This is a genomic window from Escherichia sp. WS1451 (assembly GCF_046487365.1).
In the GTDB taxonomy this organism is placed as follows: Bacteria; Pseudomonadota; Gammaproteobacteria; order Enterobacterales; family Enterobacteriaceae; genus Escherichia; species Escherichia coli.
In genome coordinates this window covers 1-56,061 of sequence record NZ_JBJQJP010000025.1, presented here as the reverse complement: position 1 = coordinate 56,061, position 56,061 = coordinate 1, and the positions used below count along the sequence as shown (strand labels likewise).

The following is a 56,061-nucleotide window of genomic DNA, read 5'->3' as shown; positions in this document are numbered from 1 at the left end:
GAAAGATAAGGAAAGAAAGTTTTCTTACCTGTTTGTCTTACGCAATGGTGAACTGGTTCACCATGAGGTCAACAAATCAGAGCTTCTTTGAGAGGTTTAACATGCAATATGCATTGCTTGATGGATTTGAACGAAAGTTTTTGCTGGATGCTCTTGAATTCGGTGTTCTGAAGGACTGGAAAGAAAATCCGGTAAAAGAACTTCCTGATATTGATGAATCTGCTCACCCCTTCCATGTCTGTTATGGTGGATATTTATTAAATCCTGGTGTTTCAGATTCAGATATTAGCAGAAAAATAAAAGACCAGACAGGATTCTGGCTGGCAGCTATTGATGATACCCGCATGGATTGTCATTCAATAGCTTATTATGATATTCACACACTCCCTCTGATTTCGTGTGGTCATCAAAAGATAGTTCCTTTTGCCGCGTTAATAAAAGCTGATGAATGCATCATTTCAAAAATTTCTTCGTATTCTGGTTTTGCCGTAACAGCCTTTTTGAGAATTAAAGACCAGGATATTGCAACTAATATACTTAACCGTGAGGGGATTTTTGCTTTTAATGGCTGTGAACGCAGATTCAGACATCCAGTAAGTGAAGATAACTGGCAACAGGCAGTATCAGAAGAACGTGCTATCCGTTGTGCCAAAAGATTAATTCAATGTAAAGGATAACAAAATGAAACTTTTTATCGCAGAAAAACCCGCAGTAGCGAATGATATTGTTAAGGCGCTTGGTGGCAATTTTACCCGTCATGATGGCTGGTTTGAAAGTGATAATACTATTGTGACTAACTGTTTTGGTCATATTATCGAATCACAGCCCCCCGAAAACTATAATCCTGAATACAAAGAGTGGAAGATTGAAACACTCCCTTTGCGTCTTTATCCCGTAAAATACCAGCCAGTAGAAAGCGCCGCAAAACAAGTTAAAACGATTATTGAGCTTATCAGGCGTGCCGATGTGACCGAAATTATTCATGCTGGCGATCCAGATGACGAAGGACAGCTACTTGTCGATGAGGTCCTGGAATATGCAGGCAACACAAAACCCGTTAAGCGCGTTCTGATCAACGACAACACCCTTCCGGCAGTGAAAAAGGCACTGGCAAATCCCAAAAATAACCGTGACTTCAGAGGACTCTATCTCAAGGCTCTGGCGCGTTCTGTAGCCGACGCGATATACGGTTTATCCATGACGCGTGCTTATACGATCCCGGCACGGGCTAAAGGCTATAAAGGGACACTTTCGGTCGGGCGTGTTCAGACGCCTATTCTTGGCCTGATAGTAAATCGCACCCGTGCCAACAAGAATCATAAATCCAGTTTCTACTACACCATGACCGGGCATTTTCAACGCGGCGTTGATGTTATCAGGGCGAACTGGAAACCTGGTGAGTTCGCACCACTGACAGACCGTAAATTACTTGATAAGGCGTGGGCGAATGGAACAGCGGCTTCCCTTGCAGGAAAACCAGCGACAGTTGAAGCAGCAGCAACAGACGATAAAAAAACGGCTGCGCCATTGCCCTTTAACCTGGTCCGGCTTCAGCAGTACATGAACAAGAAGTTCAAAATGACGGCACAACAAACGCTGGATATCACACAGCAGCTACGTGAAAAATACAAAGCAATTACTTACAACCGTTCAGATTGCTCATATCTTTCTGATGAACAATTCAGCGAAGCACCACAGGTTCTCGATGCCCTGAAGTCAGTATTCGATCAGCCACTGGACGTTGATTCGACACGTAAAAGCAAGGCGTTTAACAGTGCGAAAGTGACTGCGCATACGGCGATAATCCCGACCGTTAACGTACCGGATGTAAACGCGCTGAGCAGTGACGAGCGCAATGTTTACCTGGCAATCGCACAACACTATCTTGTTCAGTTCATGCCTGAAAAAACATACCAGGAAGTATCCGTTGCCATTCAGTGTGGTGATGAGTCGTTTTATGCCCGTGCCAGGAAAACAACAGACAGCGGATTTGAAGCGTTTCTTGGTGAGGAAAATACCGGGGATGAGGAATCAGAAGCCGAAAATGATGATTCCGCTTTTGATCTGCTCTGTAAAATTCGCACAGGAGAAACAGTGACGACAAAAGAAGTGGTTGTGAATGAGAAGAAAACAACGCCACCGCCATTATTCACCGAAGCCACTTTACTTGCCGCGCTTGTTCGTGTCGCAGATTTTGTCACTGATCCAGTGATTAAAAAGTTACTGAAGGATAAAGATCGGGATAAAAAAGACGAACATGGCGGTATTGGTACGCCAGCTACGCGGGCTTCCATATTGGAAACACTGAAAAAACGGAACTATATCACCCTGGAAAAAGGAAAACTTATTCCGACTGATACCGGGTATGCGCTTATTGATGCTCTGCCGGATATAGCTGTTAATCCAGATATGACGGCATTATGGGCGGAAAAACAGACACTCATTGAAAACGGAGAAATGACCATCGAACAGTTCGTTGACGAACTGTACAATGATCTGATACCGATGATTAGTAATGCGAACAGTGCTGAAATAAAAGTTGCCCCCAGCGCGCCGTCTGGTCAGTCACAACGCCTGCCCTCTCCTTGTCCTTCCTGTGGTAAACAGATTGTTATCAGACCAAAAGGTTATTTCTGTACAGGATGTGAATTTAAGATATGGAAAGATTTCTGCGGCAAATCATTAACCGATAAACAAATTGAAACGTTAATAACAAAAGGAGTTACAAGTGAATTGAAAGGTTTCATTAGTCAAAAAACAAACAAAGAATTTTCAGCAAAAGTAAAACTGGTTGACAAAGCAACCGGGAAACTGGGATTTGAGTTTACACAAAAAAGTAAGAAATAAATCCAGCAGTAGAAATCAAACATCGTTGTAGCTACTATAGGACAAGGATGTTCTTCAGGAATTGTACAATGAAAACAAAACAAGACTGGCTCTTTCAGTTAAGACGTTGCTCAACACTCGACACACTTGAAAAGATTATTGAAAAAAACCAAAACAGCCTCCCTCCTTCTGAGCTTGAGTCGTTTAATGCCGCCGCCGATCACAGGCTTGCAGAACTCACAATGAATAAACTCTACGATAAAATCCCCCCATCCGTCTGGAAATATGTATATTAGTTCTCATCTATTAATATTAGATTTTTGATCGACACAAACATCAGCAATCCCTATACACCTTTCATAGAATGAATTGAACCCTGTATATAGCCTGTCTGAAATGGATATCTGGCAGGCTATCTTAATAGTGTTATAGGTGATGTGAATGTTTTTCCACATGATCACTCTTTTTCTGTTCTTATCACTATTGATACTCCTGATAAGGATATTCTCCGCCAGACTAATAATTCCGGCTGTGGGCGTGTTTCTGCCAGTATCATCACTCTGGATGGGATTTCATATGCTCACAGAAAATGAATCCTGGACAGTTTTGTTGGTTCTTATACTTATAGACTGGATTAAATCATGAAAGAATACGAAAAAGCGGCTTTAATATATTCCTTAAAGGAAAGCAATACATTAGTTCTTCGGATTATACTCATCTCTATTTTAGTTGTCGGGGTGATTTCAGGCGCGGTATACTTATATAACTTAGCGATCTCGTTGTTTGATTCAAACCCGACGTCTGTGCAATTCACCGTTTGCGGAGTAGGCTGTTTTATTGCTCTATTACTTCAATGGATATCTAATGTTGATGCAAATTACAGAGAAAGAATTGGGGAGCAACCAAGTACAATAAAAAACATTGTACAATATTTATTTGCAGCCATTATTATCATTAGTTTCATTACAATGGCATTAACAGCCTCATTAGTCTTAAAAGACTCGTCCAACATATGGCTCAACATTACTTTTATTGCATTATTACTGTCCATTTTTGTAGCTGTTATTTCTGTTTGGGGTTGATTTTTTTTCCTTGAATTGTTCACCCTTCTTAAAAAACACCCACGCAAGCCCTGCCGACATCGCCCACGCAAGCATCATCGACACCACCGTATGGCTCAAAAAATGATCGCCAATAATCATCTTATAGCAGCCCATCGCCCAGCCCAATGCCATCACCACGATGATGATCGCACCACGACGGCGGCGCAAACTTGGCGCAAACGCAAAGGCAAACAGCGCAAATCCGCTACTGGCATGCGCCGCAGGAAAGCACTTATCAGGAATGGTGTTACGCATACTATCAAGCATCGGCAAATACGGCAGCGTACCATCAAAAATCGTCAAATGCACAGGGCAGACCACATGAGTATATGCCTTCAATGACGCGACAACTGTCGGCACTAGGATCAAAGTCAGCACCAGATACGCAAGCTCACGCACGCGAAATTTTGTCACTGGGACAAGCCACTTGGCAGTGATAGCATTGCCCTTTTTCTCATGATAAGCACGGCAAATGGTCGCAACCAGCAAGTAGATCAGCATCGCCATCAGCAGCTTTTTTAGTCCAGAATACAGTAGCAAATCTGGCAAAAAAGCTTGCTTGGCAACCATCCAATGCCCCATACCCAGATAAAACCAATCAGCGACCATCAGATCAATCTGACTGTGCTCAAGGGTCAGCGTGGCAACGATCGCCATGACAAGAGCGATACTCATCTCAGCAAGTAGGCGTTTATTTGATAAATACGGCATAACAAACCCCACCCCACCGCCCATAATACGAATGGAGTGTGCGGTGGGTTTGGAAAAAATACAGGGAGAAATCAGCGGATGAATGCGGTGCGGTCTTTGACTTTGTCCGCGGTGACATCAAACAGCTTTAATAATGTCGGCGTGATCGCGTCATGGGTCAGGACGGTATCGGTTGCCATTGGCGTGATGCCAGTTTGCTTATCCGTCCAGAAAAATGCAGGCACACTGCGCTGTTCTTTTGGTGCAAAGGCATTTGGCATACCATGTAGATAGACACCGTTCTCACCCAGACTTTCGCCATGATCGCTGACATACAGCATTGAGACATCATAGGCATTGCTGTGCGTCTGCAGCCACTGGATACTTTGAGCGATGAAATCATCGGTGGCAAGCAAGGCATTGTCATAAGCATTGATCAAGGACTGATGTTCGCACTTGGCAAGCTCATTACCTTCACACACTGGCGTGAATTTGGCAAACTTTTCATCATATCGCTTAAAATACGCAGGCCCGTGATTGCCCATTTGGTGCAGCATGATCAGCATATCTTTGCCGTTATTGGCAGCGACAAAGTCATCTAAGCCAACGAGCATACCGACATCGCGGCATTCGTTATAAGGATTGGTGTTGCAGATGGCGTTGTTGGTCGCGGATTTATAATCGGCAAATTGCGCTTTTGGCAGCTTATCCATCACGCCTTTTGAGTCCGAATTATTATCACGCCACAAGATACTTACGCCCAAGCGATCCAGCGTATCCAGCACATTTTCTTGGTATTTGGCGGTATCGACATCATACTCATCCGCGCCCAGATAGCTGAACATACACGGCACAGAATACGCCGTCGATGTGCCGCACGATGTGACATTGCTAAAATTGGTCACGCCATCGATCTTGGCAAGCTGTGGGAAAGTATCGCGCTCATAGCCATTGAAGCTGACATGATCGGCGCGTGCCGTCTCACCGACGACGAACACCACTAGGCGTGGCTTACGCATATCAGGCTTGGTTGCTTGTACCGCGTCTTTGGCGTGATAAATGGTATCTTTTGGCGCACTGGCTTTTTTATACTCAATACTGGCAAGCTTACCCACCGAGTAGATTGGCATGATCGGATTGACATAGCTACGCAGCGGCTTATGCACGCGAAAGAAACTGGCATAATGACTGCTGAACGCCACCACAGGCAGTAAAATCAGCGCAAGACTTGCCACGATCAAGCCCAATCGGCGCATCAAACCCTTGCCCCAAGTCGGATAATCCACCTTAACAAAAGCCACAAGCAAACTTGGTAGCACACCCAAACCAATGATACGCATGATAAACGCTGCGTTTAATAGATCCTTGGTCTCGGCTTGGTCGGTCTGTAGGGCATTTTGGAGCATGGTCGTATCATAGACCGTGCCATAAGTGTCAGTAAAATAACTGGTCACCGCGCCCATGATTAATAGCAAAATCAACACAGGCTTTAGCACATAGCGATACGATGATAACAGCGTGGTGATCAGTAGCATCGCGCCAAAGAGCACGACAGCGATCGTCAGCACAAAGCCGAGATTGTCCGCGATGGGATAGGTTTGGCTGATTTTATCAAAAAAGGTAAGATTGGCGGTCGCGGTCAAGAAAACGGCAACACTCGCCACAAGAACAAACGGACTGACCGAGCGTCGGTACCACACAGAAGTATGCTGCATCATGAGAAACTAATCAAAAAATAAACGGTGGGATAATTGTGGCAATTATACTGCAATTTTTTAAGAAATCCAGTACAATTTATCTGATATAAAAAATTATGCGATACAGAAATATTTCAGAAATTTTATTAGGCAATCATTGCGCAATCCCATACTGAATATACACTTGAGAGTATTTATAATTTGTATCTTAAAAAGCCCGAAAACCGGGCTTTTTTCTTAATTAGTGCATGTCCTGTGAATTGTCACGCTGTTGCTGCAATTCCAGATGTTCTTCTCTGGCCTGGACAAATTGTTTTCCAAGAGCATCTTCTGCCATTTCACGAGTGAATCCGTGATTAAGCAAATCGGATTCGGCCTTCTCCCTTTCGAACTTCAGTCCTTCCCCTCTGAACTTGTCCTCAAAGCGATCAATTGCCTCAAGAATCTTGCCGTCTTCCGGCGTGCAATCCCGTCCCTGTGCTTTCTCAATTTCATGACGCTCCACGCGTTCAGCATTTTTCATTACAGCGTCAATCCCCTGAGAAATATGTTCAGACTCGACGCGATAAATGACAGTATCGCGCTTATTGAGATCATGTAGCTCGCATTCAACCCGGCCCCACTCAATAGCATCCTTGAGAGAGCTGAAATCTTTTATTTCAGCATTCAGGCCTTCATGTGTTGAGAAATAGACATAATCCTTCTGTTGTTCCAGTTTATTCACATTTTCAATAGCCCTTGTACTGAAATGGATACCTGTAATTACCGGAACACGAGCCGATGTTTGGTCCCCCGTTAAAACTTCAGAAGGTGTTTTTCCAGTGATCGCGGCAAATTGCTGCTCCGTAACATCCACTCTGGCAACTGCATCACCACGCTCTAAGCCATGCTTACCAGCGACCGCAAGGTGATAAAGACCACCTTCCCCCCTGGTAATTTCCGCCTCCACAACGATATCCCCATTGCAGGAACTGAACTGAGAACGGTCTTTAACCAGGAAGTTTTCAAGCCCGGAGATCATATGCTCGTTAGCTGAAATACTGGCGAGTATCTCTTCTGGTGATTCCTGGTACGTCTCCTGCACAGCAGCCTGCTCCTGTTGAGAAGAAAGCTGCTCATGAATCAAAGCCTGTGTTCTGTCAATACCTAACTCATTAACAATTTTGCAGAATTCTTTTGCGTCGTTTTCATTATCAAAACTGGCAACGTCAAAAATATCATCGCTGTCTCCAGGTACATGCCCCAGCACTTCCCAAATCTCATTTTCATCACTATCCAGAGATTTCAAATAGCCAAATTCACCATTTGTGCCTTTACTAAGCATCTGTGAATCCAGGGTGTTTGCCCTGGTAATAACACCAGGATCATATGAAGATGTGGCCTGTGCCTGCTCTGTAGCCTGTGCCTGCTCTGCGACCTGTGCCTGCTCTGTGGCCTGTGCCTGCTCTGTGGCCTGTGCCTGCTCTGTGGCCTGTGCCTGCTCTGTGGCCTGTGCCTGCTCTGTGGCCTGTGCCTGTTCGGTAGCCTGTTCCTGTTCGGTGGCCTGTTCCTGTTCGGTGGCCTGTTCCTGTTCGGTGGCCTGTTCCTGTTCGGTGGCCTGTTCCTGTTCGGTGGCCTGTTCCTTCAATGCATCACCTTTCTCTATTCTGGATTCGGACTCCTGGCTATTTTCCTGTGTTTCCACCTGCTCAAACTTATTACCCTGAAGTTCTGCTTTCAATTCCAGCATCATCTGTTGATACTGCTCCGGTCGTAAAATAATCTTCATGTCCTGCTCTGCGGCAACTTCAGCGCACATTTTTTTGAAATCTTCAGAGCCGGTAAGTTTGAGTACACCACCAAACTTTTCCCTGGAATACTCAAGCATTATTCCGATCTCTTCTTTTGAGGGATTTTTACCCGCAACGACAAAGTTCCCTTTGTCGGTAAAGACAGGCTTTTCCGATTCCTGATCGCGATAAACAATCCTGGAATCCTGCTTATCCATCACAAGATCTTTTAGTTTGGAGTTAACCTTTTTCGCCTCTTCTAAGCGGCGCTGGGAATCCACCGCTTTCTGAAGCGAAAGTTCGGGTTCGTCAGCAGAAATGGCGTTGATTTCATCGAAGTTGAGATAGCTTTTGAGACGTTCAAGGGCTTTCATTTCATCTTTATCCTTATGCCAGTCAGCATGATATTGACGAATTATGTGTCGCCCCTCTGTGTCGAGTTCAGAAAGACGCTCAAGTGTGGTTAGTTTTTTGTAAACAATCACACCCACGGCAATATCACGCTGTTCACGTGGTATTAACTTCAACTCGCGTCTCATCTCTCGCAGATCATTATACAGCTTGCCACGCTCAAACCTGATAGTATTTCGTAATGTTTTTTCCGATAAATTCAGTGAGTTAAGACGCTCACGGGCTTCATGATGCGTAAGGCGTCTGTAGGTTGGATAGCGCGTATATGGCGTGTTTTCTAACTGCTGTGAATAAACTTCAAGCAGAAAGGATTTCGCATCTTTCCAGGCAAGATTAATATGCTTTGTCAGAAAATCAGATGCGTTCATATTACGATTCCCCACAGAAAACCGGGGGGAGCCGTCCTTTGCTGTTCTGATTTTATGCTGCGCTGGAATAATATTAAAACGCTCGGCGGCAGAAGACAGAAACCTGACAGGATCAATATTTCTGCGAATTTCTGCCATCGTTGTAATTTCGTTTTTCTCTGCCGCCTCATTCAGAGTCTGAAACATCGTTTCACACAAAAAAGAAGAGCGTTCAAGACTTTTTATTCCTGACTCTGTGAATTGTCTATCATAATCCCGTCGCACATCCTGACCAGGATGTTCTCTTTGCGGTAATTGCTCTGCCAGATCACGCTGCGAAATATCTGACAATACACTGATAGAGTCGGGTCTTGTGAATCCATTGATTCCGTAAACCATACCGCGTTGGGGCATACGTGACAATCCGACTGTTGCTTCAGATTGACGGATTCTGGCAAACTTTTTAGGACACGACTTGTAACCTCCCGCTCGTCCTGACGTTTGCTGAGAATTTCTTTCGTTAAGTTTTTCTCTTGAGTCATATTCTTTTATCCTCTCTTTCAGAAATTCAATCTGCTCTGCTTCAGATAAACTTGTATAGTCATTACGAACGCTGGCGTTGAGAAAAACATGTTTAATCTCGTGACTGGTTTTGTTTACCCAGGTATTGAGACGTTTTTCTATTTGCTTAGGCGTAGGTTTTTGAAGAGTCAACTTTCCCTCTTCAATATAGTTTTTACGAAACAACGGGCTTTTCAGATTAGTGAACTTTTTATCTCCCGGTAACTTAACAGCAATATATTCACTGGCCTTTCCTTCATTTCTTATCCTAACCTCACCATATTCTGCAACAATCTGTTTGAATACAGCATAATCACTTACTTTTTCTTTTTCAATTCGATAATTCAATTCATTCTTAAATGCAGAATTATGCTCTACATCAAGATCTGCTTTTACTCTCTTTAAAATAACACTATAATCACTATTTTTTCTCGGAAAGTCCTTCGGGCTGGCAAGATTATATTTATTGTTAATATGCTCCTGTATTGCATCTAGCTGTTCGATAGTATGACCTTTCCCTATAAGGCCAACAGGATCAAGTTTATCTCCTGTAACTAGATTAACCTTTGGAATGACAATATGAATATGAGGCTTTCTTTCAATTAACTCTCCTGTACTATTATCCTGAATATGCCGGATTTTTGGCAAATGTGCTTCAGCATAGAAAGAATATTCTTCAGGATGATAAGCATTCATCAATAATTTTTTATAATCATCCACAACCGCCTTTAACATTTCATTTGATACGTGACTTTCATGAAAAGACAACGTAATGTGCAAATAACGGTCCTGTTTGTTGTCTTCAATAGAATTGATAATCTTATCTGTAGTCTGGAGATCACCATCAAGAACAACACGATGATCAAGTTCATCACGTGTGTACTGACGTTCTGCTTTGCGACCATTTATCAGGTAATCAACAATACCGTCATTACCACCACCATATCTGACAATCATTTGGCTATCTCCTGAAGGCGATCACGAATACCAATCAGCACATTTAAAATCTTTTTATAAAGCGCCTCTGATATAATACCCTTTAAATGATCTGAGTTTAAGCGGTGAGCTATCTGGTTAATATTATTCCCAGCCCAACTTAACTGAGAAAGACACCGTTTGTATTCCGGGATATGGCGTTTATCTGATGTGTAGTTTTTTATTTTACCAATAGTAAGCAGCCTGAAAAATTCAGACTTACTAATTTCAAGCTCTCTGATTGCTCTGTCAAATGGAGCATACTCTTCTTCTGTAAGTCTGAATGTCACATGAACACTTTTGTTGGCTTTTTTCTTCATAAGTCCTCAAGGTTCGTAGAACCGCACTAGAACGGCTGCGCCGTTCGGGGTTGCAAAGGGGCGTCCCCTTTGGCACAAGCATTGTAACATGCCCGGAACGGGCTTGTGTACAAAGCTTATCGTGCCTGTGTTTTAGAAGAACAAAAAAATGCCGTGCATACAGCCCACACAATGACTCACATAATCACCCACAACTCAAAACACACAGCCCACACAATCGCCCACACTTTAACCCACAAAAAAGACCACAACCCCATTGACAACCCACAAAACAACCCACATAATCACCCACACAAACGGCGAGCAAATTGCTTTAAATAAGGTATTATGCCAATGTAGGAGGTAGAGAGAGAGAGGAAATGTAACAAATGAAAAAGATCGAGAGTTTATTATCTCCAATATGCGAGGCTATAAACGAAACAAAATCGAAATCAAAACAGGCTGTCTTCAATATGTATTTGCAAAATATACTTGAAGCAAAGAAATATTATACATGGGAGCAAATAGCTGATTACATAAACAACAACACCAAGACAGAACTAGCCCAAAAGACTTATATAAATATGACAGAGAGGGCTAAAAAAAGACAAAAATGCACTGAACCAAAAGAACAGGCAAAAACCATAGATGTAATTGATCAGAATGAAGCTAAAGGCGATGAACCGAGAGGGGGGGTAAAAGGTTTTTTTTCAAACATTAGTGAGAACAAAAAAGAAATAGAGCACGATCCAAGTGCTACGAATGAAAAATTCATAAATAAATATCTTTAAGTAAAGGAGCATTATAAATGAAAAACTCAATCAATTTCATCCTTCAGGGTAAAGGTGGTGTTGGAAAATCATTCGCGACCGCAATACTGGCACAATACTTTATTGATGAAAATCACATGGATAATATCGTAGTCGGTGACACAGACCCGGTTAATACAACTACGGTTAAAGTAAAAAGATTAAATGCAGATTTGATACAAATCACTGAAAACAGCAAAGTAATACAATCCAAATTCGATCCAATGTTCGAATCAATGCTGACCAATAGTCAGAATACTTTTGTTATTGACAATGGCGCATCTACATTTTTACCGTTAATTCAGTATTTCAATGATAACTGTGTTATGGACATGTTTGAAGATGTAGAACAAGACGTTTATATCCATACTGTTATCGTTGGTGGACAAGCTCTTGCGGATACCTTGCAGGGATTTGAAGAACTGAAAGAACTGGTTAAAGGAAGTAAGGTAAAACTTATTGTCTGGATAAATGAATTTCAGGGTATTCCAGCACTTGAAAATATCCCATTAATAGAAACTAAATTCATTGAAAAAAACAAGGATGTAATCGCTGGCGTTGTGGTTATTCAGGACAGAAAAAGTGATGCCTTTGCCTCTGACATCAAAGAGCTAACAGAAAAATCACTAACACTGAAAGAAGCTCTTGAGTCCGACCATTTTGGATTAATGGCTAAATCACGATTAAAACGAGTCTTCAATGACATTTACAAACAATTAGATAGCATCTATGACGATGAACACGGTGAATAATATGAGTACAGTTAATCAGCCAGAATTAAAACAGCCTGAAAAGGCTGTTTCCAGTGAAGATATTGATAATTTTATTGTTGATGTATTCAAGGAGACAGGGCATAAAATATCAAAAGATGATCCAGTTATTTCATTAATTTTTCTGAACCAAAAGATACAGGAAAAATTCAGCAATGAGTTACAAGCTAACTTCACTGCCCTGTCTGAGGGCTTCAGACAGGTCGTTTCATCTGTAGAAAATGACTATATTCAAAGATTCAAGAATATTGTTGAGACGTGCGGCGATCTGGATAATGAAATAAAAGAAAAAGTAGAAGAGGGAAAAAACGATCTAAAAGAAACAAGTGTTGAGGTAAAAGAAAAATTAACAGATGATATTATTGAACTCATATCTGGAATTAAACGCAACCAGGAAAAAAACAACAAATTATATGAAGAAAAGTTGAAGTCATTATCTAAGGCTGTAAAACCCTTCAGTACAAGAACAGCCATTGCAATTTGTGCCTTGTGCACATTATGCCTGTCTGCGGCATTTTCTGGCGCAACCTGGTATGTTGCACAACATGAAAAAGAGGCAAGCCTGCGCTTCTATGCAAGAGCTTTTCTTGATATGAAAAAAATAACTGAAGAGAGCATGAGAAAATTACCAAAATCAGACCAGCAAAATATAAAACTCAAACTAGACGAAATTGATTCAAGAAAACCATAGATATGAAAAGGAGTCACTAATGACAACTTTTACCGACGACGACAAGGGACTGATTAAAGAAATCAGAGAGCGAATCGGCAGCCTGGACGTGCGAGACAATATTGAACGCCGGGCTTATGAAATCGCACTGGCATCGCTGGAAGCTGGGGTTGTTGCATGGAGGTATCGTTACGTGAAAAAAGACGTTACGGACTCTCAGGGTAAAACGTGGGTTGGTGACTGGAAATACGTGCCGACAAAAGAAGACTGCAACGACAGGCCGAACTATGAAATTCAGGAACTCTACAACTTACCACCTGCGATAGCAGCACCAACAAGAGGACTGGTAAACGCAGTACGCTTCTACGATCAGGTAAAGCACACGAATCCTCCCGTCGAAACAGGGGCATGGAAAGACGCTATTGACTGGGTGCTCAAAGAGGCTTGCCAGGCTGTAAACATTGACGCCAAAGGAGAGTGAGATGACAACATTTACCGACGACGACAAGAAACTAATTAAAGAAATCAGGGAGCGAATCGGCAGCCTGGACGTGCGAGACAATATTGAGCGCCGGGCTTATGAAATTGCTCTGGCATCACTGGAAGCAGAAGCGCCAAATTTGCCTGGTGGTTTCACAATTGAAGAAGCAAAAGAATTACACGAAAATCTGGTAAAAAGTCACGTAAGCAAGGCTTTAAGTGGCGAAAAAATGAAAAAAGAAAATCGTGATGCCGATTTGCGCTGGATTCATGGCGTAATAGTTCAGGCCGCGTGGTTTGTGAAAGCATCACTAGGGCAGAATGCATAGTGCGTACCTGCTTTTCTCCTGGCAACGGTGGATCTTCCGCTTCCTCGTCACTCGCTCGCTATGCTCGGTCGCTAGACTGCGGCGAGCGGTTAGCTATCAAAAAAAATCCCCGCACAACGCGGGGATAGGTCATAAAAACACATACATTGCACTACAGTGTAGTATTCAATAAGCCTTACAATGTAAAGACAGAAACACCTTTACACTGTAAATATATGCCTGCGATATTCTTCAGCGTCCTCATGACCCGATAGCCGGACTACGGCATGTCTAATGTTAAATCGACATCAACCAAAAACCAGCTATCACAGTGCTTATAATTGGAGTGATCCGAATAAGTCAAACACCCTTCATCATGAATATCATCAACAGAATAAGCACCGCTTAATACCATATCTTCCACGATTGCCAATATCGCTTCACGCGCCATAGCGGGTATTTCTGCCTGAGAATCAGCCGCAGAAACACATCCAAAACCAAAACAATCAAAAGCCGGAACAGTGATGCCGTATGCAGTCTGATCATCTTTCGGTGTTTCGACACCAACAGAAAAAAACATGATTATCTCCACAGAAGGCAGTGATTTACAACGTGGTGCACTGTAAAGACACAAAGACCTTTACAATGTAAGCGAGAATTTTTTAAGCCTATTACAGAAAAATCATATAGTGTTTTACTATATGATACCTGATTGACACTTTTAACTGCACATCTCATTATTTACACCGTAAAGACAAACACAGCTTTACATTGTAAAGCCAGATGATTGAACACTCCGTCTCCCTGATAAGGAAAAAAAATGGCTCAAGCAACTCCAGAAAAGATACTGGCAATCATAGATGATCATGATCGCGCACAAAAAAAACAACGCAACAAAAACCTCTTAATTTATTTATGTCTCTGCTTAGCAATTATTGGAGTGGTCGCGTATTCCTTTATATCAAAGTTTCGTCTTGATGGTGTAGCCGTCCTTACAGTGCTTTTGGGCGTGTCCGCAATCGCATTTTTTCTACATTATGTGGAATCAGGGAAAGGCCAGATTCTTAGTAGTGACCGCATATTGTCCATACTCGATAAAACCAAAGATTACCCTGCAATTCGACGTAAAGTTGTTAATCGCTTGCTCTCCGGTTCAAAACTCACGGGTAAAGATGAAGAGTACATATTCAGTGAATTGAAAAAAGCTGAACAAAGCAACGAACGTGAAAAGAGATTGCAAGCAATTAAAGAGTATGCATCGTAATACACCGTAAAGCATTGTTTGTAAATACAACACACTACACCGTAATACCAAGAAACATCAACGCCTGCGAGCAACAAAAAGGGGCGATTAAGCCCCTGCGCGATGATGACTGACTTCTTTTTCCAGTGCCTTATTGACAAAGGCATTCAGCGACAAATCTTCTTCCATCGCCATTTCAGCGACCCGACGATGCAGCTCTGGATCAAGCCTGACGTTAAACACACCTTTAAAGGGCGTGTCAGGCTCCTTTCCGTCCTCCACACAGGACTGTAAATACAAATCAACCGATGTTTTAAATTCCCGTTCCAGGTCAGCCAATGTTTCTGCCTCATAAGTCACCAGATCACGAATAAATGCCAGCTTTCCATACAGGATATTATTTTCAAAATCCGGCTCAACCGTACCTAAATATCCTTTATATTTTAAATGTTTCATAAAACCCCAGCCTCTTTCAAGTTCTGTTTAATAGCTTTCAGCGTTCCACCTTTAATATAACTTTCTGGATGTGGGCGATGCATTAATATTGTGTGATTAATTTCAGCATTGAAAAATCGCACTCTTGATCCCTGCATTTCCTTTTTGACATATCCTAGAGAAGAAAACAAAACAACGAGTTCATCCCATTCAAACGTTTTTTTACTGTTTAAAAATTTTGCCAGTAGCTTATCTGCTTTCCCCATACGCTATAATCCCATCCCTTGCCAACATGCAACTAATTATAGTTACAAATAGCGTTGTTGTCAAAAGTCATCGGACAAATAGGAGGGTGAAAGAAAATACCAGGGAGCAGCGAAGCCACATACCCCTAAGCGCAGCGCAACCGCCGGAAAACACACCACACTGTAAAGACAACAAAATCTTTACAACGTAAAGCTAACCATGTAATACAACGCACTACACAATAAGAAAGGGAGAGCATGACACTCTCCCCATATATGACTCAAACTAAAGCATTATCCCGGTTATGCGCCCACCAAATGATTTCGCTAATAATCCATGCTTCTATCGCGGGTGTTTTTACAGGTTCCCCATTTACAATGCGGTTTGCAAGCTCTATCATTTCACATACTGACATTTGAGAATCTCCAAAGATGCATCTGTCATTTGGTAACAGGCTGCCCCACAGCCTGTTACCAACCCCAAATTAGTATTTGCTGATTACTTTACCCTCCTTAATCATTTTTATTAGTTCCTGTTCAGAATATTCTTTTCCGTGTTCCAATGTGGAATATATATCGCCAATAGTCCATACCCCACACTTTTTAATTTCTGCATTTAGCCAGGATTCATGCAGAATAAACAACGGTTCGCAATCATTTCCTTTTTCATAAACATAAATAGATTCGGTATCATTTCCAGAATCAGAAGTACCAACGACTTTTTCTATATCGAAATGTTTTTTTAGAAAAGTTGTGAAATGCATTTTCATGCTCCTGCCGCTGAGCGGCTTTGGTGGTTGGGGACCATCCCCTCCCGATGTGTTTATAATAGGTCAGAACTGACCTATTATCAAGTATTTTTCCCTCCATCCTTCAAAAAAAACACCATCAAATACAGACAGTTACATTCATGTAATGCCCGACAGGGCATGGAAGGGGCGAAAGAAAATACCAGGGAGCAGCGGGGCCACATCGCCCCGAAGCGCGGCGCAGCCGCTGACGAACATACCAGGATGCACAGGGCCATCCCTTCACCCTGCAAAGCCCAACGGACTGACAGGCCATGATCATGCTGATTTGCGCCGCAGAATGCCGCAGTTAGCGCGAGCGCCAGCGAGTTTACGCCGTCCTGGTGCATTGCAGCAGGGCGGGGCGCTGTACTGCGCGTGTGAGCGTCAGCGAGCTACGGGCGCAATTGCTCATTGTTCAATGCAACTGGGGCTATTAAGTCCAGCCATAAATTCAGTTATGTTTTTTGTAGCTTATTCCGTGATTTCGTCATACGTTAATTCTATTTTCATCTTAATATTCCTTAATTACTTCCAGAATCAGAATTCTTTTTATTCCTTTTACAAAGTACATAATCAGGGTGTTCTCCAGCTAAAAGCAGGAGAAATTTAAACTCTACTGGTGTAAGTGCTGTACCGCTTGCAGTTCCGACAGGTTCTTCTTTGCGACGCCAGGTACGCGGACTCATGCTGAATATTTCGGCACATTCTTTCTGTGTCAGGCCAATTTTTTGCCGCAGACGTTTAATGTTTTCTGGTGTGTTTTCATTTAGCATTTTTTCCCTCGCTCATTTCCTGAATCATCATAGAAACAATTTCTTTATCATTCTCTCTTAATCCGTCGCTGGCAAAGTCGATAGTGTCGAATGCCTCCTCATGAAAAACAAGATCAGCAACAGTTTTCACCGTTGCTTTCGTTTTTCCTAAAGTCGCAGACTTAGAAAAAGTTTTTACTCGCTTCACCAGATGAAACGTATCACCTTCTTTATTCAGATAATATTGTCTGTCACCTTTTCTTATCTTCATATTGAGATATTCTCCCCTTTTAACTGTAAAGGGGCATATAGCCCCTTTCTTTTAACTTTTTCCGGTAATCAAATCGACATCTTCCTGATAAAGCTCCCCAAGAGCCGGAACAACGCCCTTTTTATAATCACGGATATTATGGCAGTCTGTAAAAATGACGACATAAGCCTCGCCTGTTTTTTCATGTTTAAGGCAAATGGTGCAAAGCGTCACGCGCACAACAGAAAACACATGACCAGTTGTAGAGACGATAACAGGAAAAGTAGATTGTTTCATATTTAATCTCCTGCCGCTGAGCGGCTTTGGCGATTGGGGACCATCCCCTCTCAATGCATTAATAATAGGTCACAAATGACCTATTATCAAGTATTTTCTAGACGAGCTTTATTGAAAAATCATTTTCAATAAATTCATCTAACATCTTTAATATACCAGCTTTATTTACGAAATCATCCTCCATAATTTCGATACTTGCTGATATTTCACATGTAAACTGAATGCTCCTGTCAAATCCCGCAATCCCAGCTAATGCAGACAACATATGATAATTATCAATATTTATATTACCAATAAGAACTTTCATTTATCCTCCTGATATGGGGGGAATCCCCCCATATTAAAAATTACAATCTGGTTGCAAGTCCGGTTTGTTCATTAAATAAACATTCAAGCTGATCACAATAAATATTATCAAATTTTGATATTTCTTTTACTGTAGCTCCACGGACACGGGAAAATGTCACCAGGTATGTATCAGAGAAGGTTAATTTGATTTTAACTAAATTAATTCCCTTCATTGCAAAATTTGAAGGCAAACGAAAGCAAAGACCACACTCACCATTTTCATCAAAACAGGCAAAGTTCTTTGCGCCTGTCATAGCAATAAAGCGGTTTCCACCAAGCTGATTAAGAATTTCAGTAGCAACAAATTTGGCGTGGTTTTCCATTTTTAAGCTCCTGCCGCTGAGCGGCTTTGGTGATTGGGGACCATCCCCTCTCGATGTGTTTATAATAGGTCAGAACTGACCTATTATCAAGTATTTTTTCCTCCTTTCTTTAAAATAAATATCGTTAAATACAAATATTTACATTCATGCAATGCCCGGCAGGGCATAGAAGGGGCGAAAGAAAATACCTGAGAGCAGCGGGGCCACATCGCCCCGAAGCGCGGCGCAGCCGCTGACGAACATACCAGGATGCACAGGGCCATCCCTTCGCCCTGCAAAGCCAGGACAGACCAACAACCTATGATCATGCTGATTTGCGCCGCAGAATGCCGCAGTTAGCGCGAGCGCCAGCGAGTTTACGCCGTCCTGGTGCATTGCAGCAGGGCGGGGCGCTGTACTGCGCGTGTGAGCGTCAGCGAGCTACGGGCGCAACATTACATTGCTGCATTCGCCTGGCATTCTCCACGCCTTGAAGGACGGAGTTTTTGCGCACCAAATAAAAAAGGGGCGATTAAGCCCCTGTATTCACTATTAACAATTTAACATGGTTGCAGGGGATACCCCCTGCAACTATTTTCTTAGTAGTATGATGTGAACTCGTGTTTTTCTTCCGGTGATCCTTTATATGCTGTTTCGAATGACTCAATTTCAATTGCTGGCGTACTGTAATAATCACGCACTCGCCGTTTTAATGGCTCACCACAGAAATCATTGAGTAATGGGGTCTTATATCCGCTCATTGAATGGGTCCGATGAACCGAAGCGCGAATCTCCTGAACAGTTACGGTTTTTTTGCCATGAACAGAAATAACCTGATAGAAATTAACGTTCGTTTGCTCATATCCCCAGGAAGATACAAACACATCGCCAACAGAAACAGTGCCGTTATTAAAAGTTAATGTTTTCATTTTTATCTCCTGCCGCTGAGCGGCTTTGGTGGTTGGGGACCATCCCCTCCCGATGTGTTTATAATAGGTCAGAACTGACCTATTATCAAGTATTTTTCCCTCCATTCTTCAAAAAAAACACCATCAAATACATATAGTTACATTCATGTGATGCCCGACAGGGCATGGAAGGGGCGAAAGAAAATACCAGGGAGCAGCGGGGCCACATCGCCCCGAAGCGCGGCGCAGCCGCTGACGAACATACCAGGATGCACAGGGCCATCCCTTCACCCTGCAAAGCCCAACGGACTGACAGGCCATGATCATGCTGATTTGCGCCGCAGAATGCCGCAGTTAGCGCGAGCGCCAGCGAGTTTACGCCGTCCTGGTGCATTGCAGCAGGGCGGGGCGCTGTACTGCGCGTGTGAGCGTCAGCGAGCTACGGGCGCAACAACACACCAGGCAAAATCGCATCCTGAAAAGTTACCCTGTAACATACACACAATGTAAAGCACAAAAACAATTACATTGTAAAGACACAAACATCTTTACAACGTAACTATAATGAATACAATGTAAAGACAAATAAACCTTTACACTGTATATCCGAGGTTTCTATGGGGAGAGCATTACTTGTCGCATCAGATAAAGGCGGTGTAGGAAAAAGCACCACAGCAACAAACCTGGCTTCTTATCTGGTAAATAATTCACGAACGGTCATCATTCTGAAGACCGATAAAAACAATGATATTCTTAGCTGGAACGAAAAAAGAAAGCAGAATGGCTTATTACCGGTTCCTGTTTATGAAGAGTATGGCGATGTATCAGAAGTCATTAAGCGCCTGAAAAAAATATGTGAAGTGCTGATCATTGACTGTCCAGGGCATGACAGCAAGGAATTTCGCAGTGCCTTAACTGTAGCTGACATTCTGCTTACTCTCGTTAAGCCGTCTTCCGATTTCGAAGCAGAAACGCTGACTCATGTAACAGAAAAAGTTCGCACAGCTCAACAGATCAATCCAGACCTGCAACCCTGGGTACTTTTCACGAGAATTAACACGACAAAACCACGCCACAGAAAAGCAGCGATTGATCTCGACAAGTTACTCCGGGAGAACCCGGTGTGGATACAGCCACTTCGTACACGTATTTCAGATTTAGATATTTTTGAAGCGGCCTGTAATGAAGGCGCTGGCGTTCATGATGTACGTCGCGCATCCAGCCTTTCTACAGCTAAAGCACAAATAGAGCTTTTGGCGCAAGAGTTAGGCATCAATCCCTAATGGATGTAATACGACAGCTTTACATCATTAACTTTACACAGTAAAGCTAATGTAACACACGAAAGGTGATATAATGGCTCTTGACTTGAAAACTCCGGTAATACCAGGACAAAAAACAGAACAAACCAATGCAGACACAGCCCGATTCATCAATGAAGCTACCCGCAAAAAATCGGGAGCAACTAAAGTGACCAATGTCCGGCTTGGGGACGTTTACGAAGATATTCTGGAACGGGAAGCACTGCGAACAGGCCAGACAAAAACAGCAATAATGAAAGCGGCTCTTGCAGCTTACGAACACGGCCTGGACGAAAACGGAAAAAATCACTGGATTCTACAGTCAGCCAGGCTGAAATGATAAAGCCCTTCGGGGCTTTATCCCTTACGTTTTAATTGTTTCTTCTCGCTGGCTTTCTTACGGGCATCGAGAACCAGTTGCGCATAAGTTGCGTGTGCTTTTTTTACTGTACCAGCAGGTTTCCCGTAAAGGTCGTAACGTGTTGCGCCTGGTACAGTACAATTCTGAAGATATTGCCACCGGAACGTCATCACCTGAACCGCACAATTCCACTCTTCAATCGTCAGATCCACATCCGGGTTATCCGCCAGGTATTTCTCAACGTCCTGGAGAATCCCGCTTTTCAGGGGCAAGTTCTTTTTTTCGTCTGTCCATAGTTCAGGAAAAACAGCACGAACTTTATTGAAACACTTTTCAAAATATTCTTTCGGATATTTTGGGGGAAAAGTGATTTGTTTTTTCAAATACCAGGGCTGAGGCTGCTTTTTACGTGTTTTCTCTGCTACAGCATCTTTCTTCTGTACTTTCTTGTTTTCATTAACTGCTGATTTTTGTACTTCCTGCGGCTTTTCATTCACCACAGGATTTTCTGGCATGACCAGAACGCGGCGTTTTTTGACCACAATCACGGGTGTTTTTTTGGGCTGCATACTCGCCTCAATAATTGCTGTCATATTGACTAATTATACCATATTCACCAGTTAATATCCTGAAAATACATGGAAAAAGGGGGTATCCGTACAGAATACCCCCTTTGTAAAGGCGCTTAATGCCAGAACCACATCATCCCCAAAAAGGCGGGCTTTCGCCCGCCTCCGGGTTGCTACTTACCGCCGGATTCGTAAGCCATGCTTGCCGTAACCTCCCTGTATCCGTCCTTCAGCCGGATTTCGCACAGGCGATTCCGGGTCAGGAGTGTGAATATTAACAACGTGCAGCACACGATTAATACGCACCAGATAAGGGCGTTTCCCGGTAGTTTCATGGCCTTCTTCTCCTTGCGTAACGCGCGGTAAGAGGCTATCCTGATGTTGTTCAAGCATTGGGATCGCCTCGTGGGTTAATGAAAAATTAACTACGGGGCTTTCTTCTTTCTGCCGCACAACAAGATACAAACCACCTTTTCGCCATGAGGCAGAAAGCCTCAAGCGCCAACAACATTATATATCGACCAGAAACTTGAAAATACATGGTATTGCGTAAAGGGCGGTAAAACTCTATCCTGGTGTTGTTGAAGCATTGGGATCGCCTCGTGGGTTAATGAAAAATTAACTACGGGGCTTTCTTTTTTCTGCCAGACAACAGGATACAGTGCGCCTTATATCCCCGTCCTTCAGGGCGTGGAGGATGTCAAATATTGACCAGGAATTAAATTCCCAGCTTTCGGCGTGGACTATACAGTGTGTGATTCACCACGATGAATCCTTTGTTGATCCACTGTGTTACCTGCGCAGGTTGAACTCCGGTCAGCCTGGCGAACGATGCCTGATTCCCCCGATAGAACTTGTTGATGTATTCAATCAAAGGCATTTTTTAATTCTCCGAAACAACGCAAAATCATATAGTAATTTACTATATGATTTTTATTTCGCAAGTGATTAACTCATCGGATTTCTTTGTAGTTAACGAAACGTTAAATTTAGTTTGTGCCTGGATTGACATCCTCCCCCACCTTCGCACTTCGTGACTCAGGAGGGGGATTCCCATTAGTGGGTGACGGCTGATTGCTCAGCCTCTGGTTCCTGCTTCAACGGGCGGCCTGACTGCACCATCCCTCCACAGGCAAGCACGGCGTGCCCCGCCGCTAAAATGTTACGAGCGCCGTTTACATCGGCGTTCGCTGTATATCCACATACCTGACACACAAATTTACTTTGTGACAGGCGATTTTCTTTCGCAGTATGACCACAGCACGCGCAACGCTGGCTAGTGTACGCTGGCGGAACAGCAAGCACCTGACCGCCACGCCAGAGCTGCTTGTACTCAAGCTGGCGGCGCATTTCATACCAGCCCTGATCCAGTATCGAACGGTTTAAACCTGATTTTGCCCGGACATTGCGCCCCGGCTGGCTGACCGTACCCGCTGCTGACTTTGACATGTTGCTGACCTTCAAATCCTCAATGACTATCATTGCGTGGTTTTTGCTGACGGTCGTTGTGACTTTGTGAAGGTAGTCCCTGCGGATATTTGCAATACGGGAATGCAGTTGCTGTATTTTGCGTTTCTGCTTCTGCCAGTTGTTGCTGAATTTGACCTTGCGGCTTAACTGACGCTGGAGTCTCGCCAGCTTCTTCTGGTTTTTCTGAAAACTGTTTACAGGCTCAAAGACTGTGCCATCTGACAGCGTGGCAAGTTTAGCCACGCCAGCATCCAGCCCGACTATCGTTGTGCTTGTGTGATTTGGTTCTGCCGTTTCAATTTCAACCTGAAACGAGATATACCACTGTCCCGCTAACTGACTGATTGTCGCATTTTTGATTTTACCGTTCACACGTTGAGATTGCCGGAATTTTACCCACCCAAGACCTGACGGTAGCTTCACTCTGCGATTTTCAAGGCAGCAATATTTCTCAAAGTTCACAAAACGGATTGAGTCTCTGCCCTCATTTTTTCGTTTCCATACCGGAGCCTTAGCTGCGAGCTTTTTATCAAAACAACGTTTCCATGCGGTATGCAGGTCTTTCAGCTTTTGTTGCAGATTGTCGGTATAAGCATCCTGTAAGAAGATGTATTCCGGCATTTTTTTCCACACCGTAATCATCCGGTTCAACTCGAAAGCCGAAGGTAGCTTTTCGCCTGAGCCAAGTATGCGCTTTGTCTCCGCAAGACCTAAATTCCAGACAAAACGGGCGCAACCACATAACTGCCGCAAACGCTGCGACTGCTCATGCGTTGGTTCCAGTCTGAATTTGTAGGCTTTCAGGATTAGCATCATCATTCAGTGTGTAGTAGATTTGCTTACAATATTACTGCTTTTACGGCCAACCTCAATGCAAAAATATAAAATCAATCGTTCAAGACATGCTGCCTTCCTTTTGCATGTTCATCTTGTCTTTGTAACAAAATACCGTCGAAAGATACTGGGAGAGTTACACTGTGCAGCATTCCATCAGTATGCAGCAGAAGTCTGCCGTGATTTTGGGGCAGAACTTAAAGAAAGTAACGGAGACGTCGATCATGTCCACATGCTGATCGAATACCCACCAACAGTGCAACTTTCGGTACTGGTTAACTCACTGAAAGCAGTGACATCCCGCCGTCTGCGAAATGAATTTCTTGATTTGCGGGGGGCATACGGAAAAGCCGTGCTCTGGTCGAGGTCATACTTTGCTGGCTCCTGCGGAGGTGCGCCGCTGGAAGTTGTGAAGCAATACATTCAACATCAGCGTGGCTGATCACCTTTCGGGCTTTTCAAGCCCGTCCAAATTCCCCTCCCGCCTTATGTCGGCGGGAGTACCCTTTGGAAGTTAAGATGGCACGCAAGAAGCACACTAGCATTATTATTTTGATCAAAACGCTATTTCCCCCGTCATTGGGGGGCTTTCTTTTTTGATGCCGCGCCAGCGGCATGGAAGGCGGCACTCCGTTGTTACATATGATACTGGAGTAAAACCGCCGAAGCCCGGCGTAAGCCGGTACTGATTGATAGGTTTCACCTTACCTATCCCCATCCTGCTAAGCCATACCCGCTTTCAGCCATGAAATAGCTTTTGTGCGCGGTCGGAGTGGTCCCGACAAGGGTTTACCCGCAGTCGGGGCGTATCTCCGCGTTAGCGGGCCGCCAGGACCGCTTACGAGCGTGTACTTGGTACTTCCAGCCAGAAGACTGACAGCCATGTGATTTCTTAGTTACAACATCCATTATTGAAAGCGATGTTGTTCCCGCCCTTCGGGCGGGGGCGGCGGCGCTTTTCAGTGATGGGTTGGGCGCTGTGGCTGAGTATTTGCAGCGTTTTTTTGTAAGAGGGTTGGAGGGGCTTTGTTTTTCATTAGGCAGAAGTCCATATGCCCGCCGCGAAGCGGTGGGAGGTACTTTTATATTCTGAGCGGCGCGGCGTTAGCCGCTGCAAGCGAAGGCATTTTTGTAATTATCCACAGTTGTTTCAAAGATAAATATTTTCCCTGCGGCGAAGCAACGCAGGGGATTAAAGAACAGGGGTTAAGAATATATTGCGGGTTTGATGTTCTATGTTTGCTGCTTTCTGAAGCTATTCCTTTGCGGGTTTTTGTGGATAACCGAAGGCGTTTTTACTCCGATACCCTATTGCGGCCATCAAAAAACTGTCAGAGCGGGACAAAATGAAAAACGGTCGTCAAATATGAGGAATTTCATGAAATGCAGGCAACACGAAAAGCCCCGAAGGGGCTGAAGAGAGTGCCGATTGTATCAGGCAGCTAAACTAGTGGGGTGGCGAAGCTGTCAGAGCCAGTTCAAGCTGACGTAGATCTCTGGCTACCAGTTGCTCTAATCTTTCTTTAGTGCACCAGTACGCTTCGTCCGGCGGCATACGCTTCAGAATAAACCGCGCAATTTCGTTTCGCTGTTCATCATACGGCAGTTTTGCCAGGCGATTAGCACGTTTGCGCTCCGCTGCTTTCTTACGTCGGGACTTGATGGCATCGAGAGAACGCTGCGCATACCAGCGTTTACGAGCCGAGTGAACAGAGATTTCTTCGCCCTCGCGGATAACGCCTTCTTTAATCAATTGCAGACGGATTTCACTTTCTGCAAGGCGTTTACGTTGCTGTTCCTGAAGTTTCACCAGATCAACTCCCAGCATTTTCCAGCCAGTTTCGGTGATCCAGACGTATTTCGGCAGTCGCTGGCGGGATTCACGGTCCCATATCGTCTTTTCTGACGTTCCCAACGTGCCAAAGGAAACCTGCTCTGCCAGCAGACGGGAAAGGCGCGATACTGTGACTGCGGTTTCAGGAATCACGTCTCCCTTACTGTCTTTTGGGCTTATTTCTTCTGCCAGGCGGGAGACAGACATGCCGACAGTGTGCAATCCACGATCACAAAAACTCACAAGTACAACCCATATTGCGTCAAGCAGCCGCTGTTTTTCCGGTCGGAATTTATATTTGCGACCGACACTCTGACGTTTCAGTACATAAAATGGATGCAACGACATGTGCATTCTGAGTGTGTTCTGACCAGTGACCGGGTCTTTTTTAACGAGACGATTGTAAGCGTGGCCCAACTGTCCGCCCAGCGCCTTATAGTTGTCGGGACGGAACCAGGCTGGATTCTCACACTTTGGCTTAGTGGAATGTTCACCCCGGCGACGTTTTGTTGTTCCGCCTTTGTTTTCCTGGAGGACCAGGAATGAGCTTTCAATACCCGCTTCGTAGTCCTGCCAGAAACGGACCTGCTCTTCCGGTGATAGTTCAGACCAGTGACGTTTGCTAATCACAGCAAGCTGCACTTAGCTTGCACTGTAAGAGTTGATATTTCCTTCTCATGGAATTAAACTCCATCTCAGGTAACAAGCATACCTGAAATAAATAAGCTCAAGGCTCTGCCTTGATGTCAGCCCCCGCTAATCTGCGCTCCCTGGAAAAGACGAGATTACGGGGGTTTTCTTTATCTGAAATTTACGTTCTCGAACAAAATTTCAGCACCTCGTTTTCTGCATTTACAAATCGCGGAAAACTTGCCTGCAAATTTAGCAGCATGGGCGCAATCGATCAACGATGTTCAAGCCTGGCTCGTTTCCTTTTTGATTCAACACACATCTCTGACAGCTTCAAAATCGTTTTCAGAACAGCTAGTGAAGCCCCTTCTTTACTGACGTTCCCCATACAAAACCTTACAAAATCAGAAATTCAGAATTTTGTATATTCAAAAAAGTTTTTTTGACTACATACACCCACTCACACGATCGAATAAACCACGCAAACAGTATTATCTAGATTTTTAGATCGTACACCATTTAACAAACAGAATATTATTCTGTTTTTTAGATATTATACAGATCATTAGATCGCTCTTCTGGCATTGACAGGTTTTAAATGTCGCACACACAATACTATCCAGATGATTGTAAAAAGCGCGTTCATCGCGTTTTTTGTGCTCATTGCCTGGAAAATGAGCACTCTTTGACGCCCGTTAGAACGCTTGTCATCTCATGCTCTTTAACAACCCCGGACAGCGGTCATTGCCTAAAGCCCTGGCATAAGGAGGTTATTATTCGTGCATTTCAAGCACCGCTGGCATCTGTCAGCAACGGGCTACGTAACAGAGTGACGTGCCGCGCCATCTACACAGGTAACGACTCTTTATCCGCAAATATCATTCTGCATACTTAAACCCCCTTATTTGGTGAACTCGCGTTGAGTTAATCTCACTCACTCTCTCCCTGAGCAAGTCGTACAGGCTGCAACGCAGAAGTACACCAGATTTGCCAGTCTCCACTCCAGGTAAGGGGGTTTAGCTATGCATGATGATGAACAATCAGATAAAGAGCCTGTAGTGAGTGGCTGCAACTTTTCATAATTAGCTTATGACGCTGTATTCCGGGGATGTTTCTATTTCAGACAAACAACCGGGAGAAAATATGGCGCGTAAGTTAAAAATTAATCCTGTCATTCCTGAATGTGTGGCAGATTTGAAAGGATATCCACTCTATATCATCGTGGCTTATTGGGGATTAAGAAATAATAAAACGCTCACAACAACGGATGTTAGCCGTAATTTCCTTATTACACAGCAACAATCTTATGATGTGCTTACCTACATTTACCAGGAAGCACAGAAGCAGATAACAGCAACTAAACGAACACTATTTAACGAGCACAAAAGAAGAATTAGCGCGTTCAGGATTCTTGATATTGACAAAGGCATATTGCGCACACCCAAAAAAGAGATTGCATATGCCAGCTACGACAATATACCAACTGTCACAATGAAAAGTACCCGTTGTGAGATCCAGGATAGTTTTACAGAACTGCGCCGCTGGATGTGTTCAAGAAAGACAGGTGATCGAGTGGAGGTATTTTTGAATGCCTAAGTACCAAATAAACGCAACCATCAAAAAACCAGGTGGTGGCCCCGTGAAATGGACTCATTACAGCGACTTCCCTATGACCGCTGAAGAATGCAGAAAAAACTTCTCAAAAGAAAAAGAAGCAGGAAAGTGTTTTTCTGTTGATGTTCATATTTCAGATTTCATTTGCAAAGAGATACATCCACAGTGATGAATTGGGAGAGGATTAATCATGATTGACGCTATAATTACGCCAATAGTTACATCTATTCCGTTACTCTTATTAATTTTAGTTGCGCTGATATTCGTTAAATCTGCCGTCAAAATCGTGCCACAAGGTAATGCCTGGACAGTGGAACGCTTTGGTAAATATACCCATACGCTTTCCCCCGGTCTTCACTTCCTGATCCCGTTTATGGACCGCATAGGTCAACGGATCAACATGATGGAAACCGTCCTGGATATTCCTAAACAGGAAGTTATTTCGAAAGACAATGCAAACGTAACTATCGATGCTGTTTGTTTTGTCCAGGTCATTGATGCAGCGAAGGCAGCTTATGAAGTCGATAATCTTGCATCAGCTATTTCAAATCTTGTTATGACCAATATCCGAACTGTCGTTGGTGGAATGAATCTCGACGATATGCTTTCTCAACGTGACAGCATCAATTCTAAACTGTTAACGGTTGTCGATTATGCGACTGACCCGTGGGGAATTAAGGTCACACGTATTGAAATTCGGGATGTTAAACCACCAAAAGAACTGACTGAAGCGATGAACGCGCAAATGAAAGCGGAACGAACTAAGCGTGCCCGGATTCTTGAAGCGGAAGGTATCCGCCAGTCAGAAATTCTGAAGGCAGAAGGGGAAAAACAGTCTCAAATACTGAAAGCGGAAGGGGAACGGCAATCAGCATTTCTTCAGTCTGAAGCACGCGAACGTCAGGCAGAAGCGGAAGCTCGCGCAACAAAACTGGTGTCGGATGCAATCGCTGAAGGTGATGTTCAGTCTGTTAATTACTTTATTGCGCAGAAATACACTGAAGCACTCCAGGCAATTGGCACAGCATCAAACAGTAAACTGGTTATGATGCCGCTTGATTCAAGTAGCCTGGTGAGTTCGGTTGCAGGTATCAGTGAACTGCTAAAAAACGTATCACAGGATACTCCCAAAGTTGATATGAAACAGGCTCAACAATATTTGTCTTAAAAAAGATAGCGGACGGTGACAATATTATTTTAATCACCGTCCTTATCTTAACTCCTGAGTGAGCCATTAAAATGAAAACTTATACATGCATCATTATCATTTTGTATATAATTCCCATGTCAACATGGTTTTTTCTCCTTTCTATTACAAGAGATAATAATGAAAGAGAAAGACTACAGCATATTATCGACTCCATATTTCCAAGATGGCTAGACTGGGGATCTTCGACGCTCATGATAGCAACGATGCCTCTGCTTATATGGAGTTTGAATGGCATATTCTTCGGTTTATGTCTGTTGTTTAATGTATTAGCCGTTTGTTACCACCTTTATTATCTTTATTCACTCTCCGCCTTTTATCATGGAGATTAGCCATGTTATGGTTTACACTGTTTCTTCTGTGTATTGCACTTGAAATTATAACCGGAACGGGATGGTTACTCTTAATCAGTCTTGGTGCATTATCAAGCGCCATTATGGGCTTTTTTCTTCCGATATCACAAGAAGCCAATATATGTTTCTTTGCGTCAATCAGCATACTGGCGTCGATAATTAAGTTCTTCTATGACAAAAAACATAAGAAATTAGACACTCTCCTGGTGAACACAGGGCATTCACGTTTTAAAGGAAAAGAATTTACGCTCAGTGACGATATTGTTAACGGCAAGGGGCAATTACTCATTGGTGATACATTCTGGCCTGTTGAGACGTTACACAATGAAAACTACCCTGCGGGAACAAGAGTTATTGTTACAGACATGCAAGGAATAACTCTTAAAGTAATGACCATCGAAGACAAGAGTGAAAACAAGGAATAAATCATGCATCTTTCGTTGTTAATTCCGCTTACAGGAGCAGCGATGAATGCACTATGTATTTTTATTATCAGACTTCTGGATAAGGATTTTATTGAAGCCTACAAAAAAACGCTAAAAAACATTACTGCATTACATATTTTATTGATGGTGTTAAGTGTCACAGGAATAGTATGAGGAAAATTCAATGCGAAACGCAAATGAAGGTGTTTCTCTTTCAGAGATTGTAACTAAAGCCACATTACGCAAATTTGGTATTAGAGGTGTAAATAAATACGAGACATACACAGTCATAATAATAACTGTAGCTTTTTTTATCCTTGAATCAGCAGCAGGAAGGGCCAAAGATACATTTGCTGTGGCTGTAAAAGTATTAAGCTACATGCTCCCCTGTACGGCAATTATCATGGCTGTCATATGGATAATATTTTTCATCGGCGATAGACGAGAAAAGTTAAAACATGCAGAGCTGGACGTGATTAAGATAAAAGCTCGTCAAAAAATCTACGATCGCCTGCGTTACGTTGAAAATGAGCATATCGTTTTCGACCCGGTTACAGGTCGGGAAGTTCCGGCAGAACGGACTTGTATCAATGAACTTGTTGAAGCTCTCGCGATGGAAGCAACAACGTGAGAAGGTGACAGCCCCCTGAAGGATACGATGAAATGTACAGAAAAAAACATCACCTAATAAAAATATTTTTATTAAAAATGGCGTGCAATGTTTTTTCTTTCCTGCTGGGTGCTTTCATACTTTCAGCACCGTTTGTCTTATATACATTAACCGGTTCAGTTCTGAATGCCGTTATTCATTTCACCTTTTCTTTGCCTTTAGCCACCATATTACTGGTTTATGCTTATTCAGGCTTTGAAGAAAGCATTTATTTATTCATGGCATACAAATATGACTCAAGCAAAAGCTAATCTGAGAAAACTTCGCCGTGCACGTTATGTCCCCCCTCGAACAGTAAAGAAAAGCATAGCGAATACAGAACGTGTCGTTTCAAAAGCAATTACAGGCTGTGGTGTCTTCCGTGATATACCACAAGTAAAAATCAATCTCATCGAAACAAGGAAAATTTTACAAATCGAACTGGCTTTATCCATTGCTAACTTATCTGAGGCGAATCCAATTGAGATACGAAAAAAAATCAAAAGCATTGACCGACAATTATCTTCAACCTCAAAAATCAGAACTACATTATGAAAAAAAACGACGATTTAATCACTTTACCATCTCATAACAGCCACGCTCTCGATTACATCATTAAAAAAGCGTTTACACCACGTAAAACCAAAACATCGACAGCGACCCACAACGTTTATAGTTACAATAAAGAAGAATCCACATTAAATTTCCAAAAAATTGGAGAAGCAATTTTTTTCGGCACAGACCTGGTAATTAAGCTGAAGCCAAATATTAGTGCCTCTGGTGAACTCTTCATCTGCCAGAAGGACTAAGCTATGAACATTGTTTCAGAATTTCTTGAGAAAGTAACAACCATTGTTGAATCCACAGCGGCGACGAACGCCGCTAAGGTCGCACAGGCAATATCTCCTACATTTTTTGCGGCTATAGCCTTATACGTTATTTATCTAATATATGAAATCACGTATGCCCAACGTGACGTCCTGATGAGCGAGGTGACTAAGAATATCGGTGCATTCGCCCTGGTTGGTGCATTCACTTATTCAGCGCCTTATTACAGCCAGTTTGTTATTCCTTTTGTAATGCACGCTGGCTCCGACCTTTCTGCTGCTGTTACTGGAGGTTCAGGAACTGCAACCAGTGTTGATAATTTGTGGAATATGCTTTCAGTAACGTTAAATGATTTTAAGAATAATGAGTTAGATACTCTGGAGTGGTATAGCTTCACAGATCAACTATACATATATCTAATTTGGGGGGTTGGATATGTTGGCGGGCTGCTGCTTATTTATTACACCACTGTATTTCTAACCCTATCAACATTCATGGTTGGCATTCTCTTATCCGCCGGAATATTATTTATCTGTTTTTCTTTATTTGCTTCGACAAGAAATATGTTTAGCGCATGGGTAGGTAGCTGTTTAAATTATATATTGCTAAATCTTTTTTATAGTATATCGTTCAGCTTCGTCATCAGCTTTGTAGAGCAAACAGTCCCATCAAGCGGAAATATAACTCTCACAACAGTAGTTTATTTCTTTATGGTGACTGTTATATCTATATTCCTTGTTGAGCAAGTAGGTACTCTCTGCTCAACTCTTACTGGCGGGGTAGGTATAAATGGCCTTACATCAGCCGCTAATGGCTTTGGAGGTAAGGTTGCATCCGGTTTTATGCGAGCATCAGGACTCCGATCTTTCACCAATGGTTTTGCCAGCAAAATGCCAAATCCATTCTTTAATGCAGGAAGTCGTTCTGCATCAGCATTAGTTCAGGGATTAAACCGTGGAAGTAAACTTAAAGCGGGGTGATTAACATGAAAGATAAAGTATTATCATTTCTCTTTGCTGGAATAATTACCATAACATCACCATCAATCTTTGCGTCTGGTATTCCAGTAGTAGACGTTACGGCGATAGCTAAAACAGTTGAAGAAGGGCTAAATCGTGCCGCTGAAGCGGCAAGACAGCTTGAGCAACTCAAGCAACAATATGAACAGACCATAAGATACGCTGAAGAACAGAAGAAAAGACTCGAAGGCTTCACTGATTTCAGCAATGGCTTTGATAGCGCATCCAGCTATATGAAGGATTCTCTATCAACAATAACAAATAGTGCAAAATCAGATCTTAGCTCTTTGCGATCGCAATATGACTTATCAAGCAACGTTGCAGAGACGCAACAAAAATATGATGCAATCCTGGCTAAGATCAAATTCTATGAAAATTTCAACAATGAAATGCATGAAAGGGCTGAGAGATTAACCACGTTACAGAAGGAGTTCGCGTCAGCAGATACTCCGCAAAAAAAAGCTGACTTATCTAACCAATTGAATACAGAAAAATTGACAATGGAGCTACAATTGAAGCAATATGATATTGCTGAACGGCAACTAGAGAATGAGCGGAAAGCTCAATATGAAACATATGTTCGCCAAAAGAGAAGAGATTTAAGCTGATATGAATAAGTCACGAAATGCAATTATCGCCTCATCAATTATCTTCGCCAGTTTAATGTTAGTGGGATGTAAAGAAAAAATATATTCTGTAGAATATTACTCAAACAACATCAGTGAAGCCACTAAAACTTTAGAAGATTGCAAGAAAGGTACAATAACCGATCAAAACTGCGATAATGCTCGTGCTGCACTTCAGCAAAAACAAGATAGTGAATATAAAAAGAAAGTTAGTGAAATGAGAAGACGCCTTGATTAAGGAATACATACCATGAATAAAGGTACTATCATTTCTCTAGCTTTATTCTGTGGCTTGCTAACTGGATGTGAGGACAAAATCTATGATGTCTCTTACTATAAAGAACACCAGGATGAAGCCCAAAAGATATCTGATAAATGCAAAGCTGGTGAAATTACAAATAATAACTGTAAGAATGCCAACGAAGCACTGTATGATATCAAGAGAAAAGAAATTATAAATCAGATGCTTGGACAATCCTACAAGGAAAAAGAAGAGCACAAGAAGAAAGTAAATGAATTAATGGAACGTCTACAATAACGTTCTCCTCTCCCCCCGTCACAAAGCCCGCCTCGTGCGGGTTTTCTTTTGTCTGAAATATGGAGGAACACCATGAAATCCATCATTTTATCGATGGTTGCCGCCACCGCATTACTGTCAGGCTGCGCGGATAGCAAAACACAACCAGTACCTGAGTCACCGTTAACCTCAAATGACCACCAGATAACGTTGAAAATTGATACCGTGCGAACAGACCTGCCGGACAGTTCTCCTGTTTGTTTGAATGGTATGAATATATACGAAAGTCTGAGCGAGCGGCATCCAGGCTTGTTTGCCAAAAATCAGAACGTGATTTTCCGTAGTGCATTCTTTGATGACGGTCAGGCGATATCCTCCGAAACAATCCGCAAAATAATGCAGAGTACCCCGTGCGTTGAATCACAAACAACATCTGCCGGAAGCTGGGAACCTGCCACGGAACTGATCCCCCGTCAGGCAATATCCGGTGACACTACACTGGCTGAAAAAGATCGGACTGCTGGCTTCACAATGCGGATAGCACCGGAGATTGAGCGTGGAAATTTCCACCTGCTACTCACAACCACTGACCCGATACGGAAACTGACTGTCAAGCAGAATATTTTACTCAAACCGGACCAGCCCCTTATCGTGAGTGGTTTTACTGGAGTTAATGCTGATAGCCAAAGTGAGAACCGGATTGTCATCATTACGCCACACGTGCGTTGATTCCCAACCCCGGATCATTTTTGTCGTTCCCCACAATCAAAAGCACCTTTAAAAGTCTTTTTAAGGTGCTACAATCTCCATGATACAAATGGAGGACTTATGAGCTACCAAATTCTGACTACGACAGCAGCCAGTATTACTGACCTGAAAAAAAATCCTATGGGAACTGTAGCCGAAGGAGAAGGGGATGCCGTCGCAATCCTGAACCGAAATGAACCAGCGTTCTACTGTGTCCCACCAGAACTTTATGCCTACTACCGGGAACTCGCTGAAGACGCTGAACTCAACGCAATTGCTGATGAAAGAATGAAAAATCCAGACATTGTAAGGGTTAACCTGGATGATTTATGAACTGGCATTTGACCACAGAGCACTGAAGGAATGGCAAAAACTCGGTCACACTGTTCGTGAGCAATTCAAAAAGAAACTGTCAGAACGCCTGATAAATCCACGCGTCCCCGCAGCCAAGCTACATGGTCATACTGACCGTTACAAAATTAAGCTTCGCGCATCCGGTTACAGGCTCGTTTATCAGGTAATTGATGAGAAGGTCGTTTTGCTTGTGATTTCTGTGGGAAAAAGAGAAGGCAGCGACGTCTATCACATGGCAGATACCCGCTGATATTTTAAACCTGTCAAGTAACCCGCCTCGTGCGGGTTTTCTTTTGCCTGAAATATGGAGGAACACCATGAAATCCATCATTTTATCGATGGTTGCCGCAAGTGGTATCGCACTCACTGCCCCCGTATATGCGTCTGATCCGTGTGCTTCCGTTCTTTGTCTGTACGGTAAAGCTATCGGTAGCGGCGGCGGGAGCGAATGCAAAAGCGCCGAAAAGGACTTCTTTAATATCATCAAAAAGAAAAAGGGATCTATTCGCTGGAGCAAAACCTTTGATGCCCGAAAAGCGTTTCTTAATCAATGCACGACCGCAGACCCTGCGGCGATCTCAAAAATCATGAGTAAGTTCGGACGTTCCTGGGGTTAACCATGAAAAAGCTCATTATTATTCCCACCACATTATTGCTGAATGCGTGTTCCCATGCCCCTGAACCCGCACAGGCAAAAGGAGGTTGGTATGAACTGAATACCACAATTGAGCAGGTAAGAGCAGACACATACTATAACGGGGTGGCCCTTCAGCAGCCCGTGTCACAGCCAAACAGCACTGTTCAATACAGCAATGATAATTATCTCAAAAAGGAAGCCATAAACGTAACTCCCGCGCCTCGTATTGCAGAAACCGTAAAACCACGTTCTGAGCAATCAGCGACAGCGCCAAAAAACCAGGGCAGCAATAATAGTTTTCTGAAGCCGACAACAAACAGCATAACTTCATCTGGTGAGATAAAAACAGCAGCCAAAGGAGCAACTAAACAGCATTCTGAACAACCAGCACTCTCTCCCGCAAAGCCAATCAGTAGCAACAACCATCAGGCACAAACGGCACAAAAGACTGATCAGCAGACAAAACCGCGTCCTGAACAACCACCGCTAATGTCAAAAAGCGGTTTTCTGAAAAAAAACGCTAACAACGCTGTTCCGGCCACCACGCTTACAGGCCCATCAACACCTGAAAAGCAAATTTACTTTGTTCGCCATGATGGTAAAGGCTCGCTGCAAAAAGCATTAAAAGAAATTGTCCCATCGGACTGGACGGCTGAAATATCCCCGGAGGTAACGAAAACTTTCCGTCGCACGATATCCTGGCAGGGCAACGATCAATGGCCTTATGTCCTGGATAAAATGCTTCGCAACTACGGTCTGACGGTAATTAAGAACACCGAAAAAAGACATCTTCTGATTGATTTTCAACAACAGAAAGGGAAAACATCACAAAAAGCACCTGTATCTCCTGACAAAACCCCTGCATCTCCTGTCAGGACACCAGTTTCCTCTGACAAGTTACCTCAAAAACCGCTAACGCCTGTCACCGTTCCGCAAAAACAGACAGAAAAACTCACCTGGAATCTTAAAAAAGGTTCGACGCTGCGGGATGGCCTCACCGAATGGGCGTCAAGTTCACCGTGTGGTAATTCAACCTGGAATCTTGTATGGGATACTCCTGTGAACTACAGAATAGATGCTCCTCTTATTTTCCGGGGAAACTTTGAATCTGCATTAAAAGATACGCTGATGCTTTATCTTTCAGGAGATAAACCGTTATACGCATTCAGGAATATTTCACAATGCGTAATCACAATTAAAGACACACAACAGGAGTAATCGCTATGGGTTGGTTCTTCAGCTTGCTCCTGATATTCCTGTCAATAGGCAGTTACTATCTGACAGATAACAATAACCAAACCATACAGCGAATGAAGTTGCTTCCTGCAAAACAGGAAGCAATTGAATTTGTCCATTTCGCAAATGTTATCAATGACTATCTTTATAAATATCCAGACAAACGTAATTCAGGAGGAACGTTAACATCTGAGCAAATCGGTATAACACCCGTTTATGATATTCATCATATTATTTACGGTAAGCGAGTTTATATCTGGTCTGCCGATACAGAAGGTCTGATGTCTGCTTTGCAGCAGCAAACAAAACATTCAGCAATGTTAGGAAGAGTAAAAAATAAGAAGATTGTCGATAATCAGGGGAATGATATGGGCGTTCCCGTTCCTTCCTCCATTCCAGAAGAGGCTATTGTACTCATTAACTAAATATCCCCTGACAAGGGGATTCTGAACTGGAGTCTGCATATCCGACACATCATTATGTGGGCCGGATATATCGCTACGGCGCGGACTTCAGTCCAGAAAATCTTTACCGGAGATACCCATGCAGGATAATGATGATCTCAGCGAGCTTGATATTGCCACTCGTGAAGTCCTTATCTTACGATGCAATCTTATTCAGCTTGCTTCTGAATATATAAAAATAAATCCCCTTAAAAACACCCGAATCTATACAGATTTAATTCATCGTTCAGCAGATGTTATCAAAAATATCGAACAAGGTAACATCCAGAATAAACATAATTATCTGTCACAGGATGTAAAACATACGCTTGTTTTATACGACCTGTACAAATCAGACTTTGAACAATGTCCGGGGGCAAAATCCCTTATACCTGTCAGGGAAAAAATTGTCTCGCTGAAAGAACTTCTTTCCGGCGCTAATGAGCTGGACAGTATCGTTCGTCGCCCCCGCAGGAAAAAACGTTCTTCACGAATTTAATATCAGGAGATAAATCCCTTATGCAGTTATCAGCGGCTGTTCTGGCAGCACTGATAAGTCAGTGTGCCCCTGATGTATCACCCGATACGATGAATGCCCTGATTATGACTGAATCAGGGGCTAATCCATATGTAATAGCGAATGTTTCTGACGGAACAAGTAAGTATTTTAAAGATGAAAAAGGAGCTATTGAATATGCAGAAAAATTAACAGCAGAAAATAAAAGATTTAGTGCAGGTCTGACACAGATATACAGCAAAAATTTCCCATCACTCAATCTGACTAATAAAACAGTTTTTGACCCGTGTACAAATATAAAAGCAGGAGCGGCAGTCCTGACGGACAATTATCTGAGACAAAAGGAGGGTAGTAGTAATCAAAAAATTCTCCGCGCTTTATCTTTGTATTATTCGGGTAACGAATCAACAGGATTTATTAAAGAAAAGAAATTTAACAACACTTCTTATCTGGAACGGGTTATTCGTAACGCGAATAACTATATCGTGCCATCAATCCGTGAAAAAACTGATGAATCAGAAATAAACCCCCCGAATGATGAAGAGAAAACATCACCGGACTGGGATGTTTTTGGAGATTTTAATTAATGAAAGTCAAATCAACTTTGCAGTATTTTATCCTGGCGTTTTTCCTGTCACTAACCGCCTCCGTTGCCTATGCAGGTGGACTCGACACCGCAACAAATACCATGACAGAACTTAAGACATGGGCATTTAGCTTTGGTGGTGTTTGTGCTTTGTGTTACCTGATCTATAACGTCATCATGGCATTCATGGAGAAGAAAAGCTGGTCTGATGTAGGAATGGCGCTTGTCTATTGTTCCCTCGCTGGCGGTGCACTTTACGCCGGGAACTGGGCGCTGGAACTCTTCAAATAAGTAATCCATATATACAACTGTGCCGCATATTTACCTTATGTGTGAATTGCGGCTTTTTTCATGGTGAGTTATGGACAAAGTAAATGAACATGTCAGTGAGTCATTCATGACTTATAACGGGTTTAACCGTCCTGCGTTAATTGCTGGTATACCCTTAATGTTGTTATTGTTCACGGCTTTTTTCGCTGTTCTGACAGGCTTCCCCGCTATTTTCCTTTGGGGTATAAAAGGGATAATTATTCCTGTCATATGTGCGCTGTTTCTTTTTATAGTAAAACTGGCCTGTGAAAATGACTCAAACGCACTAAGAGTCATCCGTTTAAACCTTATGGGGCTTTTGTTAAAAATCCGCCACAGAGATTTAATTATTGGTTATTCATCTGTCAGGTAACATATATGCACAAAATCAAATTAAAAAACAGTGACAATATGGATGTTGCTCGTGAATATCCCGATTATCGCTTCCATATAACAGACAGTATTATCTTTACTTCTGACAGGAAAATGCTGGCTTCACTTGTTGTAGCAGGCATTCCATTTGAGACAGAGAACGATAATGTTCTTACAAATTTATTTAACAGCGTTAAAAACTTCCTGATTGGGTTAGGAAAGGAAGGCGACCTGTATTTATGGACTCATCTTATCAAGAAAAGAGCAACCATCAATGGAGAATGGAATTTTGACAATGATTTTCTAAGCAGGTTTTCAAAAAAATACCTTGCTCTGTTCACATCCAGCGCATTCTATAAATCAACATGGTATCTGACATTTGGGATACCCTACGATGATGTTGATACCGGAATCGAGCGCATGAATGAAATGACACAACAGGCGCAAAAAGCACTTCTACCATTTAACGCTTCTTTATTATCCGTATACAATACTTATATTAGTGAGGTGGCAGACTATCTATCACTATTGCTAAATGCAGAACATAACATGATTCCTTTATCATCCACCCCCTTATCATCCAGTATTTGTGATTCTGAATGGTATTTTGGTGCTGATGTTCTTGAACTGCGTAACAACGAATCGGATAGTAAAAAATTCGCAACGAATTATATTTTGAAGGATTTCCCGATAGAAACAACCCCCGGACAATGGGATTTCCTTCTCAAACAACCCTATGAATTTATTCTTACTCAATCCTTTATTTTTGAGTCACCAACAAAAACCCTGAAGAATATCGATTCACAGTTAAACAAACTACAATCAGCTAATGATGCAGCCAAAATACAGCAGGAAGAACTCGAAGCTGGTAAAGAAGCGGTCGCAGCCGGAATTACGTTGTTTGGTTCACTACACTGCGCATTAACGGTATTCGGTGATACACCAGATCAGGCCAGAAGCAATGGTATAAAGCTCTCTGCTGAGTTTATTACTTCGGGTAAGGGATTCCGCTTCAGTCGCGCCTCACTCGCATCACCTTTTGTTTTTTTCAGTCATATGCCGCTGAATAAGAGGCGTCCACTGGATACCCGAAGAACAATTACCAACCTGGCCTGTCTGATGTCTTTTCACAATTATTCCTCCGGGAAAAAATCAGGCAATCCTATTGGTGATGGCTCCGCCATAATGCCTTTAAAAACGGATTCAGGCAGCGTTTACTGGTTCAATACACATTACAGCCCACCGGAAAAAAATGTTACCGGGCAAAAAATTGCCGGACACGCAATGTTTCTTGGCGCAACAGGCACAGGGAAAACAACATTTGAAGCAACAGCCAGCGGCTTTCTTCAACGCTTTGACCCTTTAATGTTTGTTGTGGATTACAACCGTTCTACCGAACTTTTTGTCCGCGCATACGGAGGGAGCTATTTCACATTGCAGGAAGGTATCTATACCGGCTGCAATCCGTGGCAACTGGCAGAAGGCCCGGAATCTCCCGTCTGGCACAGACTTCTCGCATTTCTGAAACGCTGGACACAGGTTCTGGCACGAGACAACCAGGGCAACCCCTGTTCTGATGAACATGGCATTGAATTAAACGCTGCCGTGGAAAGCATTATGCGAATGCCTGTCGAAGAACGCCGGACAGCCCTTCTTCTCGATATAGTCAGTCCTGAACTTCAGACGCGTCTCGCCAAATGGTGCGACAACGGCGAATATGCCTGGGCGGTGGATTCCCCCCGGAATACCTTCAATCCACTGCATCATAAAAAAGTGGGATTTGATACAACCGTTGTCCTGGACACAAAAAACGGTATTCATCCTGCCTGTGAACCTTTACTCGCGGTCCTGTTTTTCTACAAAGAAATCATGCAACGCGGCGGCAATCTGATGCTCTCCATTATTGAAGAGTTCTGGATGCCAGCAAACTTTCCCATGACACAAAGCATGATTAAAAGCGCACTGAAAGCGGGGCGCATGAAAGGTGAAATGATGTGGTTAACATCACAGTCCCCGGAAGACGCCATAAACTGCGCAATTTTTGCGGCGCTGGTACAACAAACCGCAACGAAAATTCTCCTGCCCAATCCCGATGCAAAATGGGAAGGATATAAAGAAATTGGGCTTACTGAAAAAGAGTTTGAAAAACTCAAAGAACTGACGAAGGAGTCAAGGACCATGCTCATCAAGCAATCTGGCTCTTCTGTTTTCGCCAAAATGGATTTGTTTGGATTCGATGAGTTTATCCCCGTGCTTTCTGGCTCTGAAACTGGCCTGTCTATTTTTGATGAGATTATTGCTGAAAAAGGAGATGTAGCTCCTGATATCTGGATACCAGAACTCCTGAAACGCCTGAACGGTTAATTTCTCTGTTTTATACAGAACGGAAAACAATATGAAAATCCCCCTCATAATTGCCTCCGCGCTATTAATTAGTGCATGTTCTCACACCCCCAATCCTGTGCAGAAAAAAGGGGGATGGTTTGAGTTAAACACAGCAATTGAACAGATCAAAGCAGGTGATTATTAATGGAAAACACAAACTATTATGAACATTCAAAAAAAGAAGCCTCCAAAAAGAAATTTGAAGAAAAGAACGAAAAAAAGGATTATTTCAAGGCCATACGTGACTTTGAGCGTAGTGAAATTGAAATCATAAAGAAAAAGGCAAAAACATTTACCATTCTCGCCATTGGTGAATTTGTTGTAATTTGCATTCTTGGTTTCGCAATAGCCTCCCTTGCTCCATTAAAAACCGCTGTACCGTTCCTTGTGCGAGTGGATAACAGCACTGGATATACTGATATTGCCCCTCAATTATCTGATGCTAAGGAAAGTTATCAGGATGTTGAGACTAAATATTTCCTGTCAAAATATCTCATTAACTATGAAGCATACGACTGGCAGACTATCCAGGAACAGGCCGATACAGTAAAAACAATGTCTTCCCAAAAGGTGTTTTCAGCTTATGACACCATGATTCGTGCTGATTCCTCACCACTGAACATTCTGAAAAACAACTACAAAATTAAGGTCCAGATTAATTCAGTAATCCTTCTAAGGAAGGATATGGCGCAGGTGCGTTTCAAAAAAATGGTACTGGATTTATCTGGTAAACCCGCCCCCGGATACAGAGCAACAGAGTGGATTTCGACGATTTCTTTTGACTGGGATAAAGATATCAAAACAGAAAAAGAGCGCCTTGTGAATCCGCTGGGACTGCAAGTTCTGAGCTACCAACCTGATCCAGAGGTTATAAAATGATGCTTAAACGCACTACTGCGATAGTTCTTTTGTCGATGCTACAAGTACCTGGTGCTTTAGCAGCTATGTACGGCACACCATCGGAACGAGACGGGCGTATTCAGACCGTAGATTATAACGAGCAGGATGTATTTAATGTGCGCGTAAAAGCAGGCGCACAAACAACAATTAAGTTCGGACAAGACGAAACAATAAAAGATGTCGGAATTGGTGATCCAGAAGCCTGGTCAGTATCGGTCAGGGACAACACTCTGTTTCTGCGTCCAAAAGCAGAAGAACCGGATACAAACGTTACCGTTCAGACCAATAAGCATATATATCCTCTTTACCTGATATCAACCACGAAACAACCCACGTATATTCTGCGTTTTAATTATCCGAAACCACCGTCAGCTACCGTAATGACTGAAAAGCCATTTCCATGCACTGATGGTGGAATAATTAATGGTCATTATCAACTCAAGGGGGACAAATCAATTTTCCCTTATCAGGTATGGGATAATGGCGAATTTACATGCATGAGATGGACTAATAAACAGGAAATTCCGGTCCTTTATCGTGTTGATGCCGATGGAAATGAACATCTGGTTAACGGAGACAGAAATAAAAACACAATGGTTTACTATGACGTGGCTGAAAATCTCCGTTTGCGCCTGGGTGATCAGGTTGCAGATATCAGAACATCATCAATCGTTAATCGTCCGTGGAATAAAAAAGGTACGTCAAACGGAAAAACACGAGTAGAGAAGTTCAGCTATGAAAAATAAAGATGATGAAAAAAATAATGACGCGGGAAATCGCGGAATTATCGAAGTAAAAGGTAAAGCAGCACCAAAAAAAATATTAATCCTCATCATATTACTGATTGCCGCGTTATTTGTGATCATTATCTTGTTTAAAGTTCTTTCACGAGAACAGGTCGTTCAGCAAACACCTCTTGAGAAGTCTGACGAGACACTGGTCACAAATACCAACAATGGCGTTTCACTGACAACAATGATGAAAAACATCGAAGAAAAGGAAAAACTCGATGCCGCTAACCGCAGGAAAGCACAGGAGGAGCAAGAACAGAAACAGGCAGACAATGCCCCGTCAGCGCCAGCATCACAAAAGGCCGATCAAACAGCCGTCAATGTGATAGCCAACGGCAGTCCCCAAACCGCCAGTGGAGATCCAAACCAACCACAACCATTGCCAAAATCCGTCCGACAACTGATGGGCGACACAATGGTGAAGATCGACAATCAGGAACCAGGCGAAAAAAACCAGGAAAGAGATGATTTACAGGGCAGTCAGTACGCAGACGGAAAGGTATCCCCTGTGCTGAACCGCCGATATCTGTTATCTGCGGGAACAGCATTATCCTGTGTGCTCAAAACGAAAATCGTAACCTCTTATCCCGGTATCACAATGTGTCAGTTAACACGAGACGTCTGGTCGGATAACGGCGAAGTGCTTCTTGCCCGTAAAGGAGCATTACTGATCGGGGAGCAGAATAAAGTCATGACACAGGGAGTAGCCCGTGTGTTCGTTAACTGGACAACGCTCAAAGATGAAAATGTCAATGTGCGCATTGGCGCACTTGGCACTGACAGTCTGGGCGCTTCCGGCCTTCCTGCATGGGTCGATAATCATTTTGGTCAGCGTTTTGGTGGTGCATTGCTGCTGTCATTACTTGGTGATGGTTTAGATATTCTGAAAAACAGCACGCAACAAACAGGCTCAAACAGCAATATCACCTACGAAAACACATCTGACGCAACAAAAGAAATGGCAAAAACAACGCTGGACAATACGATAAATATTCCCCCCACGGCATATATTAATCAGGGGACTGTATTGTCTGTTATTGTTCCGCGAAATATCGACTTTTCATCCGTATATGAACTTCAGTAATTCAGTAAAGCAATTGATATGAATAACATCAGAGATACCAGTAATACATCACAACCACGAGATAACAGTAAAACCGCAAGACGATATCTGGATATGACGGGTATCCAGTCTGTTCTTAATATTGAACATGTCACAGAAATATCTGTGAATAAACCAGGAACAATATGGTTTGAAGGGAAAAATGGCTGGGAATCTAAAGATGCGCCAGACGCGACTTTTGATAATTTAATGACACTTGCCAAAACTCTGACGAACTTATCAAAGATAAAAATACCACTTAGCCATGATAATCCCATTGCATCGGTAGTTCTTCCCGGTGGGGAACGTGGACAAATCATCATTCCACCTGCAACGGAAAATAACAGCGTTGTGATATCTATCCGCAAGCCATCATTAACACGCTTCACTATAGATGATTATGTCCGAACAGGGCGTTTTGATAATGTCAGGATTGCAACAAAACACGAAGCAATACTGACTGAACGGCAACGCTACCTGTATGAATTATCCCGGCGTCCGGATGGTCAATCTAAAGCTCAATTTTTAAGAGAGGCAGTTAAAGACCGTCTTAATTTTTTAATCGTAGGTGGGACTGGCTCCGGTAAGACAACTATAGCAAAGGCAATTGCAGATATCTTTCCACCTGAACGGCGTTATATAACCGTTGAAGATGTACCGGAAATGTCTCTGCCGCTGCATCCAAACCACATCCGGCTTTTCTACAAAAAAAATACCGTTGAAGCGAAGGAAATCATTGAAGCGTGTATGCGATTAAAGCCAGATCACATCTTTCTTGCTGAACTTAGGGGTAACGAAGCATGGAGTTATCTGGAGGCGCTTAATACAGGGCATGAAGGCTCAATCAGTACCATTCATGCTAATAATACTTATGCCTCATTTTCACGACTGGCAAGTATTGTAAAACAATCTGATGTTGGTATGACTGTTGATATGGACCTCATCATGCGCACGATAAAAACATCAATTGATGTCATTCTTTTTTTCAACCATACCAGAATGACTGAACTGTATTACGAACCCGAAGAAAAAAATCGTTTTTTGAGCACAATGTAAATTGTGGAGATAACTATGAATGCAAAAAAGATGGGGGGGTTAATTCTCTTCCTGTTACTGCTTCTTGTGGGTGTGCTTATAGCCTCAAACTATCTCGGTGGATACACAGCATTAAGATATTCATCCGTTGATATGTCTTTGCTCAAGTGGGATACATTCCATTCTGTAATCTCAACATTTTCTGGCAACCCACAATATAAAAAACTCGTTTTTATGGCATGGTTTGGATTCAGCGTTCCATTAATATTCTTTGCCATATTCATGTTAATTGTCGTGATTGGGATTATGCCTAAAAAAGTCATCTACGGTGACGCCCGGCTCGCAACTGATATGGACCTGAGTAAATCAGGTTTTTTCCCGGATAAAAAATCACCTTACAAACATCCACCAATACTCATCGGTAAAATGTTCAAGGGGAGATACAAAAAACAATTTATTTATTTCGCCGGACAACAATTTTTAATTCTTTATGCCCCGACACGTTCTGGTAAAGGGGTGGGGATTGTTATCCCCAACTGCGTAAACTATCCAGGAAGTATGGTCATACTGGATATCAAACTTGAAAACTGGTTTTTATCAGCCGGATTCAGGCAAAAAGAATTAGGGCAAAAATGCTTTCTCTTTGCGCCCGCCGGATACGCGGAAACTATCGACCAGGCAATTAAAGGACAGATACGCTCTCACCGCTGGAATCCTCTGGATTGCGTCAGTCGCAGTGATTTACTTCGTGAAACGGACCTGGCAAAAATTGCCGCAATCCTTATCCCGGCAAGTGATGATCCTATATGGTCTGATTCTGCACGAAACCTTTTTGTCGGGTTAGGACTTTACCTGCTGGACAAGGAGCGTTTTCACCTGGAACAGAAAACCAAAGGTCATAATGTACCGGACGTTCTTGTTTCCATCAGCGCCATACTGAAAACGTCGGTTCCCGATAATGGAAAAGATCTCGCCGCATGGATGGGACAGGAAGTTGAAAATCGTAGCTGGATTAGCGATAAAACAAAATCATTCTTCTTTGAGTTCATGTCAGCACCAGATCGCACAAGGGGAAGTATAAAAACGAACTTTTCATCACCACTGAATATATTCAGCAACCCTGTTACTGCTGAAGCGACGAATTTCAGTGATTTTGATATCCGGGATATTCGTAAAAAACCCATGTCAATTTATCTTGGTCTGACACCGGATGCCTTAATCACTCATGAGAAAATTGTAAACCTTTTCTTCTCATTACTGGTTAATGAAAACTGTCGTGAACTGCCGGAACATAACCCGGACCTGAAATACCAGTGCCTTATTCTCCTGGATGAATTTACATCAATGGGTAAATCGGAGGTCATTGAACGCGCTGTTGGTTTTACAGCAGGTTATAACCTTCGCTTTATGTTCATTCTTCAGAATGAAGGACAAGGGCAAAAAAGCGATATGTACGGTCAGGAAGGATGGACCACATTCACTGAAAACAGTGCTGTTGTGCTTTACTATCCGCCGAAATCAAAAAATGCTCTGGCTAAAAAGATTTCAGAAGAGATTGGGGTGCGTGATATGAAAATATCCAAACGCTCAATATCCAGTGGTGGTGGTAAGGGAGGAAGTTCACGTACACGGAATGATGATGTAATAGAGCGCCCGGTTCTTCTTCCTGAAGAAATTGTGTCTCTCCGGGATAAGAAGAATAAAGCCAGAAATATTGCAATCCGTGAAATTATAACCAGTGAATTTAGCCGACCATTTATTGCCAACAAAATAATCTGGTTTGAAGAACCAGAGTTTAAACGCCGCGTGGATATCGCCCGTAACAATCCAGTTGAGATCCCACTCCTGTTCAAAGATAAAACAGAACTCATGAATAAAATAGCCAGGGATGCGGAAATTTATCTTTCTGACCAGAAAAAAGTCATGGTTGCCGGAGGAAATGTAATTACCAATCCAGACCTTGATAATCACGATAAAACAGACGTATCTGAATAATTCTCGCAACCAGCAAATAGTATTTTGCATATTCCATAAGGTAATTAAACATGAATAAAAAATTGCTTTATTTATTAATATCCTCTTTTTTATTATCAGGCTGTGCAAACTTCAAAAAAATCAATGCTAATGAACTTGCAGCCGAAAGAGACGCACAAAAAGCGACTGAATACGCGAAAAAAATTCGTAATAACCCGGTTATCCAGGACTCAACAAAACAATGGATTAATACAACGCCAATTATTGAAAAGCAGGTAAAGCAATCAGCGCCGCCCTGCCCGATTGTGATTAATACTCGTTCAGATATTGAGCTACGCCAGATCGCACAACGCATCACACAAACCTGTCATATTCCGGTACGAATCAGCGCCGATGTCTGGACCTATCTGAACGGTACAGGCACTGGCTCAACACAACAAATGACAGGATCAATTCCAGCACCGGATGCAAATGGAATGGTTCCTCTGGCGTCAGTAGGCAGTCAGCCAGTAAAAGTCTCTTCTGGCGGTACATCACTCCCGGAACTGAATATCTCCGGGCTTCCTGCCCTACTGCAAACCGTATCCTCACGGCTGGGAATATCCTGGAAATACGATAAAGGTCGTATCACATTCTTCTATCTGGAAACGCGCTCATTCCCGATCACATATATGGACAGCAATGTGGCATACAACTCAAAAGTTGTGAGCGGCACAATGTCTTCCAGCGGCAGTACCGGCTCTACCAGCTCTGGCGGTATGACTGGCGACGCATCAAATACGCAAACTACAACCGTGGAAATGAAATCATCGCTGTACAACGACCTGAAAAGCGAAGTTTCCTCAATGCTGACACCAGGCACAGGGCGCATGTATCTGTCCACTGGTTCACTGACAGTAACAGATACCCCGGATGTACTGGACAGCGTTCAGGAGATTGTGAACAAGCGCAATAATGAAATGAGTCGTCAGGTTGTGCTGAACGTTGAAATCCTGAGTATCAAGAAATCAAGCCAGGAACAGGCGGGAATCGACTGGAACGCTGTATTTAATGATGGTCATCTTGGTCTGAGTCTTGGTGGCTCATTTGGTGATGCCGCCGGGAATGTTATTACCAGTGGTGTATCCATCGTGGACGGTAAGCTGGCTGGCTCAAAAGCATTTCTGAAAGCCCTGTCGTCACAAGGCAGCGTCAGTGTCGTAACGCAAAACTCCGCTGTGACTAAAAACCTGACGCCCGTCCCTATGCAAATTGCCAATCAGCAGGGCTTCATTGAAAGTGTCACAACCGATTCCACCGCCAATGTGGGATCATCCACGTCACTGAATGCGGCAACAATAACGACCGGATTCAATATGACTCTGCTTCCATACATTCAGCCGGATTCACAAAACCTGCAATTGCTGTTCTCAATGAGTCTGTCTGACAAACCTACTTTTGAGGTGTTCGAAAGTGGCGGCAGTAAAGCACAAACACCGAATGTGGATTTGAAGACGATTAATCAGACTATTGACCTGAAATCAGGCCAGACAGTCATTCTGAGTGGATTCCAGCAATCAAACCGGAAAACCAGTAAGCAAGGTGTAATAACCCCCTCCTTCTTTGGACTTGGGGGGGGCGTTAACAGTGAAGACGGCGACACGATTCTGGTCGTTTTAATTACACCAAATGTGCTTAATTCCGGCTCCAGTGCAGTAATAAAAAATGTGAACTAATTAACTGAAAACTCCCTGAAAAACACAGGGAGTTTTTTTGGAGGTCACTTTGTCTGAGAATAATCAGAATAACCGGAATTTCACTTCGGTTATTAAAAACAAGCGTGCTTTTTTCTCCGGTCTGGACTGGAAAACGCTTCCTTCAGAAGAAAAGAATGCGCGTACATTCGCAAGAAAAAACGACGCTGAATATTTTCTCTCCTGTCAGTATCAGGATTCAGAAAATGAAACCAAAACGATGGTGGCATTTATCAGAAAAGAGGATCTTCCCACAGGGGCGTCCTCATTCTGGTCACTGGCACTGATGATAAAACCCCTCATCGAACCTGACGGATACGCTATCTGCGAACTCGGTGATCTTTATGGCTTTGTTTCCTGCGTCAATAACGTTCTCGTCAACGATGTTGTAGGTAACAAAAGTCAGATCATGAGTGCCCTGACAACATTTCTTGAGTTTAATGAAACACCAGAACCCGGCTGGAAACTATACCAGCCTGAATCATGGGATATCAGCCAGGCACTCCCCTCACTCACTCTGTCTGCGTTGATTGACGTAAAAAAACCGCCGAAAGAGGCGGCGTTTACTCGCGTATCCCGAAAACGTCAGTTCATGATTTATGGCGGAAGTGCCATTCTGGCCATACTGCTCTGGAACGGGATCACCATGTACCAGGAATACCGGGAAAAAGAAGCTGCGGCAGAAGCTGCACGTCTTCGTCTGGCAAAAGAAATGGCAGACAAACAGGCAATACAGATTGCCCCACCGTGGCAACATTTACCTGAAATAAAACCATTTATTGATAAATGCATTGATAAATGGGATGCACTGCCCTTATCGATCGCCGGATGGCGTTTTGACCTTGCTGAATGCAGCACATCCGGTAATGACGGGCTGTTACGCACATCATATAAGGAACTGAGCGGCGTTACGGTCGAGGACTTCAGCACACGGATACGAGAAATATTCCAGGGGACAACCACAGCAACTTTTGTATTGCCAGAAGGCAGCGCCGGGGGATTTTCTCTTCCTGTCAGTTTTGACGTTTCACCTGATCCAATTACCCCGGACACATTGCCACAGGCAACAGATATTCAGGAACGCCTGACAACATTTGCACAAAAAATGAGGTTAAAACTCACCTGGCAGGAAATTGAAAACACAAAAACAGATGAAGAAGGCCGTCCAATAATTCTCCCGTGGAACGAGTATGAATTAATGATTCAGACCAGCACCCCGCCTTCAATACTTTTCGCTAACTTTCATGAACCTGCCGTTCGCTTCCAGTATGCAGGAATAAAACTGGAAGAAGGAAGACTGAATTATGAGATTAAAGGTGCATTCTATGTTAAAAATAATTAAACCAACGATTATTTCTGTCTGTTTTTTCAGTTCACTTGCTTACGCAACAGAATCTGAAAGCACGCCAAAAGACGAAATAAAATATTCATCTCCGACCATTTTACAGGTAGAGCAGATTCAGGCTGAAACGGTAATTTACGAAGCAAAGCTGGCGCGTCAGAAGGCTGTCAGTGAATTGCGTAATCTTGATTTGAATGGTGTAGCGTCCGCAACGCCAGCAATAACGCCCTCTTCCGGGTATTCTTCTCTTGCAGATACCGATATACCAGCGCAACGTGTAGCCGCTAAATCACTTCGTGTTATTGAAATATTTGGTACACCACAACAAATGTCAGCACGAATTTCTCTCCTGGACGGGTCAGTAACTGATGTCAAGGTCGGGCAAAGTATTCCTGGTACTTCTTATAAGGTGGCATCAATCACCGGTAATGGCGTCTGGATTCAGAATGGTACAGAGAAACGCCAGCTTATTCTTTAATGCTATTGAAAGAGACGACACATAATGTTTTTTTCTGACGCAGACTATCCCGGAAAAGATATTTCTGATGTTGTATACGTCAGTATATCTGAAAAAGACGATAAACCTGTTCATGTTTATATCGCTGATAACAGTAAAGGACAGCGTGCTGTTCAGGCTTATATTGGCACTCTGAATGTTAAATATCCCGGAAAGGTAAATATAACCTGGACCACTCTTGATGTTATCGCATCCCGCTACCAGGACAGCGAAAGAAGGTCTGATTCAAACTCATCACAACACTTAAACAGCAACCAGGAAAAGGTCATTAGCTACCTGGCGAAAGCAAACAACCTGGGAAGTTCCGATTTGCACATCACACCTGGTCGGGACGGTTCCGAGTTCACTTATGTCGAAGCACGCGTGCATGGGGAACTGGAAATTCTGGATGTCATCCCGCGTAAAGAAGGGCTGGAATTGCTGGGTGCTGCCTATTCTGGAATGAGCGATGTTATCAAAGGTACGCAGTTTGACCCGGCAATACCGCAGGATGCACGTATCGCAGAGAATTTTCTGAAGCCTGTAAATCTTTTTGGGGCGCGCTATTCGCATTATCCGTGCGTGGGTGGTGTGTACGCGGTCTTCCGCCTGATTAAAGATGACAGCGAGGATATTCCCACTTTCGAAGAACTTGGCTACATGCCACAACAAATCCAGACAATCAGGCGAATGTTACAACGCCCGGAAGGAATTATCGTTTTATCCGGCCCTACAGGGTCCGGTAAGTCAACGACTCTGAGAACGGCTTCAGAAGCCTATCTGAGCACGTTTGGTTTCAACCATAACGATAATATGCGTCTCCCCCGAAAACGCCTTTTCACCATTGAATCACCGCCGGAGGGCCGCATTCCCGGCGCAATACAGACGGCAGTCAGGGATTCCGTCGATGGCTGGGTTGACGCGATTAAATCCGCTATGCGACTTGATCCAGACGCGATACTGAACGGCGAAATTCGTGATCACGCATCGGCATTAGCAGCAATCAAAGCCTCGATGACAGGCCACCTTCTGCTGACGACCTTACACGCCAACGATGCACTGAATATTATTGAGCGCCTTGAAATGGAGAATATTCAGGCCAGGCTGATTGCAGATCCTCTTCTGTTTATCGGTCTGCTGAGTCAACGGCTGGTACAAAAACTCTGTCCTTACTGTAAGCGCACTTATGCTGAAATGGCAGACAAACTGAGTACAGAAGAACGGAAACTCATTGAGGAAAATTGCCTGCCGGAACAGGTCCGGCTGCGCAATCTTGACGGTTGCGAGCACTGTTATAAAGGCGTAACGGGAAGGACGGTTATAGCAGAAGTCGTCTCACCCGACGCACGTTTTTTTCAGTTATATCGTCAGTCCGGGCGTCTGGAAGCAAAATCATACTGGCACTATGAACTTGGAGGAATTACCCGTAATCAGCACTTATTACACCTGATTAATCATGGCCTGGTAGATCCGCTGTCCGCACACTTCATATCCCCCATTGACGAAGATAAATACTCAATGCTCCCGGAGGGGACATGGCGATAAAAGATATATTTGAGAAACTCAATTCGATAGAAATTGATTTCTCTGGAATATCCCACTGGCTGGCAAAATACACATTCAGGTATTCCAGAATAAGTTTATATGAAGATTTATCTGGAATGTTAAATGATGGCATAAATGTAAAGCGTGCTCTTACACACCTGATTGATGTAGAAACAGACTACGGAAAGAAAACGGGGTCTTCTGCAACCTACTATATTTGTTGTGAGTGCCTTAATGCACTGAATAACACAGGGGCAATATCTTCAGCATTAAAAAAATATATAAAGGAGGATGAATATCAATTAATATCCAGCGGTGAAATTCGCGGCGACCTTGCCGGGGGATTAGTTCAGGCCATAAAAATTGTCAGAAGTCGTTCTGAAATGACAATGACTCTTGTTATGTCGATGATTTATCCATCCGTTCTGTTTTTTGGTTGTCTGGTAAACATGTATATGGTCCACGATACCATAACACCTGTTTTCCTTTCTCTCGCACCGAAAGAACGCTGGACAACTTCTATGCGATTACTGACAGATACGTCTGGTTTCCTGATAGAAAACGGGACGTATATTCTCTGCTTCTGCATCGTACTGTTTTTCCTGATCAGATATTCGCTTGCGCGTTATACAGGACCAGGCCGTCAGTATCTTGATTACATTCCCCCCTGGTCACTTTATAAAACATTTAATGGTGTAAGTTTTCTCTTCAACATGGCCTCCATGTTAAGTATTGATATTCCCGTTGCAAAAGCACTGGAAAGGCTGGAGAAAAACAGCACTCAAAACAGATGGCTACTCGAACGAATAAAAGAAATAAGGAGATATGTTTTACTTGGACAGTCACTTGCAATGGCAATGAAAAGTTGCGGTTATGACTTCCCATCGAAATTATGCATTAACAAACTATTACTTCATTCTGAAAATGCTGACAATGCATTGATGATGTCTAACTATGCTGATAAATGGCTGGAGGAAGCAAAAGGAAAAGTCAAATCAACAGGAGTCTGGATAACTGTAGTATCCGCATTAATTGTTTTCGCATTTATTGTAATGATGATTACTGCTCTCTACGATGTCAGTAACGTCCTGCAACACTAATCCCTAATATTTTTAACCTCTCAATAAATAAGGAATTATTTATTATGTCTTCTATTAATGTTTTAAATATGCGTTCTGTTTTTTCTTCTCTTTCTGCACGCCGTAAAAAAGAACAGGACAAAGGGGCAACACTGATGGAAGTGTTATTGGTTGTTGGTGCTATTGTTGTACTTGCAGCAGGTGCATATAAACTCTATTCAATGGTGCAATCCAACATTCAATCATCCAATGAACAAAACAATGTCCTGACAGTGATTGCCAACATGAAATCACTGAAATTCCAGGGGCGTTATACTGACAGTAACTATATTTCCACTCTGTATAAACAAGGATTGTTACCATCCGATATGATCGCAGATTCCACTGGCGCAAGCGCGAAAAATCCGTGGGGCGGCTCCGTCAAAATAACAGTATCAACGGATAAGTATTCCTTTAATGTTGTAGAGGAAAAAGTCCCACAGAAAAACTGCATGGCAATGGTAAACGCCCTGCGTTCTTCCAGCGCAATCTCCAAAATTAACAGCACTTCCACATCAACCGTCAGTGCAGCAACTGTTTGCGCAACTGACAGCAATACGCTGACCTTCAGCACTGATTCCTGATTTTTCATGTGCATCGGATAAGCGCCTTCGGGCGCTTATTTTTTCCATGTTTACAGGAGGAGTATTGTGCGTTCTGTTCTTTATATCCTGCTATCATGTATTTCATCATTAATCTTTTCATTGCAACCCGCATATTCAGCGACAACGACCCGATTTGATGCCTGCTTTGCACAAGCCGGGCAACGTTACCTGATTGACCCCCTGCTTCTGAAAAGCATTGCCACTGTAGAAAGTTCACTCATACCAGACCGGATAAATCACAACAAAGAAAAAGGAAAAATATTAAGCACCGATTACGGACTAATGCAAATTAATTCATCACACATCCCTAACCTGAAAAAACTTGGCGTAATAAAAGACAAATCAGAGCTTATTGATAACCCCTGTCTCAATATACAAATTGGCGCGTGGATTCTGGCAACACATTTTCAGAAGTGTGGCATAAACTGGAGTTGTCTTGGCAGTTATAACGCTGGTTTTAAAGAAAGTAACGAACAGAAAAGAATCAAATACGCACGCTATGTCTACAATAAATACATGGTAAGGTAACTTATGCTAAACAGCATATTTAATACGGCGATACTTTGCTGTGCAAATATCGTCTGTCAATGCTACGCCTACAATGAAGTTAAATTCCGCTTAAATAAACTTAATGTATCTTATAAAACCGGAACAGAGAAATATTACTGTCTGATACTGACAACGCTTGCCGTTCTGTATCTTTCATTAAATCAGCTATCCCTGATTCAATCCATAATAGTGATTGTTTTCTATGCCTTCCTTACATTAATGGCCTGTATAGACCTTCTTTCATTTCTACTACCACGCCTTTATACCGTGACATTTATCTTCTCCGGCCTGTTATATCAGACATGGAATAACAATATATTGTCTGGTTTGTTTTGTGCAATGCTGATGTTCTTCATTATGCTGTTTGTAAGACTTTACTTTGCATATAAAAACGGAACGGAAAGTTTCGGCATGGGAGATGTGCTACTTATTGCAGGAACTGGCGTATGGTTTCCAACGCCTGAGATTGCCTGTTCAATTGTATTTATTGCCGTTATCGGCGGAATTATTTTCTTCACTCTTGGCGGATTAAACAAGCAAAAAAAATATATTCCATTTGGTCCGTTCCTTTGTGGCGGAATGTTTGTTTACTCACTCGTACCGGGAATATTATTCTGAGGATTAAGAGCAATGAAAAAGACAGATAAAGGTGTATCTCTCCTTGAGGTATTACTTGTCATCGGCATAATGGTGATGGTTATCCCTAAAGTTTATGAAAACATTGAAAACCATCTGAATAATGTTCGCTGGCAGAATGCAGCAGAACACGCAAATACCTATAACACCGCTGTTCGTAATTATGTTGCTGACAATGCATCAACACTACTTGCTGGCTCTTTACCCAAAACAATCACGCCAGCAACACTCATTCAGAAAGGCTATCTGAAATCTGGTTTTTCTGAATCCAATTTTGGACAAAGCTACATTACCGGTATTGCAAAGAACAGCAAAACATCCCGTCTGGAAGCCCTGACCTGTAGTAATGGCGGTCAGTCCCTGTCAGAAGCCGGAATGCGCTCGGTAGCAAGCATGATTGAAGGGCTTGGCGGCTACATCAACAGCAGCAAGCAGGCGATTGGCGCGGGTGGCGGCTGGTCTGACACGCCTTCAAACTATGGGCTGAACTGCGCGACCGGGCATATTGCAATGGCACTTGTTGGCGCTGATTTGCAGGAAAGCGACCGTTTGTATCGTTACTCCATAACTAATCGTCCCGACCTTAACAGGATGCATACGGCGATTGATATGAACAGCAACAATCTGAACAACGTCGGCACTTTAAACGGCAACGCCGCCGCGCTCTCCGGCGATATCAGCGCACGTAACGGTACGTTTTCTGGCGCAATTTCAGGAAATACAGCCACAACCAACGGTGATATCACTTCGAATAATGGCTGGCTGGTCACAAAAAACAGCAAAGGCTGGATGAACAGCACCTATGGTGGCGGCTGGTATATGTCCGATTCATCCTGGTTGCGCAGCGTGAATAATAAAGGGATTTACACTGGCGGCCAGGTAAAAGGTGGAACTGTACGCGCTGATGGACGCCTCTATACAGGCGAGTATTTACAGCTTGAAAAAACAGCAACGGCTGGCGCTTCCTGCTCCCCTAACGGGCTTGTAGGCCGCGACAGTACAGGGGCGATACTTTCGTGCCAATCCGGTGTGTGGAGAACTTCCGGTTCCTCTAACGGTAGTTACAGTAATCTTGGATCACACAGAGGATCATTTACTGGTCGCAATACAGGAAGTGGTACGCTGT

General features: G+C 43.0%; 67 protein-coding genes and 4 pseudogenes. 51 read left to right on the top strand and 20 right to left on the bottom strand.

Annotation, left to right across the window (positions count from 1 at the left end; all coding sequences use genetic code 11):
• Positions 1-101: 101 nt before the first annotated feature.
• The 4 genes from ACJHX7_RS22620 to ACJHX7_RS22605 all read left to right on the top strand — a co-directional run bounded on the left by ACJHX7_RS22620 (position 102) and on the right by ACJHX7_RS22605 (position 3,908).
• A complete protein-coding gene (locus ACJHX7_RS22620) occupies positions 102-677 on the top strand; it encodes a hypothetical protein (RefSeq protein ID WP_001303470.1) in 576 nt (191 codons plus the stop codon).
• 4 nt (positions 678-681) lie between these two features.
• Entirely contained in the window at positions 682-2,847 is a 2,166-nt protein-coding gene (locus tag ACJHX7_RS22615) for a type IA DNA topoisomerase (protein ID WP_034169408.1), read from the top strand.
• A gap of 68 nt (positions 2,848-2,915) precedes the next feature.
• Complete coding sequence (hha, locus tag ACJHX7_RS22610) at positions 2,916-3,122, top strand: hemolysin expression modulator Hha (protein ID WP_000850854.1); 207 nt, start codon at positions 2,916-2,918, stop codon at positions 3,120-3,122.
• 345 nt (positions 3,123-3,467) lie between these two features.
• The gene (locus ACJHX7_RS22605; RefSeq protein ID WP_000666084.1) at positions 3,468-3,908 is read left to right on the top strand and encodes a hypothetical protein; all 441 of its coding nucleotides are present in this window, start codon (positions 3,468-3,470) and stop codon (positions 3,906-3,908) included.
• On the opposite strand, the gene ACJHX7_RS22600 is transcribed toward ACJHX7_RS22605, so the two are convergent.
• The 4 genes from ACJHX7_RS22600 to ACJHX7_RS22585 all read right to left on the bottom strand — a co-directional run bounded on the left by ACJHX7_RS22600 (position 3,867) and on the right by ACJHX7_RS22585 (position 10,699).
• Complete coding sequence (locus ACJHX7_RS22600; protein WP_052234578.1) at positions 3,867-4,640, bottom strand: PAP2 family protein; 774 nt, start codon at positions 4,638-4,640, stop codon at positions 3,867-3,869. The two genes, ACJHX7_RS22605 and ACJHX7_RS22600, sit on opposite strands and share 42 nt — an antisense overlap.
• A gap of 71 nt (positions 4,641-4,711) precedes the next feature.
• Positions 4,712-6,337 (bottom strand): phosphoethanolamine--lipid A transferase MCR-1.1, encoded by a 1,626-nt coding sequence (locus ACJHX7_RS22595; protein ID WP_049589868.1) that lies wholly within the window; start codon positions 6,335-6,337, stop codon positions 4,712-4,714.
• Between the two features lie 220 nt (positions 6,338-6,557).
• Positions 6,558-10,361 carry an LPD7 domain-containing protein gene (locus tag ACJHX7_RS22590; protein WP_410231700.1) on the bottom strand — a complete coding sequence of 1,268 codons (3,804 nt, stop codon included), beginning with the start codon at positions 10,359-10,361 and terminating at the stop codon, positions 6,558-6,560.
• The gene (locus tag ACJHX7_RS22585) at positions 10,358-10,699 is read right to left on the bottom strand and encodes a plasmid mobilization protein (protein WP_000725934.1); all 342 of its coding nucleotides are present in this window, start codon (positions 10,697-10,699) and stop codon (positions 10,358-10,360) included. The genes ACJHX7_RS22590 and ACJHX7_RS22585 overlap by 4 nt, the downstream gene beginning before the upstream one ends.
• Positions 10,700-11,067: 368 nt before the next feature.
• On the opposite strand from ACJHX7_RS22585, the gene ACJHX7_RS22580 reads away from it, so the two are divergent.
• From ACJHX7_RS22580 to ACJHX7_RS22560, 5 genes and pseudogenes are all read left to right on the top strand, one after another.
• Positions 11,068-11,469 (top strand): hypothetical protein, encoded by a 402-nt coding sequence (locus ACJHX7_RS22580; protein ID WP_021575837.1) that lies wholly within the window; start codon positions 11,068-11,070, stop codon positions 11,467-11,469.
• 17 nt (positions 11,470-11,486) lie between these two features.
• Entirely contained in the window at positions 11,487-12,239 is a 753-nt protein-coding gene (locus tag ACJHX7_RS22575) for a conjugal transfer protein TraL (protein ID WP_000797966.1), read from the top strand.
• A 1-nt stretch (position 12,240) separates the two neighbouring features.
• Positions 12,241-12,948: a hypothetical protein gene (locus ACJHX7_RS22570; RefSeq protein ID WP_000108794.1), complete on the top strand. Its 708-nt coding sequence runs from the start codon at positions 12,241-12,243 to the stop codon at positions 12,946-12,948.
• 19 nt (positions 12,949-12,967) lie between these two features.
• Positions 12,968-13,108: pseudogene (locus ACJHX7_RS22565) on the top strand (hypothetical protein); the annotation flags it as partial.
• 301 nt (positions 13,109-13,409) lie between these two features.
• Positions 13,410-13,736, top strand: coding sequence for a hypothetical protein (locus ACJHX7_RS22560; RefSeq protein ID WP_000206697.1), 327 nt, complete (start codon positions 13,410-13,412; stop codon positions 13,734-13,736).
• Between the two features lie 274 nt (positions 13,737-14,010).
• Here the strand turns inward: ACJHX7_RS22560 and ACJHX7_RS22555 are convergent.
• Positions 14,011-14,295 (bottom strand): annotated as a pseudogene (locus ACJHX7_RS22555) (type II toxin-antitoxin system HicB family antitoxin); the annotation flags it as partial.
• Positions 14,296-14,535: 240 nt separating this feature from the next.
• On the opposite strand from ACJHX7_RS22555, the gene ACJHX7_RS22550 reads away from it, so the two are divergent.
• Positions 14,536-14,979, top strand: coding sequence for a hypothetical protein (locus tag ACJHX7_RS22550; RefSeq protein ID WP_023223351.1), 444 nt, complete (start codon positions 14,536-14,538; stop codon positions 14,977-14,979).
• Positions 14,980-15,066: 87 nt separating this feature from the next.
• Here the strand turns inward: ACJHX7_RS22550 and ACJHX7_RS22545 are convergent, their stop codons facing one another.
• The 9 genes from ACJHX7_RS22545 to ACJHX7_RS22505 all read right to left on the bottom strand — a co-directional run bounded on the left by ACJHX7_RS22545 (position 15,067) and on the right by ACJHX7_RS22505 (position 19,307).
• Positions 15,067-15,414 (bottom strand): type II toxin-antitoxin system HicB family antitoxin, encoded by a 348-nt coding sequence (locus ACJHX7_RS22545; protein WP_000681609.1) that lies wholly within the window; start codon positions 15,412-15,414, stop codon positions 15,067-15,069.
• Entirely contained in the window at positions 15,411-15,659 is a 249-nt protein-coding gene (locus tag ACJHX7_RS22540) for a type II toxin-antitoxin system HicA family toxin (protein ID WP_000513532.1), read from the bottom strand. The genes ACJHX7_RS22545 and ACJHX7_RS22540 overlap by 4 nt, the downstream gene beginning before the upstream one ends.
• 464 nt (positions 15,660-16,123) lie before the next feature.
• The gene (locus ACJHX7_RS22535; protein ID WP_000545937.1) at positions 16,124-16,402 is read right to left on the bottom strand and encodes a hypothetical protein; all 279 of its coding nucleotides are present in this window, start codon (positions 16,400-16,402) and stop codon (positions 16,124-16,126) included.
• A gap of 548 nt (positions 16,403-16,950) precedes the next feature.
• Complete coding sequence (locus ACJHX7_RS22530; RefSeq protein ID WP_000931278.1) at positions 16,951-17,202, bottom strand: helix-turn-helix domain-containing protein; 252 nt, start codon at positions 17,200-17,202, stop codon at positions 16,951-16,953.
• On the bottom strand, positions 17,192-17,452 hold the full coding sequence (locus tag ACJHX7_RS22525) for a hypothetical protein (protein WP_000702245.1): 261 nt from the start codon (positions 17,450-17,452) through the stop codon (positions 17,192-17,194). The genes ACJHX7_RS22530 and ACJHX7_RS22525 overlap by 11 nt, the downstream gene beginning before the upstream one ends.
• A gap of 51 nt (positions 17,453-17,503) precedes the next feature.
• Positions 17,504-17,728, bottom strand: coding sequence for a hypothetical protein (locus ACJHX7_RS22520; protein WP_000814383.1), 225 nt, complete (start codon positions 17,726-17,728; stop codon positions 17,504-17,506).
• Positions 17,729-17,825: 97 nt separating this feature from the next.
• On the bottom strand, positions 17,826-18,035 hold the full coding sequence (locus tag ACJHX7_RS22515; RefSeq protein WP_000866037.1) for a hypothetical protein: 210 nt from the start codon (positions 18,033-18,035) through the stop codon (positions 17,826-17,828).
• 40 nt (positions 18,036-18,075) lie between these two features.
• Positions 18,076-18,399 carry a hypothetical protein gene (locus tag ACJHX7_RS22510; protein ID WP_000427402.1) on the bottom strand — a complete coding sequence of 108 codons (324 nt, stop codon included), beginning with the start codon at positions 18,397-18,399 and terminating at the stop codon, positions 18,076-18,078.
• A 578-nt stretch (positions 18,400-18,977) separates the two neighbouring features.
• On the bottom strand, positions 18,978-19,307 hold the full coding sequence (locus tag ACJHX7_RS22505; protein ID WP_000855121.1) for a hypothetical protein: 330 nt from the start codon (positions 19,305-19,307) through the stop codon (positions 18,978-18,980).
• Positions 19,308-19,903: 596 nt separating this feature from the next.
• Here ACJHX7_RS22505 and ACJHX7_RS22500 point away from each other — a divergent pair.
• Both ACJHX7_RS22500 and ACJHX7_RS22495 read left to right on the top strand, forming a co-directional pair.
• Entirely contained in the window at positions 19,904-20,569 is a 666-nt protein-coding gene (locus ACJHX7_RS22500; protein ID WP_000532148.1) for a division plane positioning ATPase MipZ, read from the top strand.
• A gap of 73 nt (positions 20,570-20,642) precedes the next feature.
• A complete protein-coding gene (locus ACJHX7_RS22495) occupies positions 20,643-20,927 on the top strand; it encodes a hypothetical protein (RefSeq protein ID WP_001162371.1) in 285 nt (94 codons plus the stop codon).
• Positions 20,928-20,944: 17 nt separating this feature from the next.
• On the opposite strand, the gene ACJHX7_RS22490 is transcribed toward ACJHX7_RS22495, so the two are convergent.
• The 4 genes and pseudogenes from ACJHX7_RS22490 to ACJHX7_RS22475 all read right to left on the bottom strand — a co-directional run bounded on the left by ACJHX7_RS22490 (position 20,945) and on the right by ACJHX7_RS22475 (position 23,800).
• Complete coding sequence (locus tag ACJHX7_RS22490) at positions 20,945-21,541, bottom strand: ProQ/FINO family protein (protein ID WP_000125165.1); 597 nt, start codon at positions 21,539-21,541, stop codon at positions 20,945-20,947.
• A 149-nt stretch (positions 21,542-21,690) separates the two neighbouring features.
• On the bottom strand, positions 21,691-21,813 hold the full coding sequence (locus tag ACJHX7_RS22485; protein ID WP_223170659.1) for a type I toxin-antitoxin system Hok family toxin: 123 nt from the start codon (positions 21,811-21,813) through the stop codon (positions 21,691-21,693).
• Positions 21,758-21,910: pseudogene (locus ACJHX7_RS22480) on the bottom strand (DUF5431 family protein); the annotation flags it as partial. The pseudogene ACJHX7_RS22480 and the gene ACJHX7_RS22485, both read right to left, overlap by 56 nt.
• 663 nt (positions 21,911-22,573) lie before the next feature.
• Positions 22,574-23,800, bottom strand: coding sequence for an RNA-guided endonuclease InsQ/TnpB family protein (locus ACJHX7_RS22475; protein ID WP_001672025.1), 1,227 nt, complete (start codon positions 23,798-23,800; stop codon positions 22,574-22,576).
• Between the two features lie 58 nt (positions 23,801-23,858).
• Between ACJHX7_RS22475 and tnpA the strand changes: the two genes are divergently transcribed.
• Positions 23,859-24,263, top strand: coding sequence for an IS200/IS605 family transposase (tnpA, locus tag ACJHX7_RS22470; RefSeq protein WP_001175008.1), 405 nt, complete (start codon positions 23,859-23,861; stop codon positions 24,261-24,263).
• 114 nt (positions 24,264-24,377) lie between these two features.
• Here the strand turns inward: tnpA and ACJHX7_RS22465 are convergent.
• Positions 24,378-24,568 (bottom strand): annotated as a pseudogene (locus ACJHX7_RS22465) (hypothetical protein).
• A gap of 700 nt (positions 24,569-25,268) precedes the next feature.
• Entirely contained in the window at positions 25,269-26,297 is a 1,029-nt protein-coding gene (gene repA / locus ACJHX7_RS22460; protein ID WP_001175212.1) for a plasmid replication initiator RepA, read from the bottom strand.
• Positions 26,298-27,428: 1,131 nt separating this feature from the next.
• Here repA and ACJHX7_RS22455 point away from each other — a divergent pair.
• The 38 genes from ACJHX7_RS22455 to pilV all read left to right on the top strand — a co-directional run.
• Positions 27,429-27,881 (top strand): CaiF/GrlA family transcriptional regulator, encoded by a 453-nt coding sequence (locus ACJHX7_RS22455; RefSeq protein ID WP_000101552.1) that lies wholly within the window; start codon positions 27,429-27,431, stop codon positions 27,879-27,881.
• Positions 27,874-28,068, top strand: coding sequence for a DUF1187 family protein (locus ACJHX7_RS22450; RefSeq protein ID WP_001127356.1), 195 nt, complete (start codon positions 27,874-27,876; stop codon positions 28,066-28,068). The genes ACJHX7_RS22455 and ACJHX7_RS22450 overlap by 8 nt, the downstream gene beginning before the upstream one ends.
• 21 nt (positions 28,069-28,089) lie before the next feature.
• On the top strand, positions 28,090-29,067 hold the full coding sequence (locus ACJHX7_RS22445) for an SPFH domain-containing protein (protein WP_000564239.1): 978 nt from the start codon (positions 28,090-28,092) through the stop codon (positions 29,065-29,067).
• Between the two features lie 373 nt (positions 29,068-29,440).
• Positions 29,441-29,884: an NfeD family protein gene (locus ACJHX7_RS22440; protein ID WP_000964330.1), complete on the top strand. Its 444-nt coding sequence runs from the start codon at positions 29,441-29,443 to the stop codon at positions 29,882-29,884.
• Between the two features lie 3 nt (positions 29,885-29,887).
• Positions 29,888-30,058: a hypothetical protein gene (locus ACJHX7_RS22435; protein ID WP_000550720.1), complete on the top strand. Its 171-nt coding sequence runs from the start codon at positions 29,888-29,890 to the stop codon at positions 30,056-30,058.
• Between the two features lie 10 nt (positions 30,059-30,068).
• Positions 30,069-30,515 carry a hypothetical protein gene (locus ACJHX7_RS22430; RefSeq protein WP_001243165.1) on the top strand — a complete coding sequence of 149 codons (447 nt, stop codon included), beginning with the start codon at positions 30,069-30,071 and terminating at the stop codon, positions 30,513-30,515.
• A gap of 32 nt (positions 30,516-30,547) precedes the next feature.
• Positions 30,548-30,805, top strand: coding sequence for a hypothetical protein (locus ACJHX7_RS22425; protein WP_001542015.1), 258 nt, complete (start codon positions 30,548-30,550; stop codon positions 30,803-30,805).
• Complete coding sequence (locus tag ACJHX7_RS22420; RefSeq protein ID WP_001360345.1) at positions 30,786-31,088, top strand: hypothetical protein; 303 nt, start codon at positions 30,786-30,788, stop codon at positions 31,086-31,088. The genes ACJHX7_RS22425 and ACJHX7_RS22420 overlap by 20 nt, the downstream gene beginning before the upstream one ends.
• Positions 31,085-31,342 (top strand): hypothetical protein, encoded by a 258-nt coding sequence (locus tag ACJHX7_RS22415; RefSeq protein ID WP_000739144.1) that lies wholly within the window; start codon positions 31,085-31,087, stop codon positions 31,340-31,342. Before ACJHX7_RS22420 ends, ACJHX7_RS22415 begins: the two co-directional genes overlap by 4 nt.
• Positions 31,343-31,345: 3 nt before the next feature.
• Positions 31,346-32,341 (top strand): type IV secretion system protein, encoded by a 996-nt coding sequence (locus ACJHX7_RS22410; protein WP_001028543.1) that lies wholly within the window; start codon positions 31,346-31,348, stop codon positions 32,339-32,341.
• 5 nt (positions 32,342-32,346) lie between these two features.
• Positions 32,347-32,988: a type IV secretion system protein gene (locus ACJHX7_RS22405; RefSeq protein ID WP_001425343.1), complete on the top strand. Its 642-nt coding sequence runs from the start codon at positions 32,347-32,349 to the stop codon at positions 32,986-32,988.
• Position 32,989: 1 nt separating this feature from the next.
• Entirely contained in the window at positions 32,990-33,244 is a 255-nt protein-coding gene (locus ACJHX7_RS22400; RefSeq protein WP_001043555.1) for an EexN family lipoprotein, read from the top strand.
• 12 nt (positions 33,245-33,256) lie between these two features.
• Positions 33,257-33,544, top strand: a complete 288-nt coding sequence (locus ACJHX7_RS22395) for an EexN family lipoprotein (RefSeq protein WP_001032611.1) — start codon at positions 33,257-33,259, stop codon at positions 33,542-33,544.
• Positions 33,545-33,616: 72 nt separating this feature from the next.
• The gene (locus ACJHX7_RS22390; RefSeq protein ID WP_015059536.1) at positions 33,617-34,252 is read left to right on the top strand and encodes a hypothetical protein; all 636 of its coding nucleotides are present in this window, start codon (positions 33,617-33,619) and stop codon (positions 34,250-34,252) included.
• 99 nt (positions 34,253-34,351) lie between these two features.
• Positions 34,352-34,603, top strand: coding sequence for a type II toxin-antitoxin system Phd/YefM family antitoxin (locus ACJHX7_RS22385; RefSeq protein WP_000121741.1), 252 nt, complete (start codon positions 34,352-34,354; stop codon positions 34,601-34,603).
• Complete coding sequence (locus tag ACJHX7_RS22380) at positions 34,593-34,874, top strand: type II toxin-antitoxin system RelE family toxin (RefSeq protein WP_000638823.1); 282 nt, start codon at positions 34,593-34,595, stop codon at positions 34,872-34,874. Before ACJHX7_RS22385 ends, ACJHX7_RS22380 begins: the two co-directional genes overlap by 11 nt.
• Positions 34,875-34,941: 67 nt before the next feature.
• A complete protein-coding gene (locus ACJHX7_RS22375; protein ID WP_410231698.1) occupies positions 34,942-35,241 on the top strand; it encodes a TrbM/KikA/MpfK family conjugal transfer protein in 300 nt (99 codons plus the stop codon).
• Positions 35,242-35,243: 2 nt separating this feature from the next.
• Complete coding sequence (locus ACJHX7_RS22370; RefSeq protein ID WP_061582503.1) at positions 35,244-36,479, top strand: TcpQ domain-containing protein; 1,236 nt, start codon at positions 35,244-35,246, stop codon at positions 36,477-36,479.
• 5 nt (positions 36,480-36,484) lie between these two features.
• The gene (pilM, locus tag ACJHX7_RS22365) at positions 36,485-36,922 is read left to right on the top strand and encodes a type IV pilus biogenesis protein PilM (protein WP_000539665.1); all 438 of its coding nucleotides are present in this window, start codon (positions 36,485-36,487) and stop codon (positions 36,920-36,922) included.
• Between the two features lie 118 nt (positions 36,923-37,040).
• Positions 37,041-37,439 (top strand): hypothetical protein, encoded by a 399-nt coding sequence (locus ACJHX7_RS22360; protein WP_001153665.1) that lies wholly within the window; start codon positions 37,041-37,043, stop codon positions 37,437-37,439.
• 20 nt (positions 37,440-37,459) lie between these two features.
• Complete coding sequence (locus ACJHX7_RS22355; RefSeq protein WP_113433697.1) at positions 37,460-38,044, top strand: lytic transglycosylase domain-containing protein; 585 nt, start codon at positions 37,460-37,462, stop codon at positions 38,042-38,044.
• Positions 38,044-38,334 (top strand): conjugal transfer protein, encoded by a 291-nt coding sequence (locus tag ACJHX7_RS22350; RefSeq protein WP_000865479.1) that lies wholly within the window; start codon positions 38,044-38,046, stop codon positions 38,332-38,334. The genes ACJHX7_RS22355 and ACJHX7_RS22350 overlap by 1 nt, the downstream gene beginning before the upstream one ends.
• 70 nt (positions 38,335-38,404) lie before the next feature.
• Positions 38,405-38,725, top strand: coding sequence for a VirB3 family type IV secretion system protein (locus ACJHX7_RS22345; RefSeq protein ID WP_000362080.1), 321 nt, complete (start codon positions 38,405-38,407; stop codon positions 38,723-38,725).
• Between the two features lie 5 nt (positions 38,726-38,730).
• Entirely contained in the window at positions 38,731-41,088 is a 2,358-nt protein-coding gene (locus tag ACJHX7_RS22340; protein WP_000548950.1) for a VirB4 family type IV secretion system protein, read from the top strand.
• A gap of 165 nt (positions 41,089-41,253) precedes the next feature.
• The gene (locus ACJHX7_RS22335) at positions 41,254-41,988 is read left to right on the top strand and encodes a virB8 family protein (RefSeq protein WP_000432282.1); all 735 of its coding nucleotides are present in this window, start codon (positions 41,254-41,256) and stop codon (positions 41,986-41,988) included.
• Positions 41,989-42,053: 65 nt separating this feature from the next.
• Complete coding sequence (locus ACJHX7_RS22330) at positions 42,054-42,755, top strand: TrbG/VirB9 family P-type conjugative transfer protein (RefSeq protein WP_000274524.1); 702 nt, start codon at positions 42,054-42,056, stop codon at positions 42,753-42,755.
• Positions 42,745-43,884 (top strand): TrbI/VirB10 family protein, encoded by a 1,140-nt coding sequence (locus ACJHX7_RS22325; RefSeq protein WP_000790640.1) that lies wholly within the window; start codon positions 42,745-42,747, stop codon positions 43,882-43,884. Before ACJHX7_RS22330 ends, ACJHX7_RS22325 begins: the two co-directional genes overlap by 11 nt.
• An 18-nt stretch (positions 43,885-43,902) precedes the next feature.
• Positions 43,903-44,958 (top strand): P-type DNA transfer ATPase VirB11, encoded by a 1,056-nt coding sequence (gene virB11 / locus ACJHX7_RS22320; protein ID WP_001059977.1) that lies wholly within the window; start codon positions 43,903-43,905, stop codon positions 44,956-44,958.
• 15 nt (positions 44,959-44,973) lie between these two features.
• Positions 44,974-46,932, top strand: coding sequence for a type IV secretory system conjugative DNA transfer family protein (locus ACJHX7_RS22315; RefSeq protein WP_410231697.1), 1,959 nt, complete (start codon positions 44,974-44,976; stop codon positions 46,930-46,932).
• Between the two features lie 50 nt (positions 46,933-46,982).
• Positions 46,983-48,626, top strand: coding sequence for a PilN family type IVB pilus formation outer membrane protein (locus ACJHX7_RS22310; protein WP_054173908.1), 1,644 nt, complete (start codon positions 46,983-46,985; stop codon positions 48,624-48,626).
• Positions 48,627-48,675: 49 nt separating this feature from the next.
• The gene (pilO2, locus tag ACJHX7_RS22305; protein WP_001454111.1) at positions 48,676-49,986 is read left to right on the top strand and encodes a type 4b pilus protein PilO2; all 1,311 of its coding nucleotides are present in this window, start codon (positions 48,676-48,678) and stop codon (positions 49,984-49,986) included.
• Positions 49,970-50,464, top strand: coding sequence for a type IV pilus biogenesis protein PilP (gene pilP, locus ACJHX7_RS22300; protein ID WP_000912553.1), 495 nt, complete (start codon positions 49,970-49,972; stop codon positions 50,462-50,464). Before pilO2 ends, pilP begins: the two co-directional genes overlap by 17 nt.
• Before the next feature lie 24 nt (positions 50,465-50,488).
• Entirely contained in the window at positions 50,489-52,027 is a 1,539-nt protein-coding gene (locus tag ACJHX7_RS22295) for a GspE/PulE family protein (protein ID WP_000466225.1), read from the top strand.
• On the top strand, positions 52,018-53,127 hold the full coding sequence (locus tag ACJHX7_RS22290) for a type II secretion system F family protein (RefSeq protein ID WP_000974900.1): 1,110 nt from the start codon (positions 52,018-52,020) through the stop codon (positions 53,125-53,127). The genes ACJHX7_RS22295 and ACJHX7_RS22290 overlap by 10 nt, the downstream gene beginning before the upstream one ends.
• A 44-nt stretch (positions 53,128-53,171) precedes the next feature.
• Positions 53,172-53,729: a type 4 pilus major pilin gene (locus tag ACJHX7_RS22285; RefSeq protein WP_000095051.1), complete on the top strand. Its 558-nt coding sequence runs from the start codon at positions 53,172-53,174 to the stop codon at positions 53,727-53,729.
• A 66-nt stretch (positions 53,730-53,795) separates the two neighbouring features.
• A complete protein-coding gene (locus ACJHX7_RS22280) occupies positions 53,796-54,278 on the top strand; it encodes a lytic transglycosylase domain-containing protein (RefSeq protein WP_001258095.1) in 483 nt (160 codons plus the stop codon).
• Positions 54,279-54,281: 3 nt separating this feature from the next.
• Entirely contained in the window at positions 54,282-54,917 is a 636-nt protein-coding gene (locus ACJHX7_RS22275; protein ID WP_000934978.1) for an A24 family peptidase, read from the top strand.
• 12 nt (positions 54,918-54,929) lie between these two features.
• Positions 54,930-56,061, top strand: a 1,132-nt coding sequence (gene pilV, locus ACJHX7_RS22270) for a shufflon system plasmid conjugative transfer pilus tip adhesin PilV (RefSeq protein ID WP_251362479.1), incomplete at its 3' end; no start/stop codon positions are given.

Coding starts and splice junctions, on each gene's coding strand:
- ACJHX7_RS22450 (WP_001127356.1), top strand. CDS start 27,874: ATGCCTAAGTACCAAATAAACGCAACCATCAAAAAACCAGGTGGTGGC.
- ACJHX7_RS22375 (WP_410231698.1), top strand. CDS start 34,942: ATGAAATCCATCATTTTATCGATGGTTGCCGCAAGTGGTATCGCACTC.
- ACJHX7_RS22560 (WP_000206697.1), top strand. CDS start 13,410: ATGACAACATTTACCGACGACGACAAGAAACTAATTAAAGAAATCAGG.
- ACJHX7_RS22405 (WP_001425343.1), top strand. CDS start 32,347: ATGAAAGATAAAGTATTATCATTTCTCTTTGCTGGAATAATTACCATA.
- ACJHX7_RS22535 (WP_000545937.1), bottom strand. CDS start 16,402: ATGCATTTCACAACTTTTCTAAAAAAACATTTCGATATAGAAAAAGTC.
- ACJHX7_RS22455 (WP_000101552.1), top strand. CDS start 27,429: ATGGCGCGTAAGTTAAAAATTAATCCTGTCATTCCTGAATGTGTGGCA.
- ACJHX7_RS22355 (WP_113433697.1), top strand. CDS start 37,460: ATGCAGTTATCAGCGGCTGTTCTGGCAGCACTGATAAGTCAGTGTGCC.
- ACJHX7_RS22590 (WP_410231700.1), bottom strand. CDS start 10,361: ATGATTGTCAGATATGGTGGTGGTAATGACGGTATTGTTGATTACCTG.
- hha (WP_000850854.1), top strand. CDS start 2,916: ATGAAAACAAAACAAGACTGGCTCTTTCAGTTAAGACGTTGCTCAACA.
- ACJHX7_RS22285 (WP_000095051.1), top strand. CDS start 53,172: ATGTCTTCTATTAATGTTTTAAATATGCGTTCTGTTTTTTCTTCTCTT.
- ACJHX7_RS22410 (WP_001028543.1), top strand. CDS start 31,346: ATGAACATTGTTTCAGAATTTCTTGAGAAAGTAACAACCATTGTTGAA.
- ACJHX7_RS22315 (WP_410231697.1), top strand. CDS start 44,974: ATGAATGCAAAAAAGATGGGGGGGTTAATTCTCTTCCTGTTACTGCTT.
- ACJHX7_RS22530 (WP_000931278.1), bottom strand. CDS start 17,202: ATGCTAAATGAAAACACACCAGAAAACATTAAACGTCTGCGGCAAAAA.
- pilM (WP_000539665.1), top strand. CDS start 36,485: ATGGGTTGGTTCTTCAGCTTGCTCCTGATATTCCTGTCAATAGGCAGT.
- ACJHX7_RS22570 (WP_000108794.1), top strand. CDS start 12,241: ATGAGTACAGTTAATCAGCCAGAATTAAAACAGCCTGAAAAGGCTGTT.
- ACJHX7_RS22600 (WP_052234578.1), bottom strand. CDS start 4,640: ATGCCGTATTTATCAAATAAACGCCTACTTGCTGAGATGAGTATCGCT.
- ACJHX7_RS22505 (WP_000855121.1), bottom strand. CDS start 19,307: ATGAAAACATTAACTTTTAATAACGGCACTGTTTCTGTTGGCGATGTG.
- ACJHX7_RS22500 (WP_000532148.1), top strand. CDS start 19,904: ATGGGGAGAGCATTACTTGTCGCATCAGATAAAGGCGGTGTAGGAAAA.
- ACJHX7_RS22515 (WP_000866037.1), bottom strand. CDS start 18,035: ATGAAAGTTCTTATTGGTAATATAAATATTGATAATTATCATATGTTG.
- tnpA (WP_001175008.1), top strand. CDS start 23,859: ATGCAAAAATATAAAATCAATCGTTCAAGACATGCTGCCTTCCTTTTG.
- ACJHX7_RS22545 (WP_000681609.1), bottom strand. CDS start 15,414: ATGAAACATTTAAAATATAAAGGATATTTAGGTACGGTTGAGCCGGAT.
- ACJHX7_RS22385 (WP_000121741.1), top strand. CDS start 34,352: ATGAGCTACCAAATTCTGACTACGACAGCAGCCAGTATTACTGACCTG.
- ACJHX7_RS22605 (WP_000666084.1), top strand. CDS start 3,468: ATGAAAGAATACGAAAAAGCGGCTTTAATATATTCCTTAAAGGAAAGC.
- ACJHX7_RS22435 (WP_000550720.1), top strand. CDS start 29,888: ATGCATCTTTCGTTGTTAATTCCGCTTACAGGAGCAGCGATGAATGCA.
- ACJHX7_RS22395 (WP_001032611.1), top strand. CDS start 33,257: ATGAATAAAGGTACTATCATTTCTCTAGCTTTATTCTGTGGCTTGCTA.
- ACJHX7_RS22620 (WP_001303470.1), top strand. CDS start 102: ATGCAATATGCATTGCTTGATGGATTTGAACGAAAGTTTTTGCTGGAT.
- ACJHX7_RS22350 (WP_000865479.1), top strand. CDS start 38,044: ATGAAAGTCAAATCAACTTTGCAGTATTTTATCCTGGCGTTTTTCCTG.
- ACJHX7_RS22295 (WP_000466225.1), top strand. CDS start 50,489: ATGTTTTTTTCTGACGCAGACTATCCCGGAAAAGATATTTCTGATGTT.
- ACJHX7_RS22575 (WP_000797966.1), top strand. CDS start 11,487: ATGAAAAACTCAATCAATTTCATCCTTCAGGGTAAAGGTGGTGTTGGA.
- ACJHX7_RS22390 (WP_015059536.1), top strand. CDS start 33,617: ATGAAATCCATCATTTTATCGATGGTTGCCGCCACCGCATTACTGTCA.
- ACJHX7_RS22415 (WP_000739144.1), top strand. CDS start 31,085: ATGAAAAAAAACGACGATTTAATCACTTTACCATCTCATAACAGCCAC.
- ACJHX7_RS22440 (WP_000964330.1), top strand. CDS start 29,441: ATGTTATGGTTTACACTGTTTCTTCTGTGTATTGCACTTGAAATTATA.
- ACJHX7_RS22510 (WP_000427402.1), bottom strand. CDS start 18,399: ATGGAAAACCACGCCAAATTTGTTGCTACTGAAATTCTTAATCAGCTT.
- ACJHX7_RS22360 (WP_001153665.1), top strand. CDS start 37,041: ATGCAGGATAATGATGATCTCAGCGAGCTTGATATTGCCACTCGTGAA.
- ACJHX7_RS22475 (WP_001672025.1), bottom strand. CDS start 23,800: ATGCTAATCCTGAAAGCCTACAAATTCAGACTGGAACCAACGCATGAG.
- ACJHX7_RS22420 (WP_001360345.1), top strand. CDS start 30,786: ATGACTCAAGCAAAAGCTAATCTGAGAAAACTTCGCCGTGCACGTTAT.
- ACJHX7_RS22490 (WP_000125165.1), bottom strand. CDS start 21,541: ATGACAGCAATTATTGAGGCGAGTATGCAGCCCAAAAAAACACCCGTG.
- ACJHX7_RS22275 (WP_000934978.1), top strand. CDS start 54,282: ATGCTAAACAGCATATTTAATACGGCGATACTTTGCTGTGCAAATATC.
- ACJHX7_RS22370 (WP_061582503.1), top strand. CDS start 35,244: ATGAAAAAGCTCATTATTATTCCCACCACATTATTGCTGAATGCGTGT.
- ACJHX7_RS22340 (WP_000548950.1), top strand. CDS start 38,731: ATGCACAAAATCAAATTAAAAAACAGTGACAATATGGATGTTGCTCGT.
- ACJHX7_RS22425 (WP_001542015.1), top strand. CDS start 30,548: ATGTACAGAAAAAAACATCACCTAATAAAAATATTTTTATTAAAAATG.
- ACJHX7_RS22400 (WP_001043555.1), top strand. CDS start 32,990: ATGAATAAGTCACGAAATGCAATTATCGCCTCATCAATTATCTTCGCC.
- virB11 (WP_001059977.1), top strand. CDS start 43,903: ATGAATAACATCAGAGATACCAGTAATACATCACAACCACGAGATAAC.
- ACJHX7_RS22310 (WP_054173908.1), top strand. CDS start 46,983: ATGAATAAAAAATTGCTTTATTTATTAATATCCTCTTTTTTATTATCA.
- ACJHX7_RS22430 (WP_001243165.1), top strand. CDS start 30,069: ATGCGAAACGCAAATGAAGGTGTTTCTCTTTCAGAGATTGTAACTAAA.
- ACJHX7_RS22520 (WP_000814383.1), bottom strand. CDS start 17,728: ATGAAACAATCTACTTTTCCTGTTATCGTCTCTACAACTGGTCATGTG.
- pilP (WP_000912553.1), top strand. CDS start 49,970: ATGTTAAAAATAATTAAACCAACGATTATTTCTGTCTGTTTTTTCAGT.
- ACJHX7_RS22580 (WP_021575837.1), top strand. CDS start 11,068: ATGAAAAAGATCGAGAGTTTATTATCTCCAATATGCGAGGCTATAAAC.
- ACJHX7_RS22325 (WP_000790640.1), top strand. CDS start 42,745: ATGAAAAATAAAGATGATGAAAAAAATAATGACGCGGGAAATCGCGGA.
- ACJHX7_RS22615 (WP_034169408.1), top strand. CDS start 682: ATGAAACTTTTTATCGCAGAAAAACCCGCAGTAGCGAATGATATTGTT.
- ACJHX7_RS22330 (WP_000274524.1), top strand. CDS start 42,054: ATGTACGGCACACCATCGGAACGAGACGGGCGTATTCAGACCGTAGAT.
- ACJHX7_RS22335 (WP_000432282.1), top strand. CDS start 41,254: ATGGAAAACACAAACTATTATGAACATTCAAAAAAAGAAGCCTCCAAA.
- ACJHX7_RS22380 (WP_000638823.1), top strand. CDS start 34,593: ATGATTTATGAACTGGCATTTGACCACAGAGCACTGAAGGAATGGCAA.
- ACJHX7_RS22595 (WP_049589868.1), bottom strand. CDS start 6,337: ATGATGCAGCATACTTCTGTGTGGTACCGACGCTCGGTCAGTCCGTTT.
- ACJHX7_RS22445 (WP_000564239.1), top strand. CDS start 28,090: ATGATTGACGCTATAATTACGCCAATAGTTACATCTATTCCGTTACTC.
- ACJHX7_RS22585 (WP_000725934.1), bottom strand. CDS start 10,699: ATGAAGAAAAAAGCCAACAAAAGTGTTCATGTGACATTCAGACTTACA.
- ACJHX7_RS22290 (WP_000974900.1), top strand. CDS start 52,018: ATGGCGATAAAAGATATATTTGAGAAACTCAATTCGATAGAAATTGAT.
- ACJHX7_RS22540 (WP_000513532.1), bottom strand. CDS start 15,659: ATGGGGAAAGCAGATAAGCTACTGGCAAAATTTTTAAACAGTAAAAAA.
- ACJHX7_RS22550 (WP_023223351.1), top strand. CDS start 14,536: ATGGCTCAAGCAACTCCAGAAAAGATACTGGCAATCATAGATGATCAT.
- ACJHX7_RS22495 (WP_001162371.1), top strand. CDS start 20,643: ATGGCTCTTGACTTGAAAACTCCGGTAATACCAGGACAAAAAACAGAA.
- ACJHX7_RS22345 (WP_000362080.1), top strand. CDS start 38,405: ATGGACAAAGTAAATGAACATGTCAGTGAGTCATTCATGACTTATAAC.
- ACJHX7_RS22525 (WP_000702245.1), bottom strand. CDS start 17,452: ATGAAGATAAGAAAAGGTGACAGACAATATTATCTGAATAAAGAAGGT.